This window comes from Aeromonas sp. QDB54 (genome assembly GCF_027707385.1).
GTDB classification, from domain to species: Bacteria; Pseudomonadota; Gammaproteobacteria; order Enterobacterales; family Aeromonadaceae; genus Aeromonas; species Aeromonas hydrophila.
Genome location: NZ_JAPCIT010000010.1, coordinates 1 through 57,671, shown reverse-complemented (window position 1 = coordinate 57,671; position 57,671 = coordinate 1). Strand labels below are relative to the sequence as shown.

Sequence of the window (57,671 nt, the reverse complement as noted above, 5' to 3'; positions counted from 1 at the left end):
CGCCTCGGCCCCACGGCGGTGTTCAACTCGCTCGGCAAGCTGCCCACGGCGGCCATTCTCGGCGGCGTGCTGCTCAACCAGAAGCTGAGCCCGGCCAGCCTTGAAAACGAGCGGGACAAGGCCAAGCTGATGAGTCTGCTGCGCACCTTCTTCGAGGTGCACAAGGGGTGGCACGTGCAGTACAACATCGTCTCGCGGGAAACCCTGCTGGCCGCCAAGGCCCATCCCGACCAGTACCGGGATCTGGTGGTGCGGGTGGCGGGCTATTCGGCCTTCTTCACCGCCTTATCCCCCGATGCGCAAGATGATATCATCGCCCGCACCGAGCACAGTCTCTGACGGGCCCCACCAGGGGCAGCTGTGCCCCTTTATGACCGGCAAGCCACCCGCGCGGTGGCTTGCCGCTATCCACTGCCAGCCAGCGAGGCCCCATGAACCCACGCCACCAACTGATCCTCACCCTGGTCCATCAGGCCCGCAAGATGAGCGTGAGCGAGCTCTCCCAACGTACCGGGGTCTCGGAGGTGACGGTGCGCAACGACCTGACCGCGCTCGAAAAACAGGGGCTGCTCAAGCGGGTGCACGGCTCGGCCATGGCGCTGGAGAGCGACGATCCCGACGCCCGGATGAACATCAACTACCTGCTCAAGGAGCGCCTCGCCGAGCGGGCCGCCCAGTTGGTGGAGGATGGCGAGACGGTCTTTATCGAGGGGGGCAGCGCCAACGCCCTGCTGGCCCGTCATCTGGCCCTGCACAAGCGGGTCACCATCATCACCATCAGCAGCTATATTGCCCACCTGCTGCGCGACACCCAGGCCCAGGTGGTGCTGCTCGGAGGCCTGTTCCAGCATCAGAGCGAGAGCGTGGTGGGGCCGCTGACCCGGCTGTGCATCGAGCAGGTGCACTTCTCCAAGGCCTTCATCGGGGTAGACGGTTTTCACCCCGAGATGGGCTTCACCGGCCGCGACATGATGCGGGCAGACGTGGTCAACAGCGTGCTGGCCAAGGGGGTGACCAATGTGGTCATCACCGACAGCAGCAAGTTCGGCGCCATCCACCCGAGTCCGCTCGGTACGCCGGGCCAGATCGGCGTGCTGGTCACCGACGATGCCCTGCCCGCCCCCATGCGGGCCACCCTGGCCGCACGCGGCATCACAGTGCACTGCGTCGCCGCCTGAATCGCACCTTGCCCCCCGTTGCCAGGTTGCTCCCCCGCCTGGCGGCTTGACGGCGCCCACCGAGGCTGGGGTATGCTCGTCCTCTTTTGGCCTCTCCTGCCAGAGGCCACACACCGAAGGACGCCGCATGCACACCAAGGACAAGTTTCTGGCCGCTCTGGTCATCCTCTGCTGGGGGCTCAACTTCGTCGCCATCAAGTGGGGGCTGGAGGGCATTCCCCCGCTGCTGCTGGGGGCGCTGCGCTTCGTCGGGGTGGTCTTTCCCGCCATCTTGCTGGTCCCCAGACCCGCCATGCCGTGGCGCTGGCTGCTGGCCTATGGCGGTGCCATCAGCCTCGGGCAGTTCTCCTTTCTGTTCTGCGCCATGAAGTTCGGCATGCCGGCGGGCATGGCCTCGCTGGTGCTGCAATCCCAGGTGGTGTTCACCCTGCTGTTCGCCATGATCTGGCTGGGTGAGCGCTGGCAACCCCACCACTGGGTGGCCCTGCCGCTGGCGGGAGCCGGCCTCTATCTCATCGCCACCCATGGCGAAGGCAACCTGACCCTGCTCGGTTTTGTGCTGACCCTCTGCGCGGCCGCCTGCTGGGGCCTTGGCAACGTCATCAATCGCCAGATCGGGCTGCGCTACCAGACCACGCTGCCCAGCCTTATCGCCTGGGGCGGACTGGTGCCCATCCTTCCCTTCCTCGCCCTCTCCTGGTTGTTCGAGGGGCCCGAGCTGATGGCCAGCAGCCTGCTCAACATCAGCTGGCAAGGTTTCCTGTGCGTGCTCTATCTCTCGTTTGTCGCCACCTGGCTCGGCTACGGCCTGTGGGGCCGGTTGCTGATGCGCTACCCGGTGGCGCAGGTGGCCCCTCTCTCCCTGCTGGTGCCCTGCGTCGGCATGGTGGCCGCGGCCCTGCTGCTGGACGAGCACCCCACCCCCTTGCAGTGGCTGGGCTCGGCCCTGGTGCTACTCGGCTTTGTGGTGCATCTGCTGGGCGGCCGGCTGCGCTGGTTCAAGCCGCAGGCTGCAGCCTGATCCTTATTTGCCCGCCGCCATTGACCAGGGCGGGGAAACTTTCCATGATGAGCCAGCCCCCATCGGGGCTGGAGCCACCCACCAGTGGCCTGCAGGACGCAGCCATCAGGAGAGCAAGGACATGCCATCGACCTTCACCACCAACCCCCGCATCATCCCGCGCCTTCTGCGCAGCAGTGCCATTGCCCTGACCCTCTGTCTGAGCCACTACGGCTGGAGCGCCACCCTGCCAGCCGATCTGACCTGGGAGAGCAACAACGCGGATCCCGCTTTCGCGGATCCGGCCGCCAAGCGGGGCGGTACCTTTCGCGGCTTCATGACCAGTTTTCCGCTGACCCTGCGGGTCTACGGCCCGGACTCCAACGGCGGCTTCGCCGGCTATATGCGGGAGACCAATCTGCCGCTCTTGAGTACCCATCCCGTCACCGGCAATCCCATGCCGATGCTGGCCAACGAATGGGCCTTCGGGCCTGACCACAAGACCCTCTATCTGCGCATCAATCCCAAGGCACGCTGGTCGGACGGTCAACCGGTCACCGCCGATGACTGGCTGTTCACCCTCAAGCTGCTGCGCAGCAAGGAGATCAACGACCCCTGGTACAACAACTACTACAGCACCCAGATAAGCGAAGTGACCAAGTTTGATGACCACACCCTGGCCATCTCCAGCGGCACGGCCAAGAGTCGCCAGGATCTGCTGGAATCCCTGCCCTTCAGCCCGGCCCCCAGCCACGCCATCAAGATCACCGCCGACTGGGTCAAGACGTACAACTGGAAGCTGCTGCCGGTGACCGGCCCCTATCAGCTTGGCGAGGTGAAGAAGGGCAAGTCGGTCACCTTCGAGCGGGTCAAGGATTGGTGGGGCAATGACGAGCGCTACTTCCAGCACCGTTTCAACCCGGATCGGATCGAGCTCAAGGTACTCAGGGATCAGAACATCGCCTGGCAGCACTTCCTGCGCGGCGAGCTCGATACCTTCCCGCTAGTGATGCCCAACTGGTGGCACGACAAGAGCAAAACGCCGGAGTTCGCCAAGGGCTATATCGAACGCCTCTGGTTCTACAATCAGACCCCTCAACCCCCCACGGGGCTCTATCTCAACACCGCCGATCTGCTGCTGCGCAATCTCAATGTGCGGCTCGGCATCCAGCACGCCCTCAATCTCGACAAGATGCTCACCACCCTGCTGCGAGGGGATTACCAGCGCCTCAACAGCTATGGCTCCGGCCAGGGGGAGTTCACCAACACGGATCTCAAGGCCCGTCCGTTTGATCCCGAGCTGGCGCGCCACTACTTTGCCAAGGCCGGTTTCACCAAGCCCGGCCCCGACGGCACCCTGCAAAACAGCCAGGGCCAGCCGCTGACCCTGACCATCACCTACACCACGGCGGAGCACGCCCAGCGCCTCACCCTGCTGCGCGAAGAGGCCAAGAAGGCGGGGCTCAACCTCGAGCTCAACCTGATGGATGCCTCGGCCGGCTTCAAATCGATGCTGGAGAAAAAACACCAGAGCGCCTGGATGGCCTGGTCAGGCAGCCGTTATCCCGCCTATTGGGAGTTCTTCCACAAGATCAACGCCAACAAGCCGCAGACCAACAACATCATGAACATCGATGACGATGCCATCACGGCCCTGGTGGAGCAGTACGACAAGGAGTTCGACTTCGCCAAAAAAGCGGCGCTGTCGCGCCAGATCCAGCAACGGCTCTATGAGCTGGCCAGCTTTGTGCCCGCCTATCAGGTGCCCTACACCCGGGAAGGGGCCTGGCGCTGGATAAAACTGCCCAAGCTGCCGGCGACGCCCAAGAGCGAGTTGCTCTACTGGCCGCTGGACGGCAGCAACAGCGGCTACAGCTTCGGCGGCCTGTTCTGGATTGATGAAGAGGCCAAGACGCAGACCCAGGCCGCCATCAAGGCGGATCAGGCCTTCCCGGCCGTCACCCGGGTTGATACCACCTATCAGCAGAAATAGGGGCCTGTGCAGCCTGCCTCTTTGCCAAGGTTGGCCTAGGCCACCAACAAAAAGACCCCGCACAGTGGCGGGGTCTTCTTTGCAACCGGGGTTGCCAGCTTGAAGCAGCAGCGATTAACCGCGCTTGGCCTGCTTCTGGGCGATAGCATCGGCCACGTCGGCCGGCTCCAGCACGATGCCTTCCTGATCCGGGGTCGGGAACACGGCAACGCACAGTTCATCCTGCTCCATGCCGTCGATCCAGCGCTCCAGCCACACCTTGAGGGTGATGGACTGCGGCTTGCAGTCGGCCCACTCCCCTTCGGCCCACGCCTTGGCGTATTCCGGGTGCGGCCATACCGGGATGCAGTCTTCATCGTCGGTGGTCAGCATCATGACGCCGTGCTCGTCGGTCAGAACGAACAGCTCTTCGTGCTCGACCAGCTTGCTGATGAAGTGATCAAAGCGGTAGTCCGCGTTCAGTTGCAGCGCTGCATTGCGCTCGGTGTCGCTCAGTTCATAGCTCATCTGTCAAGTCTCTTGTGCAATAAAGGGCGCCATGTTCACATCTTGCCGGCGCCTTGTCCAGTATGAGAGATCGGTCACCGATTTTTCGCGATCTCACCCCAGCTCGGGGGTCACCAGGGTGATCCCCGCCATCTCGCTCAAACGCTGGCGCAGCCAGTAGGCGGATTCCACCTCGACGAAGCAGAGCTGCTCCCGTCCGGCCAGGGCAGCGGCCATGATCTGCTCGAAACGGGCCTGTTGTTGCGCTTGCCAAGCAGCAGCCAGCTTGCCGCCATGGGCCTCATCCACCACCTCGCGGCGCAACTCGAACAGGTTGTCGGTGATCGGGCTGTTGATCTTGGCCGGGCTGTGCCAGTACATCAGCAAATTGTCCATCATCTCGCTGTCATAATTGGCCAGCGCATCCAGCTCGGGCGTCGCACCCTCTTCACCGGTAGCAAAATCACACCAGGCCGCCGTCAGCGGGGCCAGGGTCTGGGCGGCTGCCCCCTTGCCATGCTGACGCAGGGCGGCGACATCCGCTCCCTTGCAGGCCGGCAGCCAGACATCGCCCTGATGCTGCTCGAGCAGGGGCAACAACAGGGAGACGGGATAGACGGGGAAACGCGCCCCCAGTGTGTGCAGCAGTGATACCAGTGTGATCTTGACCATGGAATACGCCTTGAACCGAAGGCCGATACGCAGCGTTCGGCCAGAAAGACAAAGGAGGCTCCTATCCTATCATGTTTGGCATGGCAGGGGCGGACTCAACTACGCCTCCAAAAAACACTGGCAGGACGACCAAAAAAGCAGCGTTTGAGCACGCATAGAAAGGAGAAAGCCCAATAGTTTGAGCCAGCGCCCACTAAAGTGGATCCGGGAATGCTAGTTTGCATACATCTTTAGCGTAAGGAGTGCATTCATGATCGGGATCGACCAGGTTTCTAACGAGTTTGTAAACGATTTGAAAATACTGGCATGTTTTGATCCGGCCAACATGAGCCTGGGGATCAAGTTGCGCAGCGACATGTCCGACGAACTCTGCCAGGCAGCGTCACGTCTGCATCAACAGGGGCTCATCAGCGCGGAAGATGGTGGCTATCTGACGCCATTCGGCATGACCATGGTCGAGCATCTGCAGCACCTGCTGGTCGCACTCAAACCGCTTTGATTGCTTTGGGAGCCCACAGTGAAAAGTTGAGCAGCTCCCAGCGTTTCCCCTGACGCAGCAGACAGGCAAACAGTAAAGGACCTTCGGGTCCTTTTACTTTGCCATCGACCATCCACTCCCCCACCCGTTTTGGCAATGGTTGAGCCTTGATCTCGTCGGGCAGAGAGTCGCCGCCCACGCGCACCTCGACAAACTGCTGGCATACGGCTTTTGCCTCGGCCTCGACAGTATCCTGTCCCTGCACATCGGCAGAAGTGATCAGAGTGGCAGCAAGCAGAAGAGATGGCAGCATAGTGGAGGCAACGAGAGAGCAGGAAGTAGCACCATTCACTCTCAGCAGATGAGAGTGAAGCGTCCATAAACAAAAAGCCGTGGAACCAGAGGCACCACGGCTTTCTTAAATTCTGTAAGAATTACAGAGCAGTTACGTTCTCAGCCTGCGGGCCTTTCTGACCTTGGGTCACAGAGAACTGTACGCGCTGACCTTCAGCCAGGGTACGGAAACCGTTACCGCTGATAGCGCTGAAGTGAACGAAAACGTCCGGGCCGTTTTCTTGCTGGATGAAGCCAAAACCTTTGGTTTCGTTGAAAAACTTAACGGTACCGGTGATCATGTTAGACATATCTTTAAACCTGTATTCAAAATAATTACTTATGCTTTTCAGCGGATAAAGCTCAAAAAACGGGATTAACTTATGAACAACAGGAAAAGATGTAAAACATCATATTCATTGACATAACTATCGCCCTTTCAAGCTGGTTTAGATTATACGTGGCTTTGGGGATTACGCAAACAATTTGTGCCCTGCCACGGCAGGGCACACATGTCACAATGAGGGGGCTTCCAGCGCCTGTACCAGGGCCTTGAGGAAGCGTGCCGCCTCACCGCCGGTGCAGGCTCTGTGGTCGAATGTCATCGACAACGGCAGTGCTCTGACCGGGCGTGCCTCCCCATGGATGAACACGACTTTCTCGAACAATTTGCCCGCCCCTATGATGGCCACTTGAGGTGGCGTCACGATCGGGCTGGCATAGCGCCCCGCGATGGCGCCGAAGTTGGTGAGGGTGATGGTCGCCCCCTGCAACATCTCGCGCGGCACGGCGCGCGCCTTCACGTCGGCAATCATTCGATCCAGCCCTTGGCGCAGATCGGCCCCTTCCCGCTCGGCCACGTTTTCCATGACCGGCACATAGAGCCCATGCTTGGAATCCACCGCAATGGCCACGTTGACCTCTCTGAACAACCGTCTTGACAGGGTGTCGCCATCAAACCAGGCGTTCATGGAGGATTCGGCCCGACAAGCCACGCCGATGGCCTTGATGAGGCGCACCGTGACGTCTTCATCAGGGCGCCAGTGACGCAAGTCCACCTCATCGGTGATGCTGACCGGCACGACCGTTTTATGGGATAGCTCCATCGCCTTGGCCATGGCCCGGCGCGAGCCCTTGAGGAACTCGTTGCCACTGCTCTGCTGGGCCTCGAATGCCTGCTGCACATCCTGTTCGGTCACCATGCCGGCACTGCCGCTACCCTTGAGCCGCTCGATATCCAGCCCCAGTTTCTGGGCCAGTAGGCGTACGGCCGGCATGGCCTGCACCAGGGCACCGCCGGGGGCAATGGCTCCCACCACGAAGTGATCCTCGATGTGCTGCTGATGGGCATTGACCTTGCCGACGACGGTGCCGTCATCTTCACCGCCTTCGAACTCCACCAACGGCGCACCGATGTGAAGGATGTCCCCCTCGGCACCACACAGCCTGGCGATGACCCCCGCCACCGGCGAAGGTACATCCACCAGCGCCTTGGCCGTCTCTACCGACAACAACACCTGGTCGACGCTCACGGTATCGCCGGCGCTGACCTTCCATTCGACGATCTCGGCTTCGGCCAAGCCTTCACCCAGATCCGGTAATTTGAAAAATTTCATAGCCACTGGTTCTCCATCAGCTGATGAGCCGCATCGGCAATGTCCTGCTCGGTGATGAGGTAGTACTCTTCGTTGCGGTAATAGGGGACGGCAGCGTCCACCCCGGTGAGCCGTCTGGGCGGTGCCTTGAGGGAAGTCAGTGCCTCCTCGGTGACCCGCGCCACGATTTCGGCGCCGACCCCGAAGCTGCCGCACGCTTCGTGCACCACCAGCAGGCGGCCGGTCTTGCGAACCGACGCCAGGATGCTCTCCATGTCCAGCGGCTTGATGGTGGCAAGATCCAGCACTTCGCACTGAATGTCCTGCTCCGCCAACAGGTTCGCTGCCCGCATCACTTCCTGGATGCAGGCTCCCCAGGCGACGACCGTGATGTCACGGCCGGGACGCAGGGTAAAGCAGACATCCAGCGGCAACCCAATGCCGTCATCCACCACGTCGGATTTCATCGAGCGATAGATGCGATCTGGCTCGAAGAACATCACGGGATCCGGGTCGCGAATGGCCGACAACAGCAGGCCATAGGCCCGTTTCGGGCTGGAGGGGATCACCACCCGCAGCCCGGGAATGTGGGCGAACAGGGCTTCCACGCTCTCGCTGTGGTGTTCGGGGGAGTGAATGCCGGCGCCGTAGGGGGAGCGGTAGACGATGGGGCAGGTGATGCGGCCCCGGGTGCGATTGCGCATCCGCGCCGCCTGGCAGATGATCTGCTCCATGCCCGGGAAGATGAAGCCCTGGAACTGGAATTCAGCCACGGGCTTGAGCCCCTGGGTGGCCATCCCGACCGCGACCCCGGCGATCAGCCCCTCGGCCAGCGGGGTATCGATCACCCGCTTGAAGCCGAACTTGTCGCGCAGGCCCACGGTGGCGCGAAACACCCCGCCGTTGACCCCCACATCCTCGCCGAGCACCACCACGTCCGGGTCCCGCTCCATCTCGTGATGCAACGCCAGATTGACGGCCTCGAGCAACGTCATATCACTCATGCTTCCTCCCCGCTGTGCTGCTGCATGCCCTTGGCAATGATGCGCCGGCGCTGCGTGCGGTAATCCTTCGGCAACTCGGCAAACTGGTAGTCGAGCAGGGTTTCCGGGGCCTGCGCCGCCGTGTTTTCATACACGGCCACGGCGCGCTCGACCTCGCGGGCCGCCTCGGCCAGCAATGCCTGCTCCTGCTGCTCGTCCCACCAGCCCTGCTCAAACATGAACTGACGCAGCCGCTTGACCGGCTCCTTGGCCCAGGCGGCTTCCACTTCGGCCGCTTCCCGATAACGGGTCGCATCGTCGGCCGTGGTGTGATCCCCCAGCCGATAGCTGACCGCCTCGATCAGGGTCGGTCCCTTGCCGCTGCGGGCGCGCTCGACGGCGCTGCGGGTGGCCTCATAGACGGCGACTACGTCGTTGCCGTCCACCTGAATGCTGCGCACGCCGGCCCCTATCCCTTTCTGGGCCAATGTGGGGGCGCTCGACTGCAGCTTGCGCGGCACCGAGATGGCCCACTGGTTGTTGTTGATGATCATCACCATGGGCAGGTGCCAGACGCCGGCACAGTTGAGCCCCTCCAGGAAGTCGCCCTTGGAGGTGCCGCCATCGCCGATGGTCACCACGGCGACCCTGGGTTGATTGCGCAGTTTGAAGGCCGCGGCGATGCCGGCGGCATGGGTGATCTGGGTGGCGATGGGCACGCAGATGGGCAGATCCTCGGAGAGTTCGCCATCCGCCTTGTAAAAGACGCTGCCACGCTCGTCCCCGCCCCAGTACTGCAGGTTTTTCTCCATGGGCACGCCCCGTACATAGAGGGTGGGCATGTCCCGGTAGTAGGGCACATAGACATCCTGCGGCTGCATGGCGAGCCCGACCCCTATCCCGACCGCCTCGGCGCCCAGGTGGGAGGGAAACGTACCAAGCTTGCCGGTTCGCTGTAGCGCGATCGCTTTCTTGTCATAGCTGCGCACCATCACCATGTTGCGGTAGAAGGTGTGCAGTATCGCCTTGTCCAGCCAGGTCGGTAGTGTGGCGACCGGGCGCCCTTCCTCATCGAGGTAACGAAGGAAAGGGATGTCGACATGGGTCATAACTGGCTCCTTGCCGTTGTCAACGTCACCACCATGAGGTGACCCTTTGAATGTAAATAGATTGTTAACCAAAGGGCAATGGGATTTAGCCAGGTAAGACCAGTAGAAACTTCTTTAATTTCAGAAAGAAGCTGGATTTTTCGGCTGAGAGGAAACGAAACAGGGAGCCGCATCGGGCTCCCTGTCAGGATGAGGACGGGATCGCTCAAGGCTCCCGAAAAGGGCTGCACGCCCTGCAATGCCGGTGGCAGCCTGCCATTGCCATCAGAAGTGGCGCCGGGTTACTCCCACAGCCGGGTCGGCACCACCAGCAACACGGTACGCTGGCCGATGGCCACGTTGGCGTTGGGGAACACCACCGCCTCCCGCGGTTTCTCTACCGTGTAGCGCAGCTCGCCATCCTCGGCCAGCACGAAACCCTGGGGAAATTCGGTGAAATTGTCCACATCGCTGGCAAACAGGAAACGAAACTGCTCCGAGCGCTTGTTGATCACCCGGTCGATGGCAAAAATGGTGAAGTCATCTGCCCGCCAGGGCTCCAGCACCACCTCGTCCCGGGTCACCAGATCCTGCAGCGCCTGCCGGGTTTCGATGAAACGGGTCATGTCGTTCTCGCCAAACGGGCGCACCTTGCCCAGCTCCACCGTGAAGGCGTGAGCACCGTGGCGGTGGGAGCTGTAATAGCTGAAGGTGGTGGTGGGGCCGCTGGAGAGCAGAATGGTGCGCACGCCGCAGGTGCCGAGAAACTGCACCTGCTCCTTGCAATGAGGCCGCTCGTGGGGGAAGGGATAGACGGCAAATTTCTCGTGACGCGAGCCGCGAATGGCAGTGTGCAGGTCGTAGTGGTAGCGCGGTCTGGCCGGATCAGTAAAGAAGCGGCTCACATACTGCTCGAGGCGCATGGCGCGGATCCGCTCCTGGTTGCACAGCCCCTCCCCCTTGCTGTGAGCGCCGGAAAAGAGCCGGTTCATGTTCTCCTCCACTTCGCGCACGCCCAGATTCATGGCCGCCGGGTTGCCGAACAGGAACAGCACCCGGTGACGGGCCCTAAGCTCGCCACTGAGCAGGCGGCTCAGCAGCTGGTTGCAGATCTCGATGGGGGCCGTCTCGTTGCCGTGGATGCCGCAGGAGAGCACGATATCCTTGCGCCCGCCCGGCAGATCGCCGGCGCCGCTGGCAGGCTCCAGGCAGAGCACCCCCGTATCCCACACACTCGCGCGAGCACCATCCGGCAGATCAAACGAGAACGGCTCAAGCTGCCACTCGTGGCGGCGAGTCAGGGCCAAAAAGTCATGCTGGGGAATCATCCATCTCACCCTTTTGTCAGGAACGCTTGGCCGGATTATACGCAAGGCCCTCGGGCTTAAAATCAATTTTTAAACAAATTCAAACAGTAATGTTACAAGTGTGGGAGGGAGGAACATCACGAGGGAACAAAAGGGGTCGGCAACAGGCCGTGAGAGAGGGAAACGGGTACAACGAAGAGAACGGGCCCAGGCAAACGGGGCTGTCTGTCACGCCATGGCGGCGCTGGCTGGCAACAGTGAGTCAGCAGTAAAATGAGGCATCCTTGCCCGGCAGATCAACCACGCCAGAACGGCTTGGTGGTCTCTTGATAACGATCAGCTTCGTTCAGACCGATATCCTTGAGCAGGTACTCGGGCAGCTCGGAGAGCTGGCGACGGCTGCGGCTGCGTTCCAGCCAGGTCAGTACGGTCATTTTGACGCGAGCAGCCAGATTCAGTTGGCTGGAATGCTGGTAACCGGCTTCGGTATAAGTCATGTTGGCCATGATGTGGCTCCTCTTTACGATGTCTGCGCGGGGTGCGAATTTGTTGCGCAAAGCTTAGTCAGGGGGGGTAGCCGACTCAATTGACGAATTTTGATAGCAGGCATTATTAAAACTAATGGTTGATGTCGTCATGAGCATGAATATAACGCATTGATTAATAACAACTTAACCATCTTTTCGTCTGTACAGGATACCCTGCAGCATATTCTCCTGCATGGATCCCTTCTAACTATGCAGTTTCCTCTACTGGCTATGCATTCACTGTGGGCACAAGCAAGGCGGGCAACCTGGCCTTTACATTCAGTTGTTAACCAAGCGATCTTTTATTGATCCTTTATTAACAGCTAGATACAAAGATTTTACCCTCAAATGACTCCGATCTTTTGTCCCTCTCCAACCCCCTGGAACGCAGGCACTTGGCACCCATGCCGCAGGCTGATATGGTTATTTATACAGTACTTTCACTGCCCTGCGTTCAGCCCGCTCACCAGGGCTGACAGAGGCAAACACAGGACATGCCGATGGAGACATTTACCCCTACAGCCGCCTTGCGCCAGCAGATGGAGCGGCTTGAACAGGCGCTGGACACCCTGGCCGCGCAGCTGGAACAGCTTGAGCTGCTGGAGGCCCACGTCTATCCCCTACCCGCTGTACCGCAAGGACAGGAGCATGAGCCCATCGAGCAGATCGAGGTGGGCTATCTGGGCGAGGAGGCCGCACTGGCCGCTACCCTCAGCGCCTATCGGGATCACAGTGCCCGCCCCGGCTGCTCCACCAAGGCCACCCACCGCCTGCCGGGCTGGCTGCGCTTTCCTGCCGCCTGTGCGCCCCTGCTGCGGCCGCTGATCGATGAGGTCAACGAGTGCAAGCTCGCCTTCAAGGCGCTGGTGCAGCAGGCTGGCGGGCGGGATGAGAAGTTCGAGCTGGTACACAGTGCGCTGCCCGGGGTCATTACTCTGCAGGTCTATCGCAAGCTGACTTGGCTTGAGGGAGAGCTGCACTCGCTCGGCTTCACCTGGGCTGACAAGCAGAGCATCAGCCGGCTCAGCCGGGAGCAGGTGCTGGAGATGCTGGAGCGCAGCCGCCGCTATATCCCGGCGCTGTCAAACAATGAGGAGTGGAGCAAGATGGTGGATCAGGAGGTGTACGACATCCGCCGCCTGCCTGCGGACGCAGAACTCAGGATCCGCCGGCCGGTCAAGACCCACCCGATGATCAACCTGCTCTGGCAGGACCGGGAGCCTCGCAAGCAGCAGCTCAAGGCGAGCCTGCCCCTGCTGCTCTGCTCGGACACCCAGCCCGCCGTCACCCACCTTGGCCACTACCCGCCCAAGCTGCGCCAGGCCCGGCGGGATCGCAAGATTGGCGGCGAGCCCATCATAGAGCGGCTGCATCTCTACCTCTATCAGGGATAACCGGCCCGAACGGCGGTGCGGCCTCGCCCAGGTGTCACGCGCGCCCAACGGCACGAGCCAAACAACACGTACCAAACAACAAGGGGAGCATCACCGGATGCTCCCCTTGTCTATTCCGAGCCAGCTGATCGCCATCAGCTCATCAGCAGGGCCCGCAGGCTCTCCACATCCAGCCCGCGCACTTCCGACTGGCCACTCAGCAGGCCGTCGGCCAGTGCCCGCTTCTCATCGTGCAGGGCGACGATCTTCTCCTCCACCGTCTGCTCGCACACCAGCCGATAGACGGTCACCGGCTGGGTCTGCCCCATGCGGTGGGCCCGATCACTCGCCTGATCTTCCACCGCCGGATTCCACCAGGGATCCAGGTGCAAGACGGTATCGGCCTGGGTCAGGTTGAGGCCCGTGCCCCCCGCCTTGAGGCTGATCAGAAACAGCGGCACCGCCTCGTGGCGAAAACGCAGGATGGACTCCTGCCGGGACTTGGCCGAGCAGCCGCCGTCCAGGTAGCAGTAGTCCCACTGCTGCTGCTCGATGCGGGCCCGCAACAGGCTCAGCAGATCGACGAACTGGCTGAACACCAGCACCCGATGACCATTGCCGATGGCCTCCTCCAGCAGCGCCATCGCCTCGTCCAGCTTGCTGCTGGCCTGGGACCACTCGGGCATCACCAGCTGGGGCGAGCAGCAGAGCCGGCGCAGCCGGGTCAGCCCGCTCAGCACGTGCATCAGGGCGCGGCCGTCGGCACTTTGTACCTGCTGCACCACTTCGCGCCGGGTTGCCTCGTAGAGCTGGCGCTCTTCGGGGGAGAGGCTGATGTGATGAATGATCTCGGTCTTGTCCGGCAGTTCGGTCAGCACCTGCTGCTTGAGCCGGCGCAGTATGAAGGGGCTGATCACCGCCCGCAGCAGCGCCATGTGCTGGGGATCCTTCACCGCCTTGCCGAAGCGGCGCTTGAACTCGCCGAGACTGCCGAGCAGGCCGGGGTTGATGAAGGTGAACAGGCTCCACAGCTCCCCCAGGTGGTTCTCGATGGGCGTACCGGAGAGGGCGAGCCGAAAATCGCCGTCCAGCTGGAACAGCAGCTTGGCCCGCTGGGTACCGGCATTTTTGATCTGCTGCGCCTCATCCAGCACCATGGAGGACCAGCGGCGGGCTTTGAGCGCCTCCGCCAGACTGCCGAGCATGCCGTAGTTGAGCAGGATGATCTGGCCCGCCTTGGCTTCGCGGATCATCCCTTCCCGCTCGGACGGGTTGTCGAACACCACCACCTCCAGCTCGGGAGCAAAGCGCGCGACCTCCTCCTGCCAGTTGGTGACCACTGACTTGGGTACCACCACCAGCGCCGGGCCCAGATGCTGGCGCATGCGCAGCACGATGAGCGCCTGCAGCGTCTTGCCAAGGCCCATGTCGTCGGCCAGACAGGCGCCAAAGCCGTGGTGGGCCAGGGTCGCCAGCCAGCGTACCCCCTCCTTCTGATAATCCCGCAGCGGCCCCATCAGCTCGGCCGGACACTCCACCTCTTGCTGCCACTCCTGTTGCAGGGAGTGCCAGGCGGCATCCCCCTCGGTGGTGATGACGGAGAGCAGGCGGGTCAGCGGGTAGGCCAGCTTGTGATTGATGCGCTGCTCTTCGTCGAGCATGGCGCCCAGCATGGTGAGCCGCTCCACCAGCTTGTCGCTCAACATCAGGCTGGTCTTCTCGTCCAGCTGAACGGTGCGCTGACCCGGGGTCAGCTGGCGCAGGATGAGGCGCAGGTCGAGGATCTGGTGCTCATCAAGCGAGAGCGCCCCCTCCACCTGGAACCAGTCCTGGCGCCGCTCGATCCGCAGGCTCAGGGCGGCTTCATCGAGGCTCTTCAGACGCGCGCTGTCCTGATGCCAGTGAATGACCACGCCGGCATCCACCAGCTCCGGCAGGGCGTTGACCAGCGCCAGCGCCTGCTCTCCCTCGAGGCGCCACTCGCTGCCGGGCAACTCGATGGGCAACTGGTTGCGCAGCCGCTGGGCCTCGCCCTTCTCGGCCGCCAAGTCCCGCTGCCAGTAGTGATAATCCTTGATCCCCTGGCGCACGATGGCCTCGCCCTTGCCAAGGGGCTGCGGCGGCAAGTCATCGAACCGGGTCACCAGCCGGACCGCCAGCTGGCCATCCTGCCAGTCGAGCTGAACCGAGGCCACGCCGGGCCAGGGAGCCAGCTCGGCATTGCCGTGCAGGCCCGCCACCTGGCTGTGCCAGGGCAACCCCGCAATGGCATCCAGGGTATGCTGCAGTTCCGCCAGCCCCTCGGCCGGCAGCAGCGGAATGGCCTCCAGCGCAGGCAGCCGGTCGAGCAGCGGCTGCGGGGTGAGGATGAGCTGCCACAGATCCTGCGCCAGCGGCAGTATGTGAGCCCCTCGCGCCGCGGCAGCCGGGCTCAGTACGGCACTCATGCCCTGCTCGGTGGCCACTATCTGCAGCAAGGGTGCCGTGATGGCCAGCTGCAGCTTCTGCCCTCTGGCATTGAACAGGCGGGAATGGTTGGCAAGCGGTGCCCACACCTCGCGCGGCAACCGCCCCAGCGTGCGCGGCAGCGTGCGGACCAGCGCCCAATCCTCCTCGTCGAGCAGGTTGGCGTACTGGGTGGAGAGCAGGGTGGGATCGACCCGGCGACCGGCAGTCCACTCCCCCTTGGTGCTCTGTTTCTGGATCTTGCACTCGAGCTCGGGCCCTTCGGCATGCAGCAGCCAGACCAGTCGCTCCTGCGGCTTGCGCACGCCGCTGGCACGCCCCAACCCCTGTAGCCAGTTGAGCCAGCTGGCGGAGGCCGGTGTCTTGTCCTCCCCGTCCTGCTCGTCGGCCTCCTGCTCGTCGCTGGCGGCACGCAGTTGCTGCAGCGGCGGCTGCTGCGCCCCCTGCCCCAGCAACAGCCGCAGCAGATCCTGACAGAAAGCCATCAACCGGTGGCGGGGGGCAGCCTCCAGTACGTGGGAGAGATCCCATTTGTGCAGGATGGCCACCTGGGGGCTCTGCTCCCCGTGCCGGGCAAGGGCGCAGAGATCGAGCCAGAGGTAGCCCCAGTGCAGCTCTTCCGGCGGCAATTGCAGGGTATCGAACAGCCCGACCGCCTGACCGTGGCGATCACCCGCCCACTGCCCCAGCAGATCTGCCAGCAGCGGAAACTGGTTGGCCAGGCTGCGCTGCCACTTCTTGCGCTGCTCGCTGGCGAGTACGGGATCGGCCTGCTGCAACCAGCCAAGCCAAAGCAAGGCACTGAAGGTCAGTGGCCACTTACCCTGCCCATCCTCTTGCCCTTCCTGCGCCTGCCACTGTCCAAGCGCTGCCAGCAGGCGCTCGGCAAGGGGCTGCTCTCCCCCCTGCTCCGCCAGTTGTTGCAGGGCGGGCCAGTGAGTTTTTGCTTTCCCGCTCAGCTCGCCACAGAGCCACTGCCACTCGGCAGCAAAGCCGTCGCTCAGCTTGGCCAGCTCGGCGGCACACTCTCCGGCCGCCTGGGCCAGCGGCCACTGCTCATGGGGCTCGGCATCCAATAACGTTTGCAGGGCGAAGTGCTGCAGCATCAGTCGCTGCCACTGGGGGCTCGAGCCTGCCAGCAACCGGTGGGCATCGGGCAGATCGAGCAGGCTCAGCAGATCGGCCGCCAGATAGTAAGCGGGCACTTGCCCGGCCTCCCCCAGGCAGAGCTCTCGCACCAGCGCCTGCGCCATCTCCTGGCCGGTGACCGACGGCACCCGCGCCCAGTTTGGCATGGGACAATCGCCGCAACGCACCGCCAGGATCAACGCCAGGGTTCCCTCTGCCGTCAGACTCCACTGTTGTTCCCCACGCAGCCGCACCAGCCCCAGCAGTTGCAACTGACTCAACTTGTCGAGCAGGGCCTGCCCAAACGGCAGCTGTTCTTGCAAATAGCGGATACTGGCGGTGCGCTGCAACTGCAGCTCACCGAGCAGGGCATAACAATCTGAAGAGAGAGTGGACGCAGACATCGAGACTCACGGGCAGGTGCAAAAGCGGAATTTTAACGGGAAAGCGACGGCGGCTCGACCCTTAACGACGAAATAACGCAAAAAAGCTGCGGCATCCCCGTCAGGGGCGGGCTTGGGGCAAGGTGAGGCCATGGGGTTCACCGGATGGAGATGACAGAAAAAGCGCACAAAAAAAGGCGCCTCGGCGCCTCTTGATGGACATATTGCCAGCACATCAGCCTTCCAGCTGCGCCAGACGCTCGGCCAGCAGCTGCAGCTGCGCCTTGAGGCGCTCGACCTCCTCCTCCAGCGCCGCCAGTCGATCCGCCGCGGGCGAGGCATAACTGCTGGCGGGGGCCGCCTCGGCCAGCGCCTGCAGATCCACTTCGCCACTGAACAGGTGGGCGTAACGGGACTCCCGCTTGCCCGGCTCGCGCGGCAGCTTGACCACGTAGGGCCCCTGTTCGGCGAGCTTGGCCAACACGGCATCGACCTGGGTCACGTCATCGAAGCTGCACAGGCGGTTGGTGCGCGAGCGCAGCTCCCCCGGCGTCTGCGGGCCGCGCAGCAACAGTTCGCAGATAATGCCGAGCTCCTGGGCGGTGAACTTCAACTCGCCGAATTCGGTGTTGCAGAAGCGATGCTGGTAACGGGGAACCCGGGCATTGAAGCCGGCGGTATTGACCACCAGCCGCTTGCGGATCAGCTCATCCACCACGGCCCGGATGTCGAGCTCGGACAGCTCCAGCACCGGCTCGCGGTTGCTCTTCTGGTTGCAGGCATTGACCAGCGCATTGAGAGAGAGGGGGTATTGATCCGGGGTGCAGATCTCTTTTTCGATCAGACAGCCGATCACGCGGGCCTCCAACGGGCCAAGCACTAACTCCATTTCATACTCCCTACTGAACAAGACGTTGAGGCCACTATCTTAGCCATAGCGCCTCTGCCGTCCAGCAGCGGCCGCCATTTTTGCGAGGCGATGGGGCAGTTGATGAAACATCGCCCAGCCTGCCGGCCCCACATGGCCTCGACAGCCGCTATCAGGCCGAGGGTTTGCGCTCCAGCGCCGTGGCCACGGAGGTGGCGGCCGAGCCGGTCAGCAAGGGATCTCCCGGGTAGAGCGCCAGCGCCTCGCGGCGCAGTGCCCGGGCCTCCTCTTTTCGTCCCAGCGCATCCAGCGCGATCACCATGTTGGCGTAGATGTTGGCTCGCGGCGTGTGGCGTACAAACGCCTGACCCCACTCGAGATATGCCTCCAGCTCTGCGTGATTGTTGGCCTGCAAGCCGACCATCAACCGCACCGAGTTGACGTCAAACTCGACCCGGGTCAACCAGGCCATGGGATTGACGACGTCGAGCAGCAGGGTCGGCTCCTTGTAGCCGCCGCGCTCGTACTGGGTGACCACCCAGGCGGTATGAATGGCGGTCAGCATGAAGGGCACCACCAGCAGGGGAATGATGATGGCCACGAAGCGCAGCAACAACCAGGGGCGATAGACATACTCGCGCCAGCTGGCACGGCCCGAGGCCTGCAGCCCCTCCTCCACTTCCGCATCCAGCACATACACCAGCAGCAGCAGGGCCCACCACAGGGCGATGGCGTGATAAAGCGGATACTCGGTCTGGGTGTGCAGCAGGATGGGGGTCACCAGCGCCAGCAGCGCCCCCCCCTTGACCCAACCGGCCTTGATCACGCGCCACAACAGAGCACCGCCCATCAGCACCATGCCGAGCATGGGAGCCAGCCCCCCTTCCACCGCCCAATAGAGGAATTCGTTGTGGGGGTGATCGAGGTTGTATTCAATCTGTACCATGGCCGGGTTCAGCGCCTTGTCGGCCATGTAGTGGTGCAAAAAGGTGGTTTCAAAGCTGCCGTAACCCCAGCCAACCCAGGGAGACTGGGCAATCAGCTTGGCGGCATAGGGCCAGTAGATGGAGCGCATGCCGCCGGACTGATAGGCCTCCAGCCCGCGTTTGACACCGCTGATCCCGTACTGGGAGGCGATCCCCAGCCCGATACCGAGAGCAACCAAACCCAGTACCAGCGCCAGCCGCTGCTGACGATGCAATGCGGGCACGAGCAGGAGCAACGCCAGCAGCCCCCCCAACTGCCCTACCCTAGATTGCAGCGCCACCAGCAGCAGGCTGGCCGCCAGGATCACCCCATAGCGCAACCCCTTGAGCCAGGGGTTGGCATTACCGCGCAGCTCCAGCCAGCCGGCCAGCGTAAGCCCGGTCGCCATGAAGGTCGCCATCACATTGGGTTGTTGAAAGATGCCGTAGGGGCGGTTGGCGCGGGTGTCATACCCCAGCCAGTTACCCGGGATCAGCAGGTAGTACTGCACCAGGCCGAGCAGCGCCTCGATGGCCACCGCCCCCAGCAGCAGATAGAGCAGCCGGTCACGGGACGCCCGCACCAACTGCCACTGGTAGAGACAGAACAGAAACAGCAGACCGGCAAACAGCCCCAGCAAACGGGGAATCGCATAGTCTTTCAGGTCAAAGCCGGGATAGGCCATGGGCAGCAGCAACAGCAACGCCCCCAGCCAGAGGCAACCCTGCAAAGAGGAGAACACCAGCCGCTGCTGCAGCGTCACCTGCCACAGCCCCAGACCGATGACCAGGCTGGCGAAGATCCAGCCCCAGGCGTTGAACGGCAGATAGAGCCCGGCCCCACCGGGGTTGTGCATAAAGAAATGCATGCCCAGCAGCCAGTACAGAGCGCAGACGGCAGCAAAGAGACCCTTATTGCTCATCTTCCTTGATCCCCTTTAAGTTGTTGAGCCGTGCTCATAAATCAGCGGTGCGACGAAAATACCGAAAAAAAGGGGGCCATAGCCCCCCGTTCCTTACTTAATTTGGTCATCATACCTGCTCTGGCCGACGAAAAGCATGCCGAACCAGAACCACACCGACCCCCAACATGCCACCAAGCAAGGTAGCCAGCACGACCACCAGAGGACGCTTGGGTTTGTCGCGGCTAAGGGGCTCGCTTGGAGAAGCCAAATAGGAAAAAGACTGGAACGATTGTTGCTCCAGTTTGATAGCCCTTAGACTACTCAGCTGTAAGCGTAGATCGCTCAGGGCTGGATTTAGAAGCTCAAGATTTTTCAATTCTTTTAATACTTTAAGCTTCTCAGCAAGCGCTTTAGCCCCCCACTCGATATTAAATCCATCACGAACATTGAGGTTCTCGACCGGGGTCTCGATACCTGCCGCACGACTGATACGCAGGCTGTATTCTGTACGCGAAACATCATCCTTCAGCTGGGTAAGAGTATCAGCCTTGATACTGTCATACTGGGACAGCAGAACTTTTATCCGGTTTTGCCAGATTGTCTCCAGTTCCTTGCTCTTCGACGCAATCTCCTGTTGCTGGATGAAAGCTATGTATTGTTTAAGCCGCTGCTGAGCTTCAGTTGCAGTGGCCGCTCCAAAAGAGAGGGTAATGTTGTCACTCGGTGCATCAAAAGCAACTGCGCTGATCCCATCAGCCATTTTCCTCAGCAGGGTGCGTTTCCCTTTATCATCCGTTATCCCGGCTACCTCTGCATCCATATCCAGATAACCCTGTTCTATCAGAAACTGCCGTTTGTTATTGAAACTGTTGAAGCTGCTCACAAAGTCGCCATAAAGAGCGCCTTTTTTAAACGAATCAAAAATGGCGGCTGGTATCTGAGCGTTAATCAGCTGGTTAACTCTGAGCTCGAGTGATTCTACTTCCTGCAATGACGGTGGTTTTATCTGAGACTGGCTAACCCAAACCTGTGGCGCCAACAGGGCATAACCGATACCAGCAATAGCAAACAGGACCGTGATTATCAGGATTTGTATTTTCTGACGCCACAGTACTAAAAACAATTCATACAAGTCAATCTCATTACCTGAAGTTGCCTGCCAACCTTGTGGCAACTTATTATCCAAATTATCTAATTGTTGTTTGTTCATATTCATCTCTAAAAATGAAAAAGCTCCAACAAATATATACCACACCAACAGCCTTCACAAGGCATAGTATAAACGTTATTAATTAATAACTTTTAGCCGCAGCTTTATATTAAAAAACCAATAAAAATGTGATTTAAAACTTAAATAACCTAATTAAACAAAAGATAACCTTCATTACATAAATAAAATTCTCACTATTTCAACGATGTATCAAATCATCTTAATAAGTATTTGTTTAATTGGACTGCTCTAATGAAAGCCTCATATTACTTTCACCTCTGATTTGTTAAGATTAAGCAGCCAATCTTTCATCTGTTCCTGCCAGTGTGGCTGCTCAGTTCCAAAAAGATCGGAAAAATGATGGCAATCCAACCTCGAGTTCAAAGGTCGGCGCGCCTGTTGCGGCCATTCATCCGAATGAATCGTGCGAACATTTATCTGTTCTTTCAACATACCTAACCGAAACGCTTCATTTACCAGAGCAGAGGCAAAACCATGCCAGTTTGTCTCGCCGCGGCACACCAGATGGTATAGCCCTGCCTTATTAGGTGAATTCAACACTTGCGACAGCGCAAATACAGATGCGCTCGCCAGCCAATCAACCCGAGTCGGAGCCCCCCACTGATCATCAACCACAGCAAGTGCCTGTCCCTGCGTGGCACGTGCCAAAATGGTACGAGCAAAGTGCCTGCCTTCCCCACCATACAACCAGCCAGTACGAATAATCAGATGGTGTGAGCACAGGCGTTGTATGGCCAGTTCACCAGCATACTTGCTCATTCCATAGACATTCAGAGGTCGGGGTTGATCAGTTTCAAGCCAAGGTCGAGTCCCTGTCCCGTCAAATACATAATCCGTCGAGAAGTGCACCAGCAACGCCCCCGCATTCCTGGCTTCCCTCGCCATACATAACAAGGCCTGGTGATTTGCCATGTCGGCCAGTTCCTGCTCACTTTCCGCCTCATCGACTGCCGTGTAGGCAGCACAATTGATGATGACATCGGGACTGCAAGCATCAATCCAGCCACACAAGACATCTGGAATCGTGATGTCACACTCTTCCCTTCCAAGTGCATTAACTTGCCAATTAGGAAACATCTGGTGCAGTGCAGAAAAAAGGGCTCGTCCCAGTTGGCCACGAGCCCCCAACAACAAGATCTTCATCCGGGATCACCGGGCCCCAAAACCAGTCAGGATAGTCCGAATGGTTTTGAACACGATTAGAACATCCAGCCAGAGGGAGAAATGCTTGATGTAGTAAAAATCATGTTCGATCTTGATACGGGTATCATCGGCATCAGCTGCATAGCCATGCACGACCTGAGCCCAACCACTGATCCCGGGTCGTACGATATGACGATACATGTAGAAGGGTATTTCCCGATCAAATTGATCCACGAAAGTACGCTGCTCCGGTCTCGGACCTATCAGGCTCATGTCTCCCTTGAGCACATTGAAGAACTGAGGTAGTTCATCAATGCGCAACTTGCGGATCACCTTGCCCACCCGGGTGACGCGCATGTCCCCATCTTGTGCAAATTGAGCGCCGTGCTGCTCGGAGTTCTGACACATGCTGCGGAACTTATAAATCTGAAAATTTTGGTTTCCTTTTCCCACTCGGTTTTGCAAAAACATCACGGGCCCAGGGCTCTCCAGCTTGATCAAGATCGCCGTCACCAGCATCAGCGGCGAGAACAACGGGATAGCGATCACTGACGCTAGGATATCCAGACCACGTTTGATGAAAGCGTACACAGGGGACGGCAACAAAGAGCCTAGCTGGTTCTCGTGCAAGTGATCAATCTTCACTCTACCAGTGAGCGCCTCACTGATCTGCTTGATATGATAAACGGGAATATGGGCCAAGGCGCACCGAGCCAAGAAACGCTCCCACTCACCCGCCAACTTTTCATCCCGTAGATCTGCCACCACAGCGTCATAGCGAACGGCTCCCAAATCCGGTTCATCCAGCAGGCGCCACTGTACACAAGAGTGCTGAGTCAAGGCCTGGTAGTCACCAAAGGGCAATAAGGCATACTTAGGAGTCCGGTAACGACGACCGATGAAGTAAGCCAACCAGCAGCAGAGCAGGGCCACCACATACGACTCAAACAGTACCTGCCGGCTGTAAGGTAAGCGTAAGAAGAAGAGGATCCCGACCAGCGCACCGTAGAGAGTGGTCACTGTAGGGATCATATAGGCAACCGGGCTGGCACCTGGATAGCGTAGAAAGCGATGAAGAACAATCCCCGTCAGCAAGAATGCAATAAAGGCCCCACACAGAGTATTAACTCTAACCGCATCAAGATGACGCCAAAATTCCCAGCCCCAGCGCTCGATAGCAGGTAAACAAACAGCGAGCACACCCCCAATGAAGAAAAGAGAAGTAGCGCTAAATAACATACGCTCATACCAGCGTGAATGACGTCTGAGATAGCTCAATTATAACCTCACAATCCATTATCATAACTATATTTCGCACTAGCAATTATGTTTAAGTATATTTATTGCCGGGCATTAAACACTTAAAACCGTAGCGAATACTTTACAGCATTCATATCGGGCGAACATTTTTTAACAAATGATTAATCCATGCTTCGACATCAAATGGAGATGTAGCATCGCCCAATAAACATTGATACTCTTTCACTCTATCTAAAACAATATTTCGGTCTAATTCTAAGCCACTACGACGCTCAATAAACCTAACATTTCCTGACATGCCATGTAATAAAGTAAATATATTGGTAGTGTAAAGCGCTGTTGTTGATGATAGGGCTTCCCATGTACGCATAGTCAATCCTGATTGTGATGGATGATGTATGTCTATAACGTATGTAGATTCTCTATAAACACCCTCTATATCTGCATTGGATAGTGCATTAAAAGTCAGCCAAGATGCTGGCATGCATCTTAAATTTCTATCATAAAAAAAATAAAATAAATACTGTAATCTACTTTGGAAGAATATTTTTATGAAAGAATTAGCATTAGGGTGATTTAATAAGAAACGATTCAATACAGCAACTCGATCGCTATGATAACTACCAACAAAAGAAAAGTCATATTTTTTGGCGATTACATGTCTATTTCTCTCCATAGTTTTATAGAAAAATAATGGCATGTAAGAAAATCCATATTTAAGGCAGTCTTCAGGATCGAAGCTAAAAACTGAGTCTGCAGACTTTGATAATTCTAAAAAATTTGGTGCATTTTTTACGGAGTCCCATGAATAAACAACAATATTTATTTTTGGGTTGGCGATTTTAAGATGAGTAAAAAAAGTTCTATCTATACAGGTCCCTTTTACAATGAAAACTGTAGATATATCATCCATCCTATCAGATAGATAATCAAGAATCAGTGTTGAATGCTTTCTTGAATAAATTTTTTGAAAATGAAGGATGTTATATTTTATAAGGGCCTTAAGTAATGAGCTACATTCTGGTCTGTCAGAAAAAGAATATACTTTTTCATATCTCAAAGAAAGCTCTTTCTCAATTAACCCCTTGTAATTAAAAAAGTCTGGGCAGATAAAAATACAGTTATTGGCCATTGAACGCCCCCTCCCATTTCAAAGATGAGAAATTATATTTTTTTATAACTCTTGCGGGGTTACCAACAGCAATAGAGTAATCAGGAATATCCTTTGTAACGACGGCATTCGCACCAATGATTGATGACTGGCCAATTTTAACCCCTGGTAGAATTACCACCCCCTCCCCAATCCAAACATTATCATAAATAATAACAGGAGATGTGCTCAAAGATCGTTGAGCAGCAAAAGAATCTGGGTGTGAGTGTAAATCGCCTGAATAAGAACCATGATTGAGGTCAGAAATAAAAACCCGACTTGCGATCAAAACATTATTACCAATCTCGACTTTATCTGCAGCGACAATATGCACAGAGTCATTAATCTGACAGTCACGACCGAAAGATAACTTGGTAAGTTTATTGTGATTTTCTGAACTATCGTAAGCTTCTATTCTGCAATATCGTCCCGTACTCAAACCAACACCAAAATCTACCAGCCTTTTCCCCCTGCACTCAAATGGTAATCTTATTATTTTGGATCGATTAAAAAATATTATTGTGTATAACTTACATATAAATAAGTTAAGCCCACCCCAAAAACCATAATGTTTATAATAGTTCATTTTTATTTTCTCAGCCTTATAAGACTCGATATGATAACCCTTCTTATAAATTTTAACAGTGAGAATATGACCAAGAAGATGTATTTAGTAAGCGATATTTTACCATCCCGAAAGATCGATAAGTAGTTATGAAGCTCTCCTCTTTCCATTGAGAGCAAATTTCCACTTAAGCCACTTTCTCCAAACATAGACTTCCCACCACCAAAGTTTATTTGGAGTTTATCAATAAAAACACATCTGTAAGAGTATGCAATGTTATAAAAAAACAATCCCTCCTCCGCATGCCTCATCCCCTCTTTAAAGAGTCCAACACTAGGCAATATACTACTTCTAAACATAACTGTTGATGGCTGAAAATAGTTCCTAGTAATTAGACTTTTAAAGTCTATCACATATACGTCATCAGCTATCTTGGAGAATTTTGAAACATCTAGACTTGTAGAGTTAAACCTTCCACCACAAAGAGAAATGGAATCATCAGAATCCATCAAATCTATCTGATATCTTATCTTACCAGGCAGCCAAACATCATCTGAATCTAGAAAAGCAATATATTGCCCAGTTGATATACGAATACCAGTATTTCTAGCAGACGCGACACCACCATTTTCTTGAGTAATAACCTTTATATTGTTGATGGATCTAATGTTAATGAATGATTCTATAACTGCAAGCGAGTTATCTGTAGACCCATCATTAATGATTATAACCTCGAAGTCATCATTACTGACATTCTGTAGATAAACTGAATCAAGCGCAGATAAAATTGTACGTTCGGAATTATATGACGGTATTATTATGCTCAACTTCACGCTGAAACCACCTATATTTTAAATGGAGATTAACTCATACCACTTTGAAGCTATTAGACTAATCTCATATTTTTTGGATGACGCAAAAGCCTCTTTCTGTAGGCTATTATAAATAAGTTCATCTTCTTTTATTGATTGTAGGCATGAGTAAAAGTCACTATATATAGTGTCGGAATCAAGTAAATAACCATTAAAACCATCGTTTATTATTTCTCTTGGCCCAAATGGACAGTTAACTGATATAATTGGAATGCCAAGGGATAAGGCCTCTAAAAATGCCATTGGGAATGCTTCTGTTTTTGAAGAACATAAATAGAATGAAGAACCGGCAATACATTCATTCACGTTCTCAACAAAGCCTTTAAATTTAACATTCGGAGAAATACCCAATACATCGGCATACGCTGATAGAACAGGCTTTAGCTCTCCATCTCCATAAATTTCCAAACACCAGTCAGTATTCTTCAATAAGAAAGGAGCTAACTCTTGCAGCATGAACGAATAATTTTTTACATCGACCAACCGACCAATTGAGACGAGGCGTTTTGAGGCGAGAGAGCTTGATATCGATATTGATTTAAATGAAGATGGATTGTTAATTAATTTTATTCTATCAATACTAATAAATTTAGAAAAAATATTAAAGTCATGTTCTGTAAGCGGCACTACATATTTTGATTTCTTGTACGCAAGTAATCTTAACAGCCTTACTAAAAATGAATGTGCATTGTATTGAGAGTGTTCAGCAGCAATAAATTCAGCATACTTAAAATAATTAAGAACACCATAAATACAGCTTATATTTGTCAGCGTACTGATAACACAATGCCCCTCAGATAACTGTCTAATTTTTATTACCGAGCGAAGGATATTGTAATATAACTCTAGCTTACCTAAATATTTCTTCTGGGTAAGATACGTTATATTTACATTTTCTGGGAATTTATATGATGGCTTATCCCCTACTTTGAAAATAGAATAGATGTCTACATCATAACCATCTTTAACAAACTGCTCAGTCAAAACAGAAATGACTCTCTCAATACCACCTAGCAAGGTTATATCAAGAGTGATAAATATTATCTTCCCTTTTGGCTCTTTGTTGTTCACCCTCCCCTCCCTACTCTTTGCGATCTGAAAATGAATGCCATAAAAACTAATGTCATCCCAAAAACCCCTCCTCCCAGAGTCATAATATAGATAAGGAAAGACAGGTAGAATGGCAGAATTTCATTATTATTAACACAGACTCTTCTACAACATGATAAGAAAATGCATATATAAGGAATAGAAAAAAGCCATCCATAGTTTAATGTCATCTGAAATACTGAGTGATGAGGTGAGTTTTTAAACACATTATCCAAATACCAATCAATATCAATGCCGAATATATAGTCCATCGGCTTGGTAATTAACTGTTCAATAAAAAGAACCGAAGCTAGAGATCGATCAAGATTAGAACGGTCAATCAAACTTCCAGAAAATTTCTCATCGACTGTAGTAACATGCGCAGACTCTGGAGGCACATATGAAACAAATAAATAATTAATAGCCAATGGTAGAAATATAATGATGATGCACGAAACCCAAGCGCGGCTCAAAAATAACATTATTTTTTTAATGAAATTAAATTTTATAAGAATGTTAAGTATAAAAAAACACAAACAAACTAATACATATGCCCGACTTAGTGTTACAACACCAATAATAAATGGAGCTATAGAATATATTCGCCCAATGTTGTAATAAACGTACACTGAGAACAAAAAAATCATCATCGACGAATAATTAGAGTCAATATAACTTAGAACGGGACGTCCATCTAGATCAAACATTAGTAGCTGAAGGCACACTGATATTGTGCCAACACCGACAAAGGTCAACTTTAGTTTATACGAGATAGAATAATATCGCTCTGACATTATAATATAAAATATAGACAAGTACACCCAATGTATAACTAAATACCCTCTATATATTAGGGCTAACACTACACTAAAGAGCATTAATGAGAATAAAACAAAATCAACAATTCTTACTTTAGCCAATAAATTATCATAAATATAAAATGGAATAACTAATAAAAATATAAAAGTAAACAATGACAATATTGAGTTCAAAAAAAACAAATTGGATGGATCTTGTCTGTTATTATTGAGTATAAATAAAGAAAATACGGTTAGAACAAAAACTAAGTTAATGACTAGAGCTCGTTTATTAATTAGCATTCAATCCGACCTCAATAAACTACCTAACCAAGCATCTATGGAATAATCTTTCTTCTCATAATGGCTTACTTTTCTTTTAAGAATAGCGTTTATATCTAATGAAAAATCATTTATATCGTATAAAGATATCATATTTTCATCATAGAACTTTTCTTTGCGGATCATATAATTATTTGTCAATAGTTTGCTCCCACAACCTATAGTTTCAATTGTCCTCATTGTTAGACCTGATTGAGTGACATGTGAGATGTCTAGCACAATAGAGCTTTTTTCCATTATTGACAAAACATTATGATATTTTATGTTGGAAAATGTGAAATAATCACTGGGAACATATTTTAATTTTTTCTCAAAAAATTTTAATGAAAGATACTTAAGGGGATTTATCTTTATCTTTATCTTTATCTTTATCTTTTTTGAGTACAACTGATGTATTCTTTTTATTATATTCAATCTTTCTTCTGTATAAACACCAACAAAACTTAAGTCGTACGAATGTACAATGTCATGACTACCAGATTTTATGTAGAAAAGAGGTTGGTAGTGAAATCCAAATACCCTACAATCGTCTGGATCAAATGAATACACCGAAAAATTATTTCTAAAATGAGTAACTGCTTGCGGGTTATTCTTCACTGAATCCCATTGATAAGATATTTTTTTTTCAAAAATAAAAACTCGATTTAGATAATCAATAACTCGCTGATCGACAAACTCTCCTCTTATAACAAAAAGTATGTTATATTTATTATTTTTTGATTTCAATTCTCTCAAACTATTTAATAAAATTGTTGTTTGTAAAGCCTCATAAACTCTATAGCTAATTTTATGCAGAATATCCCATAGAAAACCTATCTTCTTTTCTTTTAAATAATCTACGCGGTAGCCATGTCTTTCTAATCTTTTGACAATTTCCAGGTGATATATGTTGAATTCTGGAGCTATAAATAATAGTCTCAAATCTTGCCTCCACATAAATGAAAAGCGTTAAATATTTCGCTCCCATTGAGAATTATTGATACTAAATTTCTTTATTATCTTTGCTGGATTACCAACTAAGACAGAGTAATCAGGATAATGACCTCGGACAACAGAATTACACCCAACAATACAATGCTTTCCTAAATGGCTACCGGCCATGATCTTCGTACCACTACCAATGAAACATTGCTCTCCAATTATAGTTGGATTTACAGATAAAGGCTGTAACCCTATGGGAATGGTAATATCTGAATATACATGATCAGTATCTTGTATCATGACATCAAAAGAGATCAAGCAATTATCACCAATAAATAGTTCGCCAGCAGCAGTAATATGGCATCGCTGCTGAATAGTTACACCATCTCCAATTGTTATTTTAGGATTGAACTTTTGATCTTCATGACTTTTTATACCTTCTATCCTCGCGGCATCCCAAATAAATACATTGCGACCTAAATGAATAAATTCTGGCGTCAGGAAAAGTGGTTTTCTAATCAAACTGCCCCGCCCGCTATGTAAAAAAAACAAACGATAGAAAAATCGCATCTTAAGTTTGAAATATAAGTTTTCTATATACTGATATCTCTTGAATGGACTTAAAAGAAAAAACATTTTTATTTTATCTGCAATTTTCATCTCCCCCCCTCTATAAAAGTTAGTCACAAAATTATATATCGATTCATAGATGACATTACAATATAAAACTTATATCTTCACATACTCGCTTGTGAATAATTATAATGACTTTCAATATATTCTTTTAGTTGTATGTCATCCAGATCCCACCAATCTTTACCATCGACTTTCTCTGGAACATTTCGATACCTAATGACTTTAGCAGGAACCCCCCCCACAATAGCGTAATCAGGGACATTCTTTGTGACAACTGCACCAGCACCAATAACAGCACCATTTCCTATTGAAATACCGTTCAAAATAATAGCGTTGGTACCAATCCAGACATCGTTCCCAATATCTACTGACTTTAATTCATCAGAAAATTTAACTTTTTTCAAAATTGATTTATCAACTAACTGATAGGGAAATATAGTTTCAACAGAATAAAACACTGGATGTGTAGATATATAATCTATAGGATGTGAGCCTAGTCCTATTTTTACACCATCAGCGATGGAACAAAATGCGCCAATACGTGTATGACTTATAAAACCACTACCCGCTAAATATGTATATCGCCCCACCTCTGAGCGTAGTATATTAGCACGACCAAAAAGTATACTTTTAGCTTCAAAACTAGATGTTTTATTTTTTCTCTTATAGAACTCAGATTTTATTATTATCTTTTTCCTGCTAACTTCCATTTTAAATAATGTTAACAACCCTTCGAATATCATAAATAATCCTTCGCAAAAGAAATACTGCTGAAATGAGGATCAACAATTGGATAAATAGAACTATTTCTGACATGGGGAAATATCCCAATAAAAAAACACTAGATAGAGAAAGCATTGGTATTATAAAGAACGGTATTGATATTTTCACCATGCTATTTCTAAGAGCACTTTCTGATGAGAATTTATATGCATATGCAATCATTAATAAAAGAGCTGAACACATTGTTGAATATGCAATACCTATCGCTCCAAATTTTTTTACAAAGAAGATGGATAACAATAAGTTAATAATTCCCTCCATAAGGGGATAATGAGAAATCCTAAGCTGTTTGCCTTCTGCCACAAGTTTCATACCATAAGGTGACACAACGATCCTTATTGAAAAGGCTGCGAGAAGGTAATTGAATATTTGATTTGTTGGTCCAGCTTTGTCGGCTCCAACCCATAAATTTAATACAATTTCAGATACATAGTGAGATATATTCAACCCAATAAGGATGAGAACTGACAACAGCAATGATAGCTTTACAACTAAATTATCTACCTCATTATGTAACCCTTTAGCATTTAATTTTACAACGGGTTGTATTATTGGATTGATAATGGCACCAGCTATCCCCACAACTGCATTAATTAACGTGAGTGCCAATATATAATATGCTAGATGTTGAAAGTCATATTTCCCAACAATAAAAGCTCCAGTGCCTGATATGAAAAATTGCGCTAAATTCCATATAGCTAATCCGCCACAAAATGACAACAGAGCTTTCATTCCATCAGATATTTTTAAGATGATTCTTGATTTCTCTCTCTTTTTGTACTCAGTAAAAATAATTGCATATGAAATAAAATTTACTAAAAAATAAGATATGGCCATCGGCAGAAGACCATATCTTGAAAAGAATATTATAGCAAAGCCAAGAAAAACTCTAGAGAACAAATTGATAGTCGCTATTATATCATTTCTTTCTATACCCGTGAAATACCCGGAGAATATAGATGATAGCAATCCAAGAGTAAATGATATACATACCACAACAAAAGAAATCTCATATTCCAGATTACCATCATTCATTGTTATAGGGATAAAAAAATTAAAATTTATCACTGCACATATTATTGCAACAAATGCAATGCTCATGCTTAAAAAACAAATGACTAATGAGTTAGAGATTGTGTTCCGAAACAATGCATTATCATTATTGAACTTAGCCAGCGATGTAAATCGACCAACAGCAATTTGAGCACCGAATCCAAGGAAACTAATGAAAAGTCCAAATTGTAAGATTAACGACCAAACAGAAAACTGTTCTAATGTAAGATTTTTCAATATAAATGGAGAAACCACTATTCCTAAAATGACATTTGAAAATCCATTTATAATGTTAGATATTGAGTTTTTAATAAGTCGATTAAAGCCACTCATTTAAAGATCCATCAGTTTATCTTTAAACTCTACAATCATACTTTCTATGTCGGAAAGAACATTTCTAGGAGAGTAGTCTGGTAAAATAGAAAGTAGAGAACTTATATTTGTCACAGGAAATACTTCATTGGGAAACTTAATTTTGTTCCAATTAATGACACATCCAGTATGTTCTTGCAGTACATCTGCAATTTGCTGTGCCGTAACATTAAATCCAGATGCAATATTTATTATTTTACCAAGGCTAGCTGGATGCTTAGATAAATATATGCATGTAGTTGCCACATCCATCACTGAAACATAGTCTTTGGCATAATCATGGCTAATATACATGTCAACCTTGCCGTGATTGATTGCATTACGGGTGATCGCCGGCAGGAAAAGCGGACTGTGCAGAGCAACACCATAGACATTGCTCGGTCTGACAATGGTTATGTCACGACCACTTTTCAAACAAAGCTCTTCTGATACCAGCTTGGTCAGGTTGAACAACCGGCGCTGATCATCGGAACATACTTTCAGGTCATCTCCTTCTGCCGCAGAGTCCTGATTCATGTATACACGGGTGGAAGAGACATAAAGGAGACGCTCAAACTTGCCTCGTGCCAGCAGATCGGCCAGCAAACGACAATTGGCATCAAACACCCCCAGCGGAGCATTCTTGCAGTCACCCTGCCCCGCACTGTAGATCACAGTCCCCAGATCGGTGTCGAATACACTTTCATCATCGCGCGGCGGCACCCAGACATTCTGGCCAGCAGCTTCCAGCATGCTGACGATCTCGCTGCCGATAAAGCCCCGCCCGCCAAACACTGTGTAACGTTTCATGCTCACCACCCATTCACCAGGTTGTCACGGATCTGGGCCAGCGTGGGTTGCACACTGTCTTTCGGTGACAACAGCGGCGCCGTCAACGGCCACTCTATCCCCAGCGCGGGATCATTCCACAGCAACCCGCTTTCATCGGTCGGGTCATAGTAATCGGTACATTTGTATTGGAAATCGGCCGTTTCACTCAGCACGCAGAAACCATGGGCAAATCCAGGCGGAATGTAAAACTGAACCTTGTTTTCTCCTGTCAGCAAGACAGATTCATGCTGACCAAAGGTAGGAGAGTCTGGCCTTAAATCAACAGCAACATCAAATACACGGCCCTGGGTCACAGTGACCAGTTTTCCCTGTGGCTTGGTTTTCTGGAAATGCAGACCACGCAGTACATTTTGTGTAGAACGCGAGCGGTTGTCTTGGACAAAATCCGGCGTGATTCCAGCGGCCTTGTAACGCGCTTCCTGGTAAGTTTCATAAAAGAAACCGCGCTCATCGCCAAAAACTTTCGGCTCAATAATCAGCAGGTCTGCAATTTTTGTTTTGATTACATTCATGTCGACATCTCTTATTTGATCAGACTCAACAAATACTTGCCATAACCAGTTTTCACCATGCTGCTGCCAATAGCCTTGATTTGGTCACGGTTCAACCAGCCATTGTTAAGCGCAATCTCTTCAAGACATGCGATCTTGAATCCCTGGCGCTTTTCAACGGTTTGCACGAACTGAGAAGCTTCAATCAGAGAGTCATGGGTACCGGTATCAAGCCATGCGAAGCCACGGCCCAGCTGTTCTACCTTCAGCTGGCCACGATCCAGATATGCCTGGTTGACGCTGGTGATTTCGAGCTCACCACGTTCAGACGGCTTGATGCTCTTGGCGATCTCGATGACGGAGTTGTCATAGAAATACAAACCTGTGACAGCCCAGTTCGATTTCGGTTTTATCGGTTTTTCTTCGATGGACTTGGCACGGAATTCTTCATCAAATTCAACGACGCCAAAGCGCTCGGGATCCATGACCTTGTAACCGAAGACGGTGGCCCCTTCCTGATTGGCAATCGCCTTTTGCAGCTGCTTGCCAAATGCCTGACCAAAAAAGATATTGTCACCAAGCACCAGGCAGACGCTGTCTTGGCCGATGAATTCCTCACCCAGAATAAAGGCCTGGGCCAGTCCGTCCGGTGACGGTTGAACCGTGTATTGCAGATTGATACCGAACTGCTCACCATTGCCCAGCAGGCGCTGGAAACTTTCCGAATCCTCGGGCGTCGTGATGATCAAGATATCCTTGATGCCAGCCAGCATGAGCACCGAGAGGGGATAGTAAATCATCGGCTTGTCATAAATCGGCAACAGTTGCTTGGAAATACCACGGGTGATGGGATGAAGGCGAGAACCTGAACCGCCTGCCAAAATGATACCTTTCATTACTTCTTCTCCCCGTACTGCTGATCAATCCAGGACTGATAGGATCCGCTCTTGACGTTGTTGACCCACTGCTGGTTATCCAGATACCACTGCACCGTCTTGCGGATACCCGACTCGAAGGTTTCTTGCGGTTGCCAAGCGAGCTCGGCGCTCATCTTGCTGGCATCGATGGCATAGCGCCGGTCATGGCCGGGGCGATCGGCCACGTAGGTGATTTGATCACGATAGGAACCCGCCTTGGGCACCATTTCGTCCAGCAGGTCGCAGACGGTGCGTACCACATCCAGATTCTGCTTCTCGTTGTGCCCGCCAATGTTGTAGGTCTCGCCAACCACACCAGTGGTCACCACGATATAGAGTGCGCGGGCATGGTCTTCTACGTAGAGCCAGTCACGGATCTGGTCGCCCTTGCCATACACCGGCAGCGGCTTGCCATCCAGCGCGTTCAGGATTACCAGCGGGATCAGCTTTTCGGGGAAGTGGAAAGGGCCATAGTTGTTGGAGCAGTTGGTGACAATAGTCGGCAGACCGTAAGTACGACGCCAGGCCCGCACCAGATGGTCGCTTGATGCCTTGGAGGCAGAGTAGGGGCTACTGGGGGCATAGGGGGTCGTTTCGGTAAAGAGCGGTAATGTTTCACCGGGAGCCACTTCATCAGGATGGGGCAGATCGCCATACACCTCGTCGGTGGAGATATGGTGGAAGCGGAAGGCCGCCTTGCGAACCTCATCCAGCCCGTTCCAGTAGGCGCGAGCCGCTTCCAGCAGCATGTAGGTGCCGACGATATTGGTCTCGATGAAGTCGGCGGGGCCGGTAATGGAACGATCGACGTGGCTCTCGGCGGCCAGGTGCATCACGGCATAGGGCTGATGCAAAGCAAACACCCGATCCAGCTCGGCACGATTGCAGATATCGACCTGCTCGAACGCATAGCGATCGCTGCCGGATACCTCCGCCAGCGATTCAAGATTCCCCGCGTAAGTGAGCTTGTCGAGGTTGATAACAGAGTCGTTGGTATCCCGGATGATATGACGAACAACCGCCGAGCCGATAAAGCCAGCGCCACCAGTGACAAGAATTTTCATAGGTATGCTCTTGAAAATTAATAGAAATTTGGTTCTATCTTGAACCTGTTACGAATAGTTCATGGCAGTGGAAACGCCCGCTCAAGCGGCAGATTTCTGGCACCAACCAAGAAAAAGACAATAGCTACCGCCCCTGAGTTACAGCCCCCAGATTGCTGCTTTAACCGGATTGTGTGCGTTGCTGGCCATGATGCCCTCCAGCTTGGGATAGTCCTGTCACCGTCCATGATGACAAAATATTGGTCTGTACGAGAGATGCTGGCCGCCTGACAAGGAACAACGAAGAAAGTTCCATGCCCCTCAACGGCAAAGTGTGGATTCTAGCGTCTTTCCTAGTGGCTTGAACAGCCAAAACAACCGCATTCGCCGTGGTAGATCTGCTGCTTGTTCATTAATTCTCCAGGCTCGGCCCCTGTAAAAAACATGTTGTTTTACCATGACAAAAGAGGCCGATTGACACTCGGTTGAGCAACGCTCAGTGAGACGCCATGACAAGGGGCAACAGCGGATAGCAGACAAGGCATGGTATCACTCCTCCCCCACTTGCTCCCCTCTGTTGATACAGTGCCCATTACCCGAACGACGTATTATGTCACTCAGGTTTCATATGTATATGTTTTTGCTCAAAAGAAACGGGGCGAACCCGATGGTTCGCCCCGTATTGGCCTGCTGATGGAAGGTATGAGTATGCCTACTGCTGGCGCTTGCCCTTGTCACCCTCAGCATCGGCGGCTTGCCAGCCGCCGCCGACGGCTTTGTAGAGCGCGACCTGGTTGCTGAGCTGCGCCAGACGGGTACTGATCAGCCCCTGCTTGGCACTGAACAGCGAGCGCTGGGCATCGAGTCGGGTTAGATAACTGTCCACCCCCTTCTCGTAGCGCACCTCCGCCAGCTTGAAGTAGGTCTGGTTTGCCTCCACCAGTGCCTGTTGCGCCTGCAATTGCTGCTGATAGTCAGCCTGGGCGCCGAGCGTATCCGCTACTTCCTTGAATGCGGTCTGGATGCTCTTCTCGTAGCTCGCCACCGCCTGCCTGGTGCTTACCTCGGCCACGTCCAGATCCGCGATGCGCTTGCCGCCGTCAAAAATCGGCAGGTTGATCTGCGGCATGAAGGTCCAGGTGCCGGTACCGCCATCAAACAGTCCGCTCAACTGGTTGCTGGCGGTGCCCGCCGTCGCGGTCAGCGAAATGGTCGGGAAGAAGGCCGCACGGGCGGCGCCGATATTGGCATTGGCCGCCTTCAAGCTGTGCTCAGCCGCCAGGATGTCCGGGCGCTGTTGCAGCAGGCTGGATGGTGCACCCACCGGGATGGCCGCCAGCTGCACCTCGGCCAGGGTCGCCGGCTGGGTCATTAGCGCGGGGACGCCAGTCCCGAGCAGCAGTGCCAGGCCGTTGCGATCCTGCTTCACCTGCCGTTGATACTGGGCCAGGCTCACCTTGGCGCTCTCCAGCGCGGTGCGGCCCTGGGCCAGCTCCATTTCGGAGGCGGCACCCAGCCGGTACTTGTGCTCGGTCAGACCATAGCTCTCCTGCTCGGTGGCCAGGGTCGCCTCGCTCAGCGCGAGCAACTCCTGATCCGCCAGCAGGGTGAGATAGGCGTTGGCCACCGAGGCGATCAGCGCGATCTGGGTGCTGCGCTGAGTCTCAACCTGCGCCAGATAGTTTTCCAGCGCCTGATCTTTGAGGCTCTGGATCCGGCCGAACAGGTCCAGCTCGTAGGAGGTGATGCCGATGTTGGCGCCGTACTGGCTGCTGATGGTACCCTGCCCCGTGCTGCTGAGATCGTCCGATCCCTGCTGGCGGGTACCCGAGCCATTGGCCGCCAGGGTCGGCAGCTGGGCCGCCCGCTGGATCCGGTATCTGGCCTCGTAGGCCTCCACGTTGAGGGCCGCGATGCGCAGATCCCGGTTGTTCTCGAGGGCCGTGGCGATCAACTGCTGCAGGGCGGGATCCAGGAACTGCTGGCGCCAGGGGGAGACGGCCGCCTCCCCTGCCTGGTTGTTCTGCCAGGTGGCACCTTGCGGCAGCGCCGGGCGTTGGTAATCGGGGGCCATGGAACAGCCCCCCAGCAGCAGGGTCACGCTCAAGGCGATCAGGGTCTTAGTCATGTTTGATCTCCTCGGCATGGGCCAGACGCGCTTGCTTGGTGCTGTGCTTGGTGAAATAGCGCATCACCAGCACGAAGAACAGCGGCACGAAGAAGATGGCCAGTACGGTGGCACTGATCATCCCCCCCATCACGCCGGTACCGATGGCGTTGCGGCTGCTGGCGCCGGCCCCGGTACTGATCACCAGCGGCAATACGCCGAGGATGAAGGCGAGCGAGGTCATCAGGATCGGACGCAGACGCAGGCGCGCCGCCTCCACCACGGCTTCGCTCAGCCCCATGCCCCTGTCATAGAGCTCCTTGGCGAACTCGACGATGAGGATCGCGTTCTTGGCCGACAGGCCTATGGTGGTGAGCAGACCCACCTGGAAGTAGACGTCGTTCTCCAACCCCCGCAGGGTGGCGGCCACAATGGCCCCCAGCACCCCGAGCGGCACCACCAGCATCACCGAGAACGGAATGCTCCAGCTCTCGTAGAGGGCGGCCAGACAGAGGAACACCACCAGCAGGGAGATGGCGTACAGGGCCGGCGCCTGAGAGCCCGCCTGCCGCTCCTGATAGGAGAGACCAGTCCACTCGATGCCGATGCCTTCCGGCAGCTGCTTCACCATCTGCTCGATGGCGGCCATGGCGTCACCGGTACTCTTGCCCGGCGCCGCTTCCCCGACGATCTCCATCGCCGGCACGCCGTTGTAACGCTCCAGCCGTGGCGAGCCGAAGCTCCAGTCGGTGCTGGCAAAGGCGGAGAAGGGCACCATCTGACCGGCGCTGTTGCGCACGTACCAGAGCTTGAGATCTTCCGGGTTCATCCGGAAGGGGGCATCCGCCTGCAGGTAGACCTTCTTGACCCGGCCTCTGTCGACAAAGTCGTTCACATAGGCAGAGCCCCAGGCACTGGAGAGCGTGCTGTTGATGTCGCTGATGGAAAGTCCCTGCGCCAACGCCTTCTCGTAGTCGATCTTGATGTCGAGCTGGGGGGTATCTTCCATCCCGTTCGGGCGCACCCGCACCAGGTTGGGATCCTGCGCCGCCATGCCGAGCAGCTGGTTACGCGCTGCCATCAGCTTGTCGTGGCCCACGCCGGCCCGATCCTGCAGGAAGAAGTCAAAGCCCGTCGCCGTCCCGAGCTCCGGGATGGGAGGCAGGTTGAAGGCGAACACCTGGGCTTCCTTGATGCTGAACAGGTAGCCCATGGCACGGCCGATGATGGCATTGGCGCTGCGATCCGGCGTGTTGCGCTCCTTCCAGTCTTTCAGCTTGATGAACGCCATGCCGCTGTTCTGACCGCTACCGGCGAAGCTGAAGCCCGCCACCGTCAGCACGGAGTCGACGTTATCCTTTTCGTTTTTCATGAAGTAGTCGCGCATGTCGGCCAGCACCACCTCGGTGCGCTGCTTGGTCGCCCCGACCGGCAGTTGCACCATGGACATGATGACCCCCTGATCCTCTTCCGGCAGGAAGGAGGTAGGCATGCGCATGAACAGGATGGCCAGTACCGCCAGCATGGCGGCGTAGATGATGCCGTAGCGCACCCCTTGCTTGACCACCTTGCGCACCCCGCTCTGGTAGCGGTTGGCACTGGCGTCGAAGGCCCGGTTGAACCAGCCGAAGAAGCCGCGCTTGGCACCGAACTCGCCATGCTTGATGGGCTTGAGCAGGGTGGCGCACAGGGCCGGGGTCAGGATCAGCGCCACCAGCACCGACAGCACCATGGCCGAGACGATGGTGAGCGAGAACTGACGATAGATGGCACCGGTCGAGCCGCCGAAGAAGGCCATCGGCACGAACACCGCCGAGAGCACCAGCGCGATCCCCACCAGGGCGCCGGTGATCTGGGTCATCGATTTGCGGGTCGCCTCGAGCGGAGAGAGATCCTCCTCGCTCATCAGCCGCTCCACGTTCTCCACCACCACGATGGCGTCATCCACCAACAGGCCGATAGCCAGCACCAGGCCGAACATGGTCAGGGTGTTGATGGAGAAGCCGAACGCCGACATGACGCCGAAGGTCCCCAGCAGCACCACGGGCACCGCAATGGTCGGGATCAGGGTGGCGCGGAAGTTCTGCAGGAACAGATACATCACGCAGAACACCAGGAAGATCGCCTCCACCAGGGTCTGTACCACCTCCTCGATGGAGATCTTCACGAACGGCGTGGTGTCGTACGGATAGACGATCTCCATGTTGGCCGGGAAGTAGGTGGAGAGCTCATTCAGCTTGCCACGTACCTTCTCGGCGGTATCCAGCGCGTTGGCACCGGTCGCCAGCTTGATGGCCACCGCCGCGGTGGACTGACCGTTGTAGAGCGCCTCGGCATCGTAGCTTTCACCGGCCAGTTCGACCCGGGCCACGTCTTTGAGCCGCACCTTGGAGCCGTCCTGGTTCACCCGCAGCAGGATGTCGTTGAACTCCTCCACGGTGGAGAGCCGGGTCTGCCCCATGATGGTGGCGGTGAACTGCTGATCGGTCACCGCCGGGGTGCCCCCCAGCTTGCCGAAGGCCACCTGGGTATTCTGCGCCTTGATGGCGGCCTGCACGTCACCCGGGGTCATCTGCACCCGGTTGAGCTTGTTAGGATCGAGCCAGACCCGCATGGAGTACTGGCTGCCGAACAGGGTGATATCCCCTACCCCATCCAGACGACTGAGCGGCTCCTTGATGTTGGCCACCACGTAGTCGGCCAGGTCATCGTTGGTCATGGCGCCATCTTTGGAGATGAAGGCGGCCACCATCAGGAAGCTGCTGGAGGTCTTCTGGACCCGGATCCCCTGCTGCTGCACCTCTTGCGGCAACAGCGACATGGCTTGCTGCAGCTTGTTCTGCACCTGCACCTGGGCGATGTCGGGGTCGGTCCCCGGCTGGAAGGTGAGGGTGACCGATACCCGGCCGGAGGAGTCCGACTGGGAGGACATGTAGAGCAGGTGATCCAGCCCGGTCATGTTCTGCTCGATGATCTGGGTCACCGAGTCTTCCACCGTCTTGGCGGAGGCCCCCGGGTAGCTGGCGGAAATGCCCACCGCCGGCGGCGCAATGCTCGGGTACTGGGCGACCGGCAGCTTGATGATGGCCAGGCTCCCCGCCAGCATGATCACCAGGGCGATCACCCAGGCGAAAATGGGTCTGTCTATGAAAAATCGTGCCATGAGGCGACTACTCCATCCTACTTGTTGGCCGGGGCATTGGCCGGCGCCTGGGCAGACTGCGCAGCGGCACTCTGTTCAGCAGGTGCCACGACGACCCCGGGTTTTACCTTTTGCAGGCCGGCGACGATCACCCGTTCGCCCGCTTTGAGACCGGATTCCACCACCCAGTCACTGCCGACGATGCGGCCCAGCTGCACTTCACGCAGCTCCACCTTGTTGTCCGCCGTCACCACCATCACGGTGGCGCCGCCTTTCGGGGTACGGGTCACCGCGGTCTGCGGCACCAACAACCCTTCGGCGCGCTCGCCCTCCTGCAGAGTGGCACGCATGAACATGCCCGGCAGCAGCAGCTGATGAGGGTTGGGGACGATCACCCGCAGGGTCACCATGCCGGTGGTCTCATCCACGGTCACGTCGGAGAACTGCAGCGAGCCCTCTTCGCCGTAGGTGGAGCCATCTTCCAGCTGGAAGCTCACCCGGGCGCCTTTCTGCTCGTCCTGGGTCAGCTTGCCGGCCGCCACCTGGCGCTTGAGGCGCAGCAGATCGGCGGTGGACTGGCGCACGTCCACATACATGGGATCGAGCTGCTGGATGGAGGTGAGGCTGTCGGCCTGCTGGGCCGTCACCAGTGCACCTTCGGTCACCGCAGACTTGCCGATGCGGCCGCTGATGGGGGCCGTGATACGGGTGTAGGCCAGGTTGATGTTGGCGGTCTGCAGCGCCGCCTTGGCGGCACCGATTTCGGCCAGCTGCTGCTTCCAGGCCGCGTCGGCGTCGTCATACTCCTGGCTGCTGATGGCCTTCACCTTCACCAGCTCGGCATAGCGCTTGGCCTTGAGGCGGGCGCTCTGCTCATTGGCCTGCGCCTTGGCCAGGTTGGCCTTGGCACTGGCCACCGCAGCCTGATAAACGGCGGGATCGATCTGGTACAGCAACTGGCCGGCCTTGACGTCACTGCCCTCGGTAAAGAGACGCTTGAGAATGATGCCGCTCACCTGGGGACGCACCTCGGCGACCCGCAGCGGGGCGCTGCGCCCGGTCAGCTCGGTGGTGAGCTGCAGTGGCGCCGTGTGCAGGGTGACGACATCCACCGCGGCCGGCGGCATCGCACCGGGCCCCTGCTGGGCACTGCCCTGTTCGCCGCAAGCGGTCAGCAGACCGCTCGCCAGCAGCGCAAGGCCGACTGAACGTGCGAGAATATGTTTATGCATGGAGAACCTGAGCCTCTGTCTATCAATGAATAACCACAGGGTTTATAGGACCCGGTTGGTAAAATCGGAAAGATGAGGCAATATACATACATTCATAAATGTATGTAAGTGACTTTTTTTACTTTTACAAGGTGCGCGCAGAGATGGCCAGAAGAACCAAAGAAGAGGCGCAGCAGACCCGCTGCCACATCATGAGTACGGCCCTGGATCTGTTCTGCTCACACGGCCTGGCCAAGACCAGCCTGACCGACATCGCCAGGGCAGCCGAGCTGACCCGGGGCGCCATTTACTGGCATTTCAAGAACAAGGAAGAGCTGTTCGTCTCCCTCTGGGAGGAGCTATGCCAACCCCTCTCCCACCAGCTCGATGCCTGCGTCTCCGAACTGGAGCCCGACCCCCTCGGCAAGCTGCGCACCTTCCTCAAGGAGGTGCTGGTCAAAATCTGCACCAACCCGGCTCATCAGCAGATGTTCACCATCATGTTCAACCTGGAGTCGCTGGAGGGAGAGGCCATCTCCTTGCGCGAACACATGCGCAGCCAGTCCAGCAACTTCTTCCGGGATCTCGAGATCACTCTGGGCAATGCGGTGCGCCTCGGCCAGCTGCCGCAGGGGCTGGATCTGCAACGGGCCGCCACCCTGCTGCACTGCACCCTGGATGGCTACATCATCAACTGGCTGCACTTTCCGGAGCGCATCGATCTGCGCCAGGAGGCCGACTTCCTGCTGGACAGCCTGTTCGCCCTGATCGCCCTGCCAACCGGCCCGGCCGCCCGTCGCCCCTGAGCCAGCAAGGCCGAACTCTGGCGGCCCTGGCCCGACGCAGACAACCCCTCACTTCCTTCCATCTCCTTCTATCCCTTTGGCGCCCCGGCGCCAAATTGGCTCAAGTTTGCTATAGTCACGCCCCCGAAATTGAGTTGCGCCCCCCGAACCAAGGTGCCCGCCATGTCCCGTTCGTCCCCCTCTTGCCCTCCGGCCTCCATTGCCACGCCCTCAGCCGACCCATGGTCAACGGCGCGCCTGTCGTTTCTGGTGCTGCTCCCCCCCGGCGCCCACCTGCTGGAGGCGGGCTGTGGTGAAGGCGATGATCTCTGCTTCTTTCGCCAACAGGGGCTGGTGGTGACGGCCTTCGATGCCCGCCTGGCACAGGCCAGGATCGCCTCGCGGCGCAGCGGCCAGCCGGTGCGGGTCTGCCGCATCGAGCAGTTGCATAGCGTGGTGCCCTATGACGGCATCTGGGCGCGTGGAGCCTTGCCGGCGATCGCGCCAGACGATCTCAGCGACGCACTGGCCCATCTGGCCGGCCTGCTCAAGCCCGCCGGAGCGCTCTATTGCGCCTTTCCCCACCCCAGTGGCCAGATCGTTGCCACCGGCAGCACTCCTGGTGCTCCCGCAGCCCAAGCGCACCTATCCCTGACCCCGCTCGATGAAGACGGCCTGCGCCGGCTCATCGCCCCGCTGCAGCTGCAACTGCAGCAGTGCTGGGAGAGCGAGCAGGCGGATGGCCGCTGGCTGCACGCCCTGCTGATCCGCGCCTGAAAGGGCCGTGGCAAATTAATCACCCACCGCACCTCGCGATCACCTCGCCAGTGGCTATCACCACCACGATCACATTTAACAATATTTAACTCGACATTAACGCACGCACGACAGACATGATGCGGATTTTGTGTTAAAAAGCGGCATTAAAATCAAAATTAAATAACAAATCAGACACTAACACCTGGATTTACTTATGAAACTTGTCCTCAAACTGGTTGCCGGCATCCTCGCCGGTCTCTTGCTCGGTCTCTACGCCCCGGAATGGGTCGCACGCGTGCTGTTTACGGCCAAGACAGTCATAGGTCAGCTGATCACCTTCACCATTCCGCTCATCATCCTGTTCTTCATCATGAGCGGCATCGCCAGCCTGCCAAAGAACTCCGGCAAGCTGCTGGGCAAGACGGTCGCCCTCTCCTACTGCTCCACCATACTGGCGGGCCTGTTCGCCTTTACCGTGGCCAGCAACCTGATCCCGCGCCTGACCACCGCCGCCGAGCCCACCGCCGAGAGCGCCATCAAGCTCGCCTCCTACATCAACCTGGAGATCCCGCCGCTGTTCGGGGTGATGTCGGCACTGGCCGCCGCCTTCGTGTTCGGCATCGGCATCAGCGCCACCCAGGCCACCGATCTGCGCCGGGTCGCCGATCAGGGCCGTGACATCATCGACCGCCTGCTGGCCAAGGTGATCATCCCGCTGTTGCCGTTCTACATCGCCGGCGTCTTCGTCGAGATGACGGTGGAAGGCACCGTATTCGCCACCCTGAAGACTTTCGGCGTGGTGCTGGTGATGGCCATCGTCATGCACTGGCTCTGGCTCTCCGTGCTGTTCGTCGGTACCGGTCTGGCCCTGGGCCGCTCCCCGGCCCAGCTCATCAAGAACATGCTGCCGGCCTACTTCACCGCGCTGGGCACCATGTCCAGCGCCGCCACCATCCCGGTCGCCCTGCAGGCCAGCAAGAACAACGGCGTGAGCGATGGCATCGCCAACTTCACCGTGCCGCTGTGCGCCACCATTCACCTGTGTGGCTCCACCATCACCCTGGTGACCTGCGCCACCGCGGTGATGTTCCTCTCCGAGCATCTGGCCATTCCGGGCATCGATACCATGCTGCCCTTCATCATGATGCTGGGCGTCATCATGATCGCCGCGCCGGGTGCTCCGGGTGGCGGCGTCATGTCCGCACTGGGTCTGCTCACCTCCATGCTGGGGTTCGGTGAGGCCTCCATCGCCCTGATGATCGCCCTCTACCTGGCCCAGGACAGCTTCGGCACCGCCTGCAACGTCACCGGCGACGGCGTCATCGCCCTGTGGGCCGACCGTTTCGCCCAGAGCGACGAGCCAGCGCTCGGCGCCGAGCAAGATGCGGCCTGATAGAGCAAGCAGATAAAAAAACGGGAGCCATCGGCTCCCGTTTTTTGTTGGCGGTCAGCGCTCATCAACCACGGCGGCGGATCACCCCTTCCTGCGCCGTGCTCGCCACCAGCACGCCCTCACGGGTGAAGAACTGGCCGCGCACCAGGCCACGACCGGCGCTGGCGCTCGGGCTGTCCACCACGTAGAGCAGCCAGTCGTCCAGCCGGAAGTCCCGATGGAACCACATGGAGTGATCGATGGTGGCCACCTGCATGTCCGGCTCCCAGTACGACACGCCGTGGGGCTGCAGGGCGGTGAACAGGAAGTGGAAGTCGGAGGCATAGGCCAGCAGGTACTTGTGCACCCGCTGATCGTCCGGCATCTGGCCATTGGCCTTGAACCAGACGTGGCGCAGCGGCTCGTGTACGTCGGGGCGGATCGGATCGACCAGGGTCACCGGGCGAATCTCGATGGGCTTCTCGCACATGATCTTGTCGCGCAGGGCGGGCGGGATCTGCTGTTCGTAGGGGCGCACCAGCTCCAGCTCGCTCTTGAGCTGCTCGGGGGGCGTGATCCCCGCTGGCATGGCGATCTGGTGTTCAAAGCCGTCCGCCTCGACCTGGAAGGAGGCGTTGAGATAGAAGATGGGCTTGCCGCCCTGAATGGCCTTGACCCGGCGGGTGGAGACGGTCTGACCGTCGCGGATGTTCTCCACGTCGTAGACGATGGGACGGTTGGCATCGCCGGGGCGCAGGAAGTAGGAGTGGAAGCTGTGCACCTGGCGATCGCTTGCCACCGTCTGCTTGGCGGCTGACAAGGCCTGCCCCATTACCTGTCCGCCAAACACGGCCCGCAGACCGAGATCCTGGCTCTGGCCCCGAAACAGGCCCTCCTCGATTTTTTCGAGCGCCAGCAACGCCAGCAGCTCATCAAGTACCTTGCTCATTATTATCTCCTGTGTCAGTGCGGGAAGGCTAACAAGCCCGCCCGTGCCGAGCAACCACCCCCGCCACTGCCAGTCGCCTGCCCGACCCCATTAATTCGGCCTTATGCGCATTTGAACAATAACGAACTCAAAAGGCGCCAACAAAAAGGCCCGCCGAAGAGGCGGGCCTTTTGCAGGGCGGCCTTGCGGCCACGCAGCGCTTACTTGCTGCCGGTGCCCGAGTTGCGGGTGGAGGAGGTCGGCTTGCGACGAGCCGTGGTGGCACGGGCACGCGGCTCCTTGCCCTGCATCTCCTTGTGGCGCTTGACGGCGCGACGGATCTGGGCGGCCTGCTTGTGACGACTGGTTTTGCCGTCCTGCTGCAGATCGACCTTGGACTCGGTCTCGTTGGGCAGGTTGACCAGGCCACGCAGGTAGTTCACCTCTGGCAGTTTCAGCTCCTGCCAGCCACCGCGCGGAATGCCGCGATCCAGCTGCACGTCGCCGTAGCGAATACGCATCAGGCGGCTCACCTGCACTTCCTGGGATTCCCACAGGCGGCGCACTTCACGGTTGCGACCCTCGGTCAGGGTGACGTTGAACCACTGGTTCAGACCCTCGCCACCGGCCGGCTTGATCTTGTTGAACTTGGCCATGCCGTCTTCCAGCTGCACGCCCTTGCGCAGGCGCTGCAGCATGGCTTCGGTGATCTCGCCAAAGACCCGCACCGCGTATTCCCGCTCCACTTCGTGGCTCGGGTGCATCAGCCGGTTGGCCAGCTCACCGTCGGTGGTGAACAGCAGCAGACCTGAGGTGTTGACGTCAAGGCGGCCGACCGCAATCCAGCGGGCCCCTTCCATCTTGGGCAGACGATCAAACACGGTGGGACGACCTTCCGGATCGTGACGGGTACACATCTCCCCTTCCGGCTTGTGGTAAGCCAGCACGCGGCAGATCACTTCCTCTGCGGCACGGGTCTTGATCTGGTGACCATCCACCCGGATCACGGCGTTCACTTCGACGCGATCCCCCAGTGTGGCGACCTTGCCATCCACACTGACCCGACCTGCGGTGATCAGGGCCTCCATCTCACGACGGGAGCCGTGACCCGCGCGGGCCAACACTTTTTGCAGTTTTTCACTCATCGGGGTTACCTGATTGTTGATCGCTGCCCGCAGCTGCCAATGTCAGCGTGGACAACGAGGGTTGCAGTTCGGGATCAAGCTCGGGGAGCTGCTCCAGACTCTGCAGATTAAAATAATCCAGAAATTCTCGGGTGGTGGCGAGCAGCTCCGGGCGGCCCACCACCTCCTTGTGACCGATGCTGCGCACCCAGCCACGTTCTTTCAGGGTATTCACTATCTGGCTCGAGACCGCCACCCCGCGGATGGCTTCGATCTCGGCCCGGGTGATGGGCTGACGATAGGCGATCAGCGTCAGCGTCTCCATCACGGCGCGCGAATAACGGGGCGCCCGCTCACTCCAGAGCCTGGAGAGCTCCTCGGCGTACTCCTGGCGGGCCTGAAAGCGCCAGCCGGAGGCCACCTCCTTGAGCTCCACTCCCCGTTCGCTGTAATCCTGTCTGAGCTCCGCCAGCAACAGCTGGACGTAGCGGCTGGTGACCGGGTAGTCCGCCAGTACGCTGCTCTTGAGCTCGCTGACGTTGAGCGGGCGTCCGGCGACGAACAGCGCCGCCTCGATCAGCGTCTTGAGTCGTTCAGCCGGCAGCGCCATGATCCGCTCCTCGCAACATCGGCCTCTTCAACCGTTCAGTGGGCAGCGCCACGCTCGCTCTCCTCATGCTGGCCGGCCAGGGCAAAGTGGATCGGCCCCAGCGGTTCCGCCTGCAGGATCCAGATCAACTGCTCCTTGCAGAGCTCCAGCAGTGCCAGAAACGTCACCAACACCCCCATGCGCCCCTCTTCGGCGCGCAGCACCCGATCCAGGCGCAGGGTCTGGCCCAGCGAGAGCATGGCAAGGATCTCCGCCATGCGCACCCGGGTCGGGATCTGCTCACGGCGGATCTGGTGATGTTCAAAATGAGTCGCGCGTTTTACCACACTTTGCATGTAAAGGGCGAGCTCAACCAGCGAAACATCGGGCGTCAATGGTTTGAGATCGCCAAAATCCGGCGGCAGGGCGGTGGCGATGAAGATCTCCCGCTCCAGCCGCGGCAGCTCGTTGACCCGCTCCGCCCCCACCTTGTAGCGCTCGTACTCCTGCAGCCGGCGAATGAGGGTAACGCGGGGGTCCTCACCCTCCTCCTCATCTTCCAGCTCCGGCGCCTTGGGCAGCAGCAGACGGGATTTTATCTCCGCCAGCCAGGCCGCCATCAGCAGGTATTCGGCCGCCAGCTCCAGATTGAGACCCTGCATCAGCTCCACGTACTCCATGTACTGGGCGGTGATCTGCAGGATCGGCAGGTTGAGGATGTCGAGCTGCTGGCGCCGGATGAGGTAGAGCAGCAGATCGAGCGGCCCCTCGAAGGTATCGAGAAACACCTCCAGCGCATCGGGCGGGATGAACAAATCCTGAGGCAGCTCGTGATAGGGCTGCCCCAGCACCCGGGCGATGGGAGACGGGGTGGCCTGGGGGGGAGCGGCCTCCCCCGCCGCGCTCGCCACCCTCTCGCCCGCCATGGGCGTGGCCGTCACCGGCACAGGATCGGCAGTATCACTCAAACGGAGTCGGGTCCCCGGCACCACGCCGGCGCAGCACAGGCTCGTCCTCGGAGAAGTCCACCACGGTAGTGGGTTGCTCACCCAGATAACCGCCGTTGACCACCAGATCCAGCTGTTTGCCCAGCTTGTCGAAGATCTCCTCCGGGTCGAACTCCGCCATGTCAGATTCCGGCAGGATCAGGGTGGTGGAGAGCAGCGGCTCGCCGAGCGCTTCCAACAGCGCCTGGGCAATCTTGTTGTCCGGTACCCGGATGCCGATGGTCTTCTTCTTCTCGTTCATCAGGCGGCGCGGTACCTCCTTGGTGGCCTTGAAGATGAAGGTGTAGGGGCCGGGGGTGTTGTTCTTGATCAGGCGAAACGCCGTGTTGTCCACCTTGGCATAGGTGGAGATCTCGGAGAGATCGCGGCACACCAGGGTGAAGTCGTGGTTGGGATCGATGCGGCGGATGCGGCAGATACGCTCCAGCGCGCCCTTGTCGCCCATCTGGCAACCCAGCGCATAGCCCGAGTCGGTGGGATAGACGATGACGCCGCCGTTCTGAATGATCTGTACCGCCTGGCTGATCAGACGGGCCTGGGGGTTTTCCGGATGTACGTAAAAGTGCTGACTCATGACTCGTTCTCGCAATGGGGGCGGCAATGCCTGCCCGCTTGATGGCCGTGGAGCCAGGCTCCACGACACTACCTTAATCTGTTTGACGTCCGCAGGCGCCTCTCAACGGCTGGCCAGCAGGGCGGCATGCTGCTCGGCGCTCAGGCCGAAGTGACCGGGATGAGCCAACCAGAGCGGCATCCCCTCCTTGGGCAACCAGAGGTGGCGCCCCAGCTCGGTCCAGTTGGAGGGGAAGTGAAAATCCGATCCTACCGAGATGTAGAGGTCGTGCTCCTTGGCCCACTGGCCGAGATTGGCCCGCTCCTGCGGACTCTGCTGGGGCAGCGAGACCTCCATGGCATCACCACCGGCCGCCTTGAAGGCCACCAGCAGCCGCTTGATCCACTTGGCGGTGAGATCGTAACGGCTCGGGTGGGCCAACACCGCCAGGCCGCCAGCGGCGTGAATGGCGCTGATCGCCTCGCCCATCTCGGGCCACTCGGCCGGAGCATAGCCCTTGTTACCCCGGCTCAGGTACTTTTTGAAGACCTTCTGCATGGTATCGGCCACCCCGCGCGCCATCAGCACCCGGGCAAAATGGGCCCGGGTCACGGCGGCGTCGCCAGCCAGCTGCTTGGCCTCTTCATAGGTGCCGGGAAGCTGGCACTTCTCCAGACGACGCCCTATTTCCTGGGCGCGCGCCTCACGACGAGCCAGCTGGCCGGCCAGAAACGCCACCAGCTGCGGATTTTTTTCATCCACCCCCAGCGCCACGATATGAATTTCGTGATGCTCCCAGCCGGTGGAGATCTCGACTCCGCTCACCAGCCGCAGCGGCAGTTGCTCGGCATCGATGGTACGGCGCACCTCATCAAGCCCGGCAAGGGTATCGTGGTCAGTGACTGCTAACACCTCGACCCCTTGTGCGGCGGCGCGGCGCACCAGTTCGGCGGGGCTCAGCACGCCATCCGAGGCCGTGGTATGGCAGTGTAGATCGAATCTCATCAGATTATTCCGCTCTCGTGGTCAGGTCACCATGGGTACACATTCGGTGAAAGAAGGCTAAAAAGCGACTTGACTTGGCCGCGGCTTTATCGTTTTCTGTAGGCACTTCATTGCAAACATCTTTTTACAGGACTTTATCATGCAAACGACTTCCATCCTGACCATCTGGTGGTGGCACACTCCCTGACATGCGGGCGTGTGGTCGTTGCTGTACCTGTAAATCTGACAGCAAATAAAGAACCCAAAGAAAAAGCCCGCTGACCCCAGCGGGCTTTTTTATTATCCGGCAAATGGACCTGTGATGAAACCGAGAATTCAGACAAGCAACCTGACCTGGCGATGGCGCCCCTGAACCAGCCACCCCGGACCCATTAAATTTTCAAGGAATTCAACGTCATGAACATCGGTAAACAGCATCACACGCAAGGGAACGCACTATGACAGCCAGCCATCGCCTTCCTCTGGGTGAATTCGATACCCTCACCCTCAACGCCCCCTATGTGGCCGATCCGCTGGCACTCTACAGCGAGCTTTGCCAGGGTCGCCCCAACAACCTGCTGCTGGAATCGGTCGAGATCGACTCCAAGGCCGGCAAACAGAGCCTGCTGCTGGTGGACGCCTGCCTGCGTATCGAGTGCCGTGGCCGCACCGTGCGGGTGCGCAGCCTGAACGACAACGGCGCCCAGCTGCAGAGCCTGCTGGCCGAGCGTCTGCCCGCCGCCGTTGCCCAGAGCATGGTGGCCGGCGAGTTGCAGCTCGACTTCCCGGCCTCCGATCGGGAGCAGGACGAAGACAGCCGCCTCAAGGGGATCAGCGTGCTGGACGTGCTGCGCACCCTGCAGCGGGAGCTCGATTGCCAACTCGGCAAAGAAGCCCTGTTTATGGCTGGCAGCTTCGCCTACGACCTCATCGCCTCCTTTGAAGATCTGCCCGAGGTACCACAGGGGAGCAACGACTGCCCCGACTACTGCTTCTACGTGGCCGAGACCCTGATCACCATCGACCACATCGCACGCTCCACTGCGCTGCTCGCCTGCATCTTCGGCGGTGACAGCGACGAGAGCCGGGTGGAGGACAGATACCACCGCCTGAGCGAGCGCCTCGCCCAGTTCAAGCACGCCTGCCAGCAAGCCCCCGCGCAGGCTCCGGCCACCCCGGCTCTCGCCGGCGGCATGAGCGTGGACAAGAGCGACAAGCAGTTCTGCGCCGAGGTGGAGAAGCTCAAGGGCTTTATCCGCCGCGGTGACATCTTCCAGGTGGTGCCGTCCCGCTGCTTCTCCCTGCCCTGCCCCAGCCCCGTCGCCGCCTATCGCCGCCTCAAGCAAACCAACCCCAGCCCCTACATGTTCTACGTGCAGGACGAGGGCTTCACACTGTTTGGCGCCTCGCCGGAGAGCGCGGTGAAATTCTGCGCCACCAGCCGCGACGTGGAGATGTACCCCATCGCCGGTACCCGCCGCCGCGGCTTCAACCCCGATGGCAGCATCAACCGGGATCTCGACGGCCGCATCGAGCTGGAATTGCGTCAGGACGAGAAAGAGGTGGCCGAGCACCTGATGCTGGTGGATCTGGGCCGCAACGACATCGCCCGCATCTCGGAGCCGGGCACCCGCTACGTCAAGGAGCTGCTGAAAGTGGATCGCTACAGCCACGTGATGCACCTGGTCTCCAAGGTGGTCGGCACCTTGCGCGCCGACCTTGACGCCCTGCACGCCTATCAGGCCTGCATGAACATGGGCACCCTCACCGGCGCGCCCAAGATCCGCGCCAGCGAGCTCATTCGCATGGTGGAAGGCAAACGCCGCGGCAGCTACGGCGGCGCGGTCGGCTACATCAACGGCGCCGGCGAGATGGATACCTGCATCGTCATCCGCTCCGCCTTTGTCAAAGAGGGTGTGGCACACGTGCAGGCCGGTGCCGGCGTGGTCTATGACTCCAAGCCCCAGGCCGAGGCGGACGAGACCCGCGCCAAGGCGGCAGCCGTGCTGGCCGCCATCGCAGCCAGCCATGGCACCTCCCTGCAAGCCCTGAGCGCCCAGCAGGAGCAACATAAGGACGTGAGCCATGACTAACATCTTCCTGCTCGACAACTTCGACTCGTTTACCTACAACCTCGTCGACCAGTTCCGCTCCCTCGGCTATCCGGTGCGGATCTACCGCAACAGCCTGCCGGCGAGCCGCATCATGAGCGAGATCGCTGCCTGTGAAGGAGACGCCGTGCTGGTGCTCTCGCCGGGGCCGGGCGCCCCCCATGAGGCGGGTTGCCTCATCGACCTCATCAAGCTGGCCCGCGGTCAGGTGCCCATCCTCGGTATCTGTCTCGGCCATCAGGCCCTGTGCGAAGCCTACGGCGGCACCGTCGGCGCGGCGGGCGAAATCGTCCACGGCAAGCGCTCCCTGATTGAGCACAACGGCCACGGCGCCTTCGCGGGGCTGCAAAGCCCGCTGCCGGTGGCACGCTACCACTCGCTGGTCGCCACCTATGTACCGGAAGAGCTGACGGTGATTGCCCACTATCAAGGCATGCCCATGGCCATCGAGCAGCAGGATGAGCGGGTGCTGGGCTTCCAGTTCCATCCGGAATCCATCATGACCTCGGAAGGGGCCCGTCTGCTGACCCAGGCGCTCGCCCACATCACCCGTCCAGAAAGCAGTGTGCGGTAAGGAGACCAACATGCATCATCATCTCAACACCCTCTATCAGGGTCAGTCTCTGAGCCGTGAAAGTACCCGCGACGCCTTCGGCCAGGTGGTACGTGGCGAAGTGGATCCCATCGTGCTCGCCAGTCTCTTGACCGCCCTCAAGATCAAGGGGGAGACCCCGGAGGAGATCGCCGGCGCCGCCGAGGCCCTGCTGGCGGAAGCCCGCGACTTCCCGCGTCCGGATTACGAGTTCTGCGATATCGTCGGCACCGGTGGCGATGGCCTCAACACCATCAACGTCTCCACCACCTCGGCGCTGGTCGCTGCCGCCTGCGGCCTGAAAGTGGCCAAGCACGGCAACCGCTCGGTCTCGAGCAAGTCGGGTTCGAGCGATCTGCTGGACAAGATGGGCATCAAGCTCGACATGAGCCCGGCGCAGGCGCGCCGCTGTCTGGACGAGCTTGGCATCTGCTTCCTGTTCGCCCCCCAGTATCACGCCGGGGTGCGCCACGCCATGCCGGTGCGCCAAGCCCTCAAGACCCGCACCCTGTTCAATGTGCTGGGGCCGCTCATCAACCCGGCTCGCCCCACCTATCAGCTGATGGGGGTCTATGCCCCCGAGCTGGTGCGCCCCATCGCCGAAACCCTGCTGGCACTGGGGCTGAAAACCGGTATGGTGGTGCACGGCGCCGGGCTGGATGAAATTGCCATCCACGGCCCGACCCAGGTGGCCCAGATCCGTGACGGCGAGATCCGCGAGTTTCTGCTCACCCCGGCTGACTTTGGCCTGGAGACCTATCCGGTCAGCGCCATTCAAGGTGGGGAGCCGGAAGAGAACCGCGCCATCACCGCCGCCATTCTGGAAGGGCGTGGCACCCCGGCCCACAACGCCGCCATCGCCGCCAATGTGGCGCCGCTGCTGCTGATGGCGGGCAAGGCGAAGGATCTCAAGAGCGCAGCCGCCCAGGTGTTGGCGGTGCTGGCAAGCGGCAAGACGGCGGAGCTCGCCGCTCGGCTCGCCACCCTGAGTCATCAGGAGGCATGATGTCAGCCACGACTCTGCACAGCAGTCATTCAGAACGCCCAACCGGCAATAACCAGCTTCGCAAGGATAACGAGATGTCAGACCTTATTGCCCCCCATGCTTTTCTGAACATGGCCTCCATCAGCCAGACCATTCTCGGCAAAATCGTGGCGGCCAAGCAGGAGTGGGTTGCCGCCCGCAAGCTGGCCCAGCCGCTGGAGAGCTTCCAGAGCACGCTGACCCCAAGCGATAGGGATTTCGTCGGGGCCCTCAAAGCGGGCTCCACCCGCTTTATTCTGGAGTGCAAGAAGGCCTCCCCCTCCAAGGGCTTGATCCGCGACGATTTCAGCCCGGAGGCCATCGCCGACATCTATGGCAAATACGCCACCGCCATCTCGGTGCTGACCGACGAGAAGTTCTTTCAGGGGGATTTTGCCTTCCTGCCGAGGGTGCGCAGCCGCGTCAGCCAGCCGGTGCTCTGCAAGGATTTCATGATTGACCCCTACCAGGTCTATCTGGCCCGCCACTATCAGGCGGATGCCATCCTGCTGATGCTCTCGGTGCTCACCGACGAGGGCTATCGCGCCCTGTTCGCAGTCGCCAAAGAGCTGGGCCTTGGCGTGCTGACCGAGGTGAGCAACGAGGAGGAGCTGACCCGCGCCATCGCGCTGGGGGCGCCGGTGATTGGCATCAACAACCGGGACCTGCGCGACTTGAGCGTCGATCTCGCCCGCACCAAGCAGCTCGCCAAAGACATTCCAAGCGATCGGGTGGTGATCAGCGAGTCCGGCATCAACCACCGCGCCCAGGTGGCGGATCTGCGCCACCACGCCAAGGGCTTTCTGGTGGGCTCATCCCTGATGGCCGAGCCGGATCTGGAGGCTGCGGTGCGCAAGCTCACTCTGGGCCAGAACAAGGTGTGCGGTCTCACCCGCGCCGAAGACGCCATTGCAGCCCATCAGGCGGGCGCGGTATTCGGTGGCCTTATCTTTGTGGCGAAAAGCCCGCGCTATGTGGACATTCCTGCCGCTCGCGCCGTGATGGCGGGCGCGCCGCTCTCTTACGTCGGGGTATTTCGCAATGCCCAGCCCGCCACCATCGTCAAGACGGTGGAAGCGCTGGGGCTCACCGCAGTGCAGCTGCACGGTGATGAAGACGCCGCCTATATCGAGGGACTGCGCGCGCTGCTGCCGGCTGGCTGCCAGATCTGGAAGGCAGTTGGAGTCACAAGCGGCGAGCCGCTGCCCGCCCTCGACTATCCGGCGGATCGGCTGCTGCTCGATACCAAAGTGGGGAGCCAGAGCGGCGGCACCGGTCAGGCATTCGACTGGGCCATGCTGGCCCATCTCGATAAAGCCAAGCTGATGCTGGCGGGGGGCCTCAACCCCGACAATGCCCTGCAAGCCGCGCAAGTGGGCTGCCTCGGCCTTGATTTCAACTCCGGGGTAGAGAGTGCCCCGGGCCAGAAGGATGCGCACAAGCTGGCGGCTGCCTTCGGCGCACTGCGCCAACTGTAAGCGCGCCCTGTGAGGCCACTACTGAATCACTGTTTCGTAATTGATGTTCCGTTTTCGACTCAAGGTATAAGGAAGAAACCATGACCCTGCTCAACCCGTTTTTTGGTGAATTTGGCGGCATGTATGTGCCCCAGATCCTCATCCCCGCCCTGCTCCAGCTGGAGAAGGCCTTCGTCGATGCCAAGGATGATCCGGCCTTTATCGCCGAATTTCAGACCCTGCTGACCGAGTATGCCGGTCGCCCGACCCCGCTCACCCTGACCCGCAATCTGACCAAGGGCACCAAGACCCGCCTCTATCTGAAGCGTGAAGACCTGCTGCACGGCGGTGCCCACAAGACCAACCAGGTGCTGGGTCAGGCGCTGCTGGCCAAGCGGATGGGCAAGAAAGAGATCATCGCCGAGACCGGTGCCGGTCAGCATGGCGTTGCGACTGCGCTGGCCTGCGCCCTACTCGGCCTCAAGTGCCGGGTCTATATGGGTGCCAAGGATTGCGAGCGCCAGAAGCCCAACGTATTTCGCATGAAGCTGATGGGTGCCACCGTCATCCCGGTGCACTCAGGCTCCAGCACCCTCAAAGATGCCTGCAACGAGGCGCTGCGCGACTGGGCCGCCAACTACGAGTCAGCCCACTACCTGCTCGGTACCGCCGCCGGCCCGCACCCCTTCCCCACTATCGTGCGGGAGTTCCAGAAGATGATCGGCGAAGAGGCCAAGGCCCAGTGCTTCGAGAAGGAGGAGCGGCTGCCCGATGCGGTGATCGCCTGCGTCGGCGGCGGCTCGAACGCCATCGGCATGTTTGCCGACTTTATCGATGAGCCGTCGGTGCGCCTCATCGGCGTCGAGCCGGGCGGTCACGGCATCGAGAGCGGTGAGCACGGCGCGCCGCTCGGTCACGGCAGCAAGGGGGTCTTCTTTGGCATGCACTCCTACCTGATGCAAGACAATCAGGGTCAAATTCAGGAGTCCTACTCCGTTTCAGCAGGGCTGGATTTCCCCTCCGTCGGCCCGCAGCACGCCCACCTGGCCGCCATCGGCCGCGCCGAGTACCCCTCGGTGACCGACAAGGAGGCGCTGGACGCCTTCCAGGAGCTGGCCAAATCCGAAGGCATCATACCCGCGCTGGAGTCCTCCCACGCGCTGGCCCACGCCCTCAAGATGGCCCGCAGTGAACCGGAAAAAGAGCAGGTGCTCATCGTCAACCTCTCCGGCCGTGGCGACAAAGATATCTTCACCGTGGCTGACATTTTCGAGAAAGAAGGAACCTTGTCATGAACCGTTACGCACAACTCTTCTCCCGTCTGGACGCGGCCAATCAGGGCGCCTTTGTGCCGTTCGTGATGCTGGGTGACCCCACTCCCGAACTCTCGCTGGCCATCGTCGATGCGCTGGTCGCAGGGGGCGCCGATGCCCTCGAGCTCGGCATTCCCTTCTCGGATCCGGTGGCGGACGGCCCCACCATTCAGGGCGCCGCCCTGCGCGCCTTTGCCAGCCACACCACCCCGGACGACTGTTTCGAGCTGCTCGGCCGCATCCGCGCCAAGTACCCGCAGCTGCCCATTGGCCTGCTGGTCTACGCCAACCTGGTCTATGTGCGCAAAATTGACGGTTTCTACGAGAAGTGCCGGCAGGCGGGCGTGGATTCGGTGCTGGTGGCCGACGTGCCGGTGCAGATGTGCGCTCCCTACAAAGTGGCCGCCGACAAGTTCGGCATCGACAGCATCTTTATCGCCCCGCCCAATGGCGATGCCGAGACCCTGAAACAGGTGGCGGAGCTTGGCAATGGTTACACCTATCTGGTGAGCCGCGCCGGTGTGACCGGTGCCGAGACCAAGGCCGGCATGCCGGTGGAGGGGCTGATCAATACCCTGCGCGAGTTCAATGCCCCCCCCGCCCTGCTCGGCTTTGGCATCAGCGAACCGGCTCAGGTCCGTGAAGCCATCGCCGCTGGCGCCGCCGGTGCCATCTCCGGCTCCGCCGTGGTGAAGATCATCGAGACCCACCACCAGAACCCGGAGCATATGCTCACTCGCCTGAAGGAGTTTGTGGAAGGGATGAAGGCGGCGACCAATCGATAAGGGGATGGCATTGGTCAAATGCCATTAGCCGTAGTGATCCGGCTGCATATCAGCCTTACTCATAGGTGTATCGCTGCATCACCACATCAAAGGGAGCCTGACCGGCTCCCTTTCTTTTTATCTCGCTTGCAGCTCTGGGCGTCTTGCCCCCTCTCCCTCCGGGAGAGGGCTGGGGTGAGGGCTGCTTTGGATTCCCTGCCAAATGAGCTGCTCTCTCACCCCACGCCTCAATGACTAATTTATTGATCCAACACAGATTCCCGCAAAAACACGCTTCTCAACGCGCCACCCTCCCCCTTAAAATACCCGAATGACAATCAACCTCTCGGAAGAACGCCATGAAAGCGATTGTTGCTATCTCGCAGGTTAACAGCAGCGAACTGGGGGCTGTAACTCAGGGGCGGTAGCTTGGCTTTTTGTAGGTTGGCGCAGAACGCAGCGAAGCCCAACACATGTACAGGATCTTTAGCTACAACCAATTGAAATAGATAGAAAAAAGGCTTCGTTTGTGATCTGATTTAATCGCCAAAAAAAACCGACACGCCCGAAGCCATGACTATTATCAATGCAACCCAGTACCTCAAGCAACTTCTTAGCTCTTCTG

Annotated in this window: 51 protein-coding genes (1 of these 51 running past the window's edge); 15 read left to right on the top strand and 36 right to left on the bottom strand. The window is 56.7% G+C overall.

Annotated elements, in window-relative coordinates; translation table 11 throughout:
• The 4 genes from PG881_RS11895 to PG881_RS11880 form a co-directional block, all read left to right on the top strand.
• Positions 1-339, top strand: the 3' portion of a protein-coding gene (locus tag PG881_RS11895; RefSeq protein ID WP_270800204.1) for a formate C-acetyltransferase/glycerol dehydratase family glycyl radical enzyme. It extends 2,094 nt beyond the left edge of the window; only the last 339 of its 2,433 coding nucleotides appear in the window; its start codon lies beyond the left edge, outside the window; it ends in the stop codon at positions 337-339.
• A gap of 92 nt (positions 340-431) precedes the next feature.
• Positions 432-1,178 (top strand): DeoR/GlpR family DNA-binding transcription regulator, encoded by a 747-nt coding sequence (locus tag PG881_RS11890; RefSeq protein ID WP_011706659.1) that lies wholly within the window; start codon positions 432-434, stop codon positions 1,176-1,178.
• A 127-nt stretch (positions 1,179-1,305) separates the two neighbouring features.
• Positions 1,306-2,199 carry an EamA family transporter gene (locus PG881_RS11885; protein ID WP_201905179.1) on the top strand — a complete coding sequence of 298 codons (894 nt, stop codon included), beginning with the start codon at positions 1,306-1,308 and terminating at the stop codon, positions 2,197-2,199.
• 121 nt (positions 2,200-2,320) lie between these two features.
• Positions 2,321-4,171 carry an extracellular solute-binding protein gene (locus tag PG881_RS11880; protein WP_270800200.1) on the top strand — a complete coding sequence of 617 codons (1,851 nt, stop codon included), beginning with the start codon at positions 2,321-2,323 and terminating at the stop codon, positions 4,169-4,171.
• 114 nt (positions 4,172-4,285) lie between these two features.
• Here the strand turns inward: PG881_RS11880 and PG881_RS11875 are convergent, their stop codons facing one another.
• Together PG881_RS11875 and PG881_RS11870 are read right to left on the bottom strand one after the other, a co-directional pair.
• Complete coding sequence (locus PG881_RS11875) at positions 4,286-4,678, bottom strand: DUF2750 domain-containing protein (protein WP_005302792.1); 393 nt, start codon at positions 4,676-4,678, stop codon at positions 4,286-4,288.
• Positions 4,679-4,771: 93 nt separating this feature from the next.
• The gene (locus PG881_RS11870) at positions 4,772-5,329 is read right to left on the bottom strand and encodes a hypothetical protein (RefSeq protein ID WP_270800198.1); all 558 of its coding nucleotides are present in this window, start codon (positions 5,327-5,329) and stop codon (positions 4,772-4,774) included.
• A gap of 250 nt (positions 5,330-5,579) precedes the next feature.
• Here PG881_RS11870 and PG881_RS11865 point away from each other — a divergent pair, with 250 nt between their 5' ends.
• Entirely contained in the window at positions 5,580-5,828 is a 249-nt protein-coding gene (locus PG881_RS11865; RefSeq protein ID WP_011706664.1) for a TIGR02647 family protein, read from the top strand.
• Here PG881_RS11865 and PG881_RS11860 read toward each other — a convergent pair.
• The 7 genes from PG881_RS11860 to PG881_RS11830 form a co-directional block, all read right to left on the bottom strand.
• Positions 5,815-6,120, bottom strand: a complete 306-nt coding sequence (locus PG881_RS11860; RefSeq protein ID WP_270800196.1) for a hypothetical protein — start codon at positions 6,118-6,120, stop codon at positions 5,815-5,817. The two genes, PG881_RS11865 and PG881_RS11860, sit on opposite strands and share 14 nt — an antisense overlap.
• Positions 6,121-6,241: 121 nt before the next feature.
• Complete coding sequence (locus PG881_RS11855) at positions 6,242-6,451, bottom strand: cold-shock protein (protein WP_005331438.1); 210 nt, start codon at positions 6,449-6,451, stop codon at positions 6,242-6,244.
• A 204-nt stretch (positions 6,452-6,655) separates the two neighbouring features.
• The gene (locus tag PG881_RS11850) at positions 6,656-7,756 is read right to left on the bottom strand and encodes a dihydrolipoamide acetyltransferase family protein (RefSeq protein ID WP_270800301.1); all 1,101 of its coding nucleotides are present in this window, start codon (positions 7,754-7,756) and stop codon (positions 6,656-6,658) included.
• The gene (locus PG881_RS11845; protein WP_011706667.1) at positions 7,753-8,739 is read right to left on the bottom strand and encodes an alpha-ketoacid dehydrogenase subunit beta; all 987 of its coding nucleotides are present in this window, start codon (positions 8,737-8,739) and stop codon (positions 7,753-7,755) included. The genes PG881_RS11850 and PG881_RS11845 overlap by 4 nt, the downstream gene beginning before the upstream one ends.
• On the bottom strand, positions 8,736-9,827 hold the full coding sequence (gene pdhA / locus PG881_RS11840) for a pyruvate dehydrogenase (acetyl-transferring) E1 component subunit alpha (protein WP_227291114.1): 1,092 nt from the start codon (positions 9,825-9,827) through the stop codon (positions 8,736-8,738). The genes PG881_RS11845 and pdhA overlap by 4 nt, the downstream gene beginning before the upstream one ends.
• Before the next feature lie 281 nt (positions 9,828-10,108).
• The gene (astE, locus tag PG881_RS11835) at positions 10,109-11,134 is read right to left on the bottom strand and encodes a succinylglutamate desuccinylase (protein ID WP_270800191.1); all 1,026 of its coding nucleotides are present in this window, start codon (positions 11,132-11,134) and stop codon (positions 10,109-10,111) included.
• Between the two features lie 275 nt (positions 11,135-11,409).
• Positions 11,410-11,619: a DUF1127 domain-containing protein gene (locus PG881_RS11830; RefSeq protein WP_011706670.1), complete on the bottom strand. Its 210-nt coding sequence runs from the start codon at positions 11,617-11,619 to the stop codon at positions 11,410-11,412.
• A gap of 521 nt (positions 11,620-12,140) precedes the next feature.
• On the opposite strand from PG881_RS11830, the gene PG881_RS11825 reads away from it, so the two are divergent.
• Complete coding sequence (locus tag PG881_RS11825; RefSeq protein WP_270800189.1) at positions 12,141-13,034, top strand: DNA replication terminus site-binding protein; 894 nt, start codon at positions 12,141-12,143, stop codon at positions 13,032-13,034.
• A 134-nt stretch (positions 13,035-13,168) separates the two neighbouring features.
• Here the strand turns inward: PG881_RS11825 and PG881_RS11820 are convergent, their stop codons facing one another.
• From PG881_RS11820 to PG881_RS11720, 21 genes are all read right to left on the bottom strand, one after another.
• Entirely contained in the window at positions 13,169-17,011 is a 3,843-nt protein-coding gene (locus PG881_RS11820; protein WP_270800187.1) for a DEAD/DEAH box helicase, read from the bottom strand.
• A 214-nt stretch (positions 17,012-17,225) separates the two neighbouring features.
• Entirely contained in the window at positions 17,226-17,879 is a 654-nt protein-coding gene (locus PG881_RS11815) for a YceH family protein (RefSeq protein ID WP_270800186.1), read from the bottom strand.
• Between the two features lie 151 nt (positions 17,880-18,030).
• Entirely contained in the window at positions 18,031-19,746 is a 1,716-nt protein-coding gene (locus tag PG881_RS11810; protein ID WP_270800185.1) for a PglL family O-oligosaccharyltransferase, read from the bottom strand.
• A 109-nt stretch (positions 19,747-19,855) separates the two neighbouring features.
• Positions 19,856-20,938: an LPS O-antigen chain length determinant protein WzzB gene (locus PG881_RS11805; protein ID WP_257685327.1), complete on the bottom strand. Its 1,083-nt coding sequence runs from the start codon at positions 20,936-20,938 to the stop codon at positions 19,856-19,858.
• A gap of 261 nt (positions 20,939-21,199) precedes the next feature.
• Positions 21,200-22,102 (bottom strand): dTDP-4-dehydrorhamnose reductase, encoded by a 903-nt coding sequence (rfbD, locus tag PG881_RS11800; RefSeq protein WP_270800184.1) that lies wholly within the window; start codon positions 22,100-22,102, stop codon positions 21,200-21,202.
• A gap of 6 nt (positions 22,103-22,108) precedes the next feature.
• Entirely contained in the window at positions 22,109-23,341 is a 1,233-nt protein-coding gene (locus PG881_RS11795; protein ID WP_270800183.1) for a sugar transferase, read from the bottom strand.
• A gap of 151 nt (positions 23,342-23,492) precedes the next feature.
• The gene (locus PG881_RS11790; protein WP_270800182.1) at positions 23,493-24,494 is read right to left on the bottom strand and encodes a hypothetical protein; all 1,002 of its coding nucleotides are present in this window, start codon (positions 24,492-24,494) and stop codon (positions 23,493-23,495) included.
• Complete coding sequence (locus tag PG881_RS11785) at positions 24,484-25,098, bottom strand: DapH/DapD/GlmU-related protein (protein ID WP_270800181.1); 615 nt, start codon at positions 25,096-25,098, stop codon at positions 24,484-24,486. Before PG881_RS11785 ends, PG881_RS11790 begins: the two co-directional genes overlap by 11 nt.
• A 2-nt stretch (positions 25,099-25,100) precedes the next feature.
• Positions 25,101-25,910 (bottom strand): glycosyltransferase family 2 protein, encoded by an 810-nt coding sequence (locus PG881_RS11780; protein ID WP_270800180.1) that lies wholly within the window; start codon positions 25,908-25,910, stop codon positions 25,101-25,103.
• Between the two features lie 18 nt (positions 25,911-25,928).
• Complete coding sequence (locus PG881_RS11775; RefSeq protein WP_270800178.1) at positions 25,929-27,020, bottom strand: glycosyltransferase; 1,092 nt, start codon at positions 27,018-27,020, stop codon at positions 25,929-25,931.
• 1,118 nt (positions 27,021-28,138) lie between these two features.
• On the bottom strand, positions 28,139-29,098 hold the full coding sequence (locus tag PG881_RS11770; protein ID WP_270800177.1) for a hypothetical protein: 960 nt from the start codon (positions 29,096-29,098) through the stop codon (positions 28,139-28,141).
• A 27-nt stretch (positions 29,099-29,125) separates the two neighbouring features.
• Positions 29,126-29,758, bottom strand: a complete 633-nt coding sequence (locus tag PG881_RS11765) for an acyltransferase (RefSeq protein WP_270800176.1) — start codon at positions 29,756-29,758, stop codon at positions 29,126-29,128.
• Positions 29,759-29,835: 77 nt separating this feature from the next.
• A complete protein-coding gene (locus PG881_RS11760; protein ID WP_270800175.1) occupies positions 29,836-30,477 on the bottom strand; it encodes a CatB-related O-acetyltransferase in 642 nt (213 codons plus the stop codon).
• Complete coding sequence (locus tag PG881_RS11755; RefSeq protein WP_270800174.1) at positions 30,446-31,903, bottom strand: flippase; 1,458 nt, start codon at positions 31,901-31,903, stop codon at positions 30,446-30,448. The genes PG881_RS11760 and PG881_RS11755 overlap by 32 nt, the downstream gene beginning before the upstream one ends.
• The gene (locus PG881_RS11750) at positions 31,904-32,731 is read right to left on the bottom strand and encodes an NAD-dependent epimerase/dehydratase family protein (protein ID WP_270800173.1); all 828 of its coding nucleotides are present in this window, start codon (positions 32,729-32,731) and stop codon (positions 31,904-31,906) included. It lies immediately after the preceding gene.
• A gap of 2 nt (positions 32,732-32,733) precedes the next feature.
• Entirely contained in the window at positions 32,734-33,285 is a 552-nt protein-coding gene (gene rfbC / locus PG881_RS11745) for a dTDP-4-dehydrorhamnose 3,5-epimerase (protein ID WP_270800172.1), read from the bottom strand.
• Positions 33,286-33,296: 11 nt separating this feature from the next.
• Positions 33,297-34,160 carry a glucose-1-phosphate thymidylyltransferase RfbA gene (rfbA, locus tag PG881_RS11740; RefSeq protein ID WP_226172189.1) on the bottom strand — a complete coding sequence of 288 codons (864 nt, stop codon included), beginning with the start codon at positions 34,158-34,160 and terminating at the stop codon, positions 33,297-33,299.
• A complete protein-coding gene (rfbB, locus tag PG881_RS11735) occupies positions 34,160-35,245 on the bottom strand; it encodes a dTDP-glucose 4,6-dehydratase (protein ID WP_270800167.1) in 1,086 nt (361 codons plus the stop codon). Before rfbB ends, rfbA begins: the two co-directional genes overlap by 1 nt.
• 691 nt (positions 35,246-35,936) lie before the next feature.
• A complete protein-coding gene (locus PG881_RS11730; RefSeq protein WP_270800165.1) occupies positions 35,937-37,352 on the bottom strand; it encodes an efflux transporter outer membrane subunit in 1,416 nt (471 codons plus the stop codon).
• On the bottom strand, positions 37,345-40,494 hold the full coding sequence (locus PG881_RS11725) for an efflux RND transporter permease subunit (protein WP_029299709.1): 3,150 nt from the start codon (positions 40,492-40,494) through the stop codon (positions 37,345-37,347). The genes PG881_RS11730 and PG881_RS11725 overlap by 8 nt, the downstream gene beginning before the upstream one ends.
• 17 nt (positions 40,495-40,511) lie before the next feature.
• Positions 40,512-41,705 (bottom strand): efflux RND transporter periplasmic adaptor subunit, encoded by a 1,194-nt coding sequence (locus PG881_RS11720; RefSeq protein ID WP_029299706.1) that lies wholly within the window; start codon positions 41,703-41,705, stop codon positions 40,512-40,514.
• Between the two features lie 143 nt (positions 41,706-41,848).
• On the opposite strand from PG881_RS11720, the gene PG881_RS11715 reads away from it, so the two are divergent.
• From PG881_RS11715 to PG881_RS11705, 3 genes are all read left to right on the top strand, one after another.
• The gene (locus PG881_RS11715; protein WP_041213693.1) at positions 41,849-42,490 is read left to right on the top strand and encodes a TetR family transcriptional regulator; all 642 of its coding nucleotides are present in this window, start codon (positions 41,849-41,851) and stop codon (positions 42,488-42,490) included.
• Between the two features lie 252 nt (positions 42,491-42,742).
• Positions 42,743-43,246 (top strand): SAM-dependent methyltransferase, encoded by a 504-nt coding sequence (locus PG881_RS11710; protein ID WP_307772639.1) that lies wholly within the window; start codon positions 42,743-42,745, stop codon positions 43,244-43,246.
• A gap of 196 nt (positions 43,247-43,442) precedes the next feature.
• Positions 43,443-44,621, top strand: a complete 1,179-nt coding sequence (locus PG881_RS11705) for a dicarboxylate/amino acid:cation symporter (protein WP_049048841.1) — start codon at positions 43,443-43,445, stop codon at positions 44,619-44,621.
• A gap of 64 nt (positions 44,622-44,685) precedes the next feature.
• On the opposite strand, the gene tesB is transcribed toward PG881_RS11705, so the two are convergent.
• The 6 genes from tesB to rnm all read right to left on the bottom strand — a co-directional run bounded on the left by tesB (position 44,686) and on the right by rnm (position 49,806).
• The gene (tesB, locus tag PG881_RS11700) at positions 44,686-45,549 is read right to left on the bottom strand and encodes an acyl-CoA thioesterase II (protein WP_270800159.1); all 864 of its coding nucleotides are present in this window, start codon (positions 45,547-45,549) and stop codon (positions 44,686-44,688) included.
• A gap of 200 nt (positions 45,550-45,749) precedes the next feature.
• Entirely contained in the window at positions 45,750-46,673 is a 924-nt protein-coding gene (rluB, locus tag PG881_RS11695) for a 23S rRNA pseudouridine(2605) synthase RluB (protein WP_011706718.1), read from the bottom strand.
• Positions 46,666-47,262, bottom strand: coding sequence for an SMC-Scp complex subunit ScpB (gene scpB / locus PG881_RS11690; RefSeq protein WP_011706719.1), 597 nt, complete (start codon positions 47,260-47,262; stop codon positions 46,666-46,668). The genes rluB and scpB overlap by 8 nt, the downstream gene beginning before the upstream one ends.
• 35 nt (positions 47,263-47,297) lie before the next feature.
• The gene (locus PG881_RS11685; RefSeq protein WP_257685407.1) at positions 47,298-48,167 is read right to left on the bottom strand and encodes a segregation and condensation protein A; all 870 of its coding nucleotides are present in this window, start codon (positions 48,165-48,167) and stop codon (positions 47,298-47,300) included.
• Positions 48,168-48,201: 34 nt separating this feature from the next.
• Positions 48,202-48,822 carry an L-threonylcarbamoyladenylate synthase gene (locus PG881_RS11680; RefSeq protein WP_257685311.1) on the bottom strand — a complete coding sequence of 207 codons (621 nt, stop codon included), beginning with the start codon at positions 48,820-48,822 and terminating at the stop codon, positions 48,202-48,204.
• Between the two features lie 102 nt (positions 48,823-48,924).
• Complete coding sequence (rnm, locus tag PG881_RS11675; RefSeq protein ID WP_044800394.1) at positions 48,925-49,806, bottom strand: RNase RNM; 882 nt, start codon at positions 49,804-49,806, stop codon at positions 48,925-48,927.
• Positions 49,807-50,243: 437 nt separating this feature from the next.
• Here rnm and PG881_RS11670 point away from each other — a divergent pair, with 437 nt between their 5' ends.
• The 6 genes from PG881_RS11670 (at position 50,244) to trpA (ending at position 57,067) form a co-directional block, all read left to right on the top strand.
• A complete protein-coding gene (locus PG881_RS11670; RefSeq protein ID WP_270800155.1) occupies positions 50,244-51,878 on the top strand; it encodes an anthranilate synthase component 1 in 1,635 nt (544 codons plus the stop codon).
• Positions 51,871-52,470 (top strand): aminodeoxychorismate/anthranilate synthase component II, encoded by a 600-nt coding sequence (locus PG881_RS11665; protein ID WP_016351382.1) that lies wholly within the window; start codon positions 51,871-51,873, stop codon positions 52,468-52,470. Before PG881_RS11670 ends, PG881_RS11665 begins: the two co-directional genes overlap by 8 nt.
• Positions 52,471-52,480: 10 nt before the next feature.
• The gene (trpD, locus tag PG881_RS11660) at positions 52,481-53,494 is read left to right on the top strand and encodes an anthranilate phosphoribosyltransferase (protein WP_024944101.1); all 1,014 of its coding nucleotides are present in this window, start codon (positions 52,481-52,483) and stop codon (positions 53,492-53,494) included.
• Positions 53,494-54,990 (top strand): bifunctional indole-3-glycerol-phosphate synthase TrpC/phosphoribosylanthranilate isomerase TrpF, encoded by a 1,497-nt coding sequence (gene trpCF, locus PG881_RS11655; protein WP_201944784.1) that lies wholly within the window; start codon positions 53,494-53,496, stop codon positions 54,988-54,990. The genes trpD and trpCF overlap by 1 nt, the downstream gene beginning before the upstream one ends.
• A gap of 80 nt (positions 54,991-55,070) precedes the next feature.
• Positions 55,071-56,264: a tryptophan synthase subunit beta gene (gene trpB, locus PG881_RS11650; RefSeq protein ID WP_017780792.1), complete on the top strand. Its 1,194-nt coding sequence runs from the start codon at positions 55,071-55,073 to the stop codon at positions 56,262-56,264.
• Complete coding sequence (gene trpA / locus PG881_RS11645; protein ID WP_203133389.1) at positions 56,261-57,067, top strand: tryptophan synthase subunit alpha; 807 nt, start codon at positions 56,261-56,263, stop codon at positions 57,065-57,067. The genes trpB and trpA overlap by 4 nt, the downstream gene beginning before the upstream one ends.
• Positions 57,068-57,671 lie beyond the last annotated feature (604 nt).

Excerpts from the sequence above, each read along its gene's own strand:
- PG881_RS11890 (WP_011706659.1), top strand. The coding sequence starts at position 432 with ATGAACCCACGCCACCAACTGATCCTCACCCTGGTCCATCAGGCCCGC.
- PG881_RS11885 (WP_201905179.1), top strand. The coding sequence starts at position 1,306 with ATGCACACCAAGGACAAGTTTCTGGCCGCTCTGGTCATCCTCTGCTGG.
- PG881_RS11880 (WP_270800200.1), top strand. The coding sequence starts at position 2,321 with ATGCCATCGACCTTCACCACCAACCCCCGCATCATCCCGCGCCTTCTG.
- PG881_RS11875 (WP_005302792.1), bottom strand. The coding sequence starts at position 4,678 with ATGAGCTATGAACTGAGCGACACCGAGCGCAATGCAGCGCTGCAACTG.
- PG881_RS11870 (WP_270800198.1), bottom strand. The coding sequence starts at position 5,329 with ATGGTCAAGATCACACTGGTATCACTGCTGCACACACTGGGGGCGCGT.
- PG881_RS11865 (WP_011706664.1), top strand. The coding sequence starts at position 5,580 with ATGATCGGGATCGACCAGGTTTCTAACGAGTTTGTAAACGATTTGAAA.
- PG881_RS11860 (WP_270800196.1), bottom strand. The coding sequence starts at position 6,120 with ATGCTGCCATCTCTTCTGCTTGCTGCCACTCTGATCACTTCTGCCGAT.
- PG881_RS11855 (WP_005331438.1), bottom strand. The coding sequence starts at position 6,451 with ATGTCTAACATGATCACCGGTACCGTTAAGTTTTTCAACGAAACCAAA.
- PG881_RS11850 (WP_270800301.1), bottom strand. The coding sequence starts at position 7,756 with ATGAAATTTTTCAAATTACCGGATCTGGGTGAAGGCTTGGCCGAAGCC.
- PG881_RS11845 (WP_011706667.1), bottom strand. The coding sequence starts at position 8,739 with ATGAGTGATATGACGTTGCTCGAGGCCGTCAATCTGGCGTTGCATCAC.
- pdhA (WP_227291114.1), bottom strand. The coding sequence starts at position 9,827 with ATGACCCATGTCGACATCCCTTTCCTTCGTTACCTCGATGAGGAAGGG.
- astE (WP_270800191.1), bottom strand. The coding sequence starts at position 11,134 with ATGATTCCCCAGCATGACTTTTTGGCCCTGACTCGCCGCCACGAGTGG.
- PG881_RS11830 (WP_011706670.1), bottom strand. The coding sequence starts at position 11,619 with ATGGCCAACATGACTTATACCGAAGCCGGTTACCAGCATTCCAGCCAA.
- PG881_RS11825 (WP_270800189.1), top strand. The coding sequence starts at position 12,141 with ATGGAGACATTTACCCCTACAGCCGCCTTGCGCCAGCAGATGGAGCGG.
- PG881_RS11820 (WP_270800187.1), bottom strand. The coding sequence starts at position 17,011 with ATGTCTGCGTCCACTCTCTCTTCAGATTGTTATGCCCTGCTCGGTGAG.
- PG881_RS11815 (WP_270800186.1), bottom strand. The coding sequence starts at position 17,879 with ATGGAGTTAGTGCTTGGCCCGTTGGAGGCCCGCGTGATCGGCTGTCTG.
- PG881_RS11810 (WP_270800185.1), bottom strand. The coding sequence starts at position 19,746 with ATGAGCAATAAGGGTCTCTTTGCTGCCGTCTGCGCTCTGTACTGGCTG.
- PG881_RS11805 (WP_257685327.1), bottom strand. The coding sequence starts at position 20,938 with ATGAACAAACAACAATTAGATAATTTGGATAATAAGTTGCCACAAGGT.
- rfbD (WP_270800184.1), bottom strand. The coding sequence starts at position 22,102 with ATGAAGATCTTGTTGTTGGGGGCTCGTGGCCAACTGGGACGAGCCCTT.
- PG881_RS11795 (WP_270800183.1), bottom strand. The coding sequence starts at position 23,341 with ATGTTATTTAGCGCTACTTCTCTTTTCTTCATTGGGGGTGTGCTCGCT.
- PG881_RS11790 (WP_270800182.1), bottom strand. The coding sequence starts at position 24,494 with ATGGCCAATAACTGTATTTTTATCTGCCCAGACTTTTTTAATTACAAG.
- PG881_RS11785 (WP_270800181.1), bottom strand. The coding sequence starts at position 25,098 with ATGAACTATTATAAACATTATGGTTTTTGGGGTGGGCTTAACTTATTT.
- PG881_RS11765 (WP_270800176.1), bottom strand. The coding sequence starts at position 29,758 with ATGAAAATTGCAGATAAAATAAAAATGTTTTTTCTTTTAAGTCCATTC.
- PG881_RS11760 (WP_270800175.1), bottom strand. The coding sequence starts at position 30,477 with ATGATATTCGAAGGGTTGTTAACATTATTTAAAATGGAAGTTAGCAGG.
- PG881_RS11755 (WP_270800174.1), bottom strand. The coding sequence starts at position 31,903 with ATGAGTGGCTTTAATCGACTTATTAAAAACTCAATATCTAACATTATA.
- PG881_RS11750 (WP_270800173.1), bottom strand. The coding sequence starts at position 32,731 with ATGAAACGTTACACAGTGTTTGGCGGGCGGGGCTTTATCGGCAGCGAG.
- rfbC (WP_270800172.1), bottom strand. The coding sequence starts at position 33,285 with ATGAATGTAATCAAAACAAAAATTGCAGACCTGCTGATTATTGAGCCG.
- rfbA (WP_226172189.1), bottom strand. The coding sequence starts at position 34,160 with ATGAAAGGTATCATTTTGGCAGGCGGTTCAGGTTCTCGCCTTCATCCC.
- rfbB (WP_270800167.1), bottom strand. The coding sequence starts at position 35,245 with ATGAAAATTCTTGTCACTGGTGGCGCTGGCTTTATCGGCTCGGCGGTT.
- PG881_RS11730 (WP_270800165.1), bottom strand. The coding sequence starts at position 37,352 with ATGACTAAGACCCTGATCGCCTTGAGCGTGACCCTGCTGCTGGGGGGC.
- PG881_RS11725 (WP_029299709.1), bottom strand. The coding sequence starts at position 40,494 with ATGGCACGATTTTTCATAGACAGACCCATTTTCGCCTGGGTGATCGCC.
- PG881_RS11720 (WP_029299706.1), bottom strand. The coding sequence starts at position 41,705 with ATGCATAAACATATTCTCGCACGTTCAGTCGGCCTTGCGCTGCTGGCG.
- PG881_RS11715 (WP_041213693.1), top strand. The coding sequence starts at position 41,849 with ATGGCCAGAAGAACCAAAGAAGAGGCGCAGCAGACCCGCTGCCACATC.
- PG881_RS11705 (WP_049048841.1), top strand. The coding sequence starts at position 43,443 with ATGAAACTTGTCCTCAAACTGGTTGCCGGCATCCTCGCCGGTCTCTTG.
- tesB (WP_270800159.1), bottom strand. The coding sequence starts at position 45,549 with ATGAGCAAGGTACTTGATGAGCTGCTGGCGTTGCTGGCGCTCGAAAAA.
- rluB (WP_011706718.1), bottom strand. The coding sequence starts at position 46,673 with ATGAGTGAAAAACTGCAAAAAGTGTTGGCCCGCGCGGGTCACGGCTCC.
- scpB (WP_011706719.1), bottom strand. The coding sequence starts at position 47,262 with ATGGCGCTGCCGGCTGAACGACTCAAGACGCTGATCGAGGCGGCGCTG.
- PG881_RS11685 (WP_257685407.1), bottom strand. The coding sequence starts at position 48,167 with ATGGCGGGCGAGAGGGTGGCGAGCGCGGCGGGGGAGGCCGCTCCCCCC.
- PG881_RS11680 (WP_257685311.1), bottom strand. The coding sequence starts at position 48,822 with ATGAGTCAGCACTTTTACGTACATCCGGAAAACCCCCAGGCCCGTCTG.
- rnm (WP_044800394.1), bottom strand. The coding sequence starts at position 49,806 with ATGAGATTCGATCTACACTGCCATACCACGGCCTCGGATGGCGTGCTG.
- PG881_RS11670 (WP_270800155.1), top strand. The coding sequence starts at position 50,244 with ATGACAGCCAGCCATCGCCTTCCTCTGGGTGAATTCGATACCCTCACC.
- PG881_RS11665 (WP_016351382.1), top strand. The coding sequence starts at position 51,871 with ATGACTAACATCTTCCTGCTCGACAACTTCGACTCGTTTACCTACAAC.
- trpD (WP_024944101.1), top strand. The coding sequence starts at position 52,481 with ATGCATCATCATCTCAACACCCTCTATCAGGGTCAGTCTCTGAGCCGT.
- trpCF (WP_201944784.1), top strand. The coding sequence starts at position 53,494 with ATGTCAGCCACGACTCTGCACAGCAGTCATTCAGAACGCCCAACCGGC.
- trpB (WP_017780792.1), top strand. The coding sequence starts at position 55,071 with ATGACCCTGCTCAACCCGTTTTTTGGTGAATTTGGCGGCATGTATGTG.
- trpA (WP_203133389.1), top strand. The coding sequence starts at position 56,261 with ATGAACCGTTACGCACAACTCTTCTCCCGTCTGGACGCGGCCAATCAG.